Origin of the sequence: Agromyces sp. NPDC057865 (assembly GCF_042796995.1) — a bacterium.
Taxonomy (GTDB): Bacteria; Actinomycetota; Actinomycetes; order Actinomycetales; family Microbacteriaceae; genus Agromyces.
Genome location: NZ_JBHVMJ010000001.1, coordinates 398,210 through 453,889 on the forward strand (window position 1 = coordinate 398,210; position 55,680 = coordinate 453,889).

The following is a 55,680-nucleotide window of genomic DNA, read 5'->3' on the forward strand; positions in this document are numbered from 1 at the left end:
CACAGCTGCCAGCCGAGGAACAACAGCACGAGCACGCCCGCGGTGAGGAGCAGCTCCCCGATCACGCCGACGACGCCGGTGCGACGACGCCTGCGATCGGGCCCTGGAGCGCCCGGCGCAGCACCGGATTCGGGCTGCGCAACGGACATGGGAGCGATTCTATTCCCGCCTGGGAGCCCCTCGGCTGGGAGTACGCATCCGGCTCGGATAGAATCGCCCGCATGGCACGTACGAAATCATCGAAGCCCGCGCGCGCGGAGCAGGCGAGCGGCGACGAGGCGCCGAACCCGGTCTGGTTCAAGCCCGTGATGTTCGGCTTCATGCTGCTCGGACTCGCCTGGATCATCGTCTTCTACGTGAGCCAGGGCCGGCTGCCCATCGCCGACCTCGGCTCCTGGAACATCCTCATCGGCTTCGGCATCGCCTTCGTCGGCTTCCTGATGACGACGCGCTGGCGCTAGCCGGCTTCCACACGACCCGAGCGGGCGGATGCTGCAGCATCCGCCCCTTTCGTGCGCCCACGGATGCCGCGACGCCCGAGTTCTCCACATGTTGTCCACAGGGGGGATACCCATGCGGATACCCCGTGTCCCCTGAACTGGCCACAATTACACGCGTGTAACTCTCCCCACCTGTGGACGGGGATGTGGATAACCCTCAGACGATCGGAAAGTAGAAGTACCGCAGGCTCAGCACGAGCAACAGCACGACGAGGCCGACCAGCAATCCGACCTGCAATCCCAGCTGCGAGCGCTTGCGTGTCTCGGTGAAGATGAGCCCCACGAGCGCTCCGCCGACGAGGCCGCCGAGATGCGCCTGCCAGGCGATGTTGAAGCCGGGCACGAATCCGATCACCAGGTTGACGCCGAGCAGGATGAACAACTGCGTGGCATTTCCGCCCAGTCGCCGCTGGATGACGAGGAACGCGCCCATCAGGCCGAAGATGGCACCGGATGCCCCGACGACGCCGGTGCGCGGATCGCCCAGCCAGAGCACGCCGACCGAACCCGCCAGCCCCGAGATCAGGTAGAGGGTGAGGAATCGCCACCGGCCGAGCAGTCCCTCGAGCAGTTGCCCGAAGATCCACAGCGTGTACATGTTGAGCAGCACGTGGAAGATCAGGCCGGTCGAGTGCACGAACACCGACGTGAGCATGCGCCACGGCTCGAAGTTGCCGGGGATCGAGTAGACGCCGGCGTAGAGCAGGCGGTCGGTGACCGCGAGCCCGGGGATGAGCTGCAGCAGGAAGACCGCCAGCGTGATGCCGATGAGCGCATACGTCACCACCGGTGCGCCCCGCCCGGCAGCCGAGCGGGCGCGTGTGAGCACCGCGGGCTTCGTCCGCGGTGCCGACGCGCGCTGCTCGCGCATGCACTCGGGGCAGATGACGCCGACGGGCGCCTGCGTCTGGCATTCGGGGCAGATCGTTCGCCCGCACCGCTGGCACAGGATGTAGCTCGGCCGATCGGGATGCCGGTAGCAGACGTCGGGCCGATCGGCGGCGCCACCGTCGCCAGCAGGCACTGTGGTCACCTGGGCGTCAGGCCTCTTCGATCGTGATGCTCTCGATGACGACGTCCTCGAGCGGCTTGTCGCGGCCGTCGGTCGGCACCGAGGCCAGCTTCTCGACGACGGACTGGCTCGCGGCATCCGTCACCTTGCCGAAGATGGTGTGCTTGCCCTGCAGCCAGGTGGTCGGGCCGACGGTGATGAAGAACTGCGAGCCGTTCGTGCCGCCGCCGGTCATGCGGTCGCGGCCGGCGTTGGCCATCGCGAGCACGTAGGGCTCGGTGAAGTCGAGCTCGGGGCTGATCTCGTCGTCGAACTGGTAGCCCGGGCCGCCGACGCCCTGGCCGAGCGGGTCGCCGCCCTGGATCATGAAGCCCGGGATGATGCGGTGGAAGATGACGCCGTCGTACAGCGGGTCGTTCGACTTCGCGCCGGTGCCGGGGTGGGTCCACTCGATCTCGCCGGTCGCGAGGCCGACGAAGTTCTTCACGGTCTTCGGGGCCTGGTGGCCGTAGAGGTCGACCTTGATGGGGCCGTGGTTCGTGTTGATCGTCGCGACTGCGGTGGGATTCGCCATGGCCATTATTCTGTCACGCGCGGATTCGTCAACCGGCATGGATGATTGCGACTCCCACCCCGTTTCCAGCGGTTTCGGTGGCAAGATGGAGTGGTTCGCTGCATATCGATGGAGGTCGAGATGAGCCTGTCACGCAAGCGCCGCAAGGAACTCAAGCGACTGCGCAGCAATGCGGAAGAACTCTGGGGGAACCAGCAGCAGGTGCTCGCGCACGCCAACTCGGTCGCACGGGAGGCCAGCCGCCAGCTCGGCCACGTCACCCGTGAAGAGGTCGTTCCGCGCATGCGCTCGGGCTACGAGAGTTACGTCCGGCCCGGCATGGACTCCGCGCGCGACTACGCCCGCTCCGCGGGCGACGCCGCGCAGTTGGGCCTGGGCAACGCACTCGGGTCGCTGCTCGCGATCGGCGACATCGCCAACGACGCGCGCGTGCGCCGCGCCGTCGCGCGCGTCTCGCCGCGCGCGGCCGCGGTGGTCCAGCAGAAGAAGGGCCCGGGCGTCGGCACGTACCTCGCGATCGGGGCCGGCATCGTCGCCGCCGTCGGCGTGGCCTACGCCGTCTGGCAGACGTTCCGTGCCGACGACGAGCTCTGGGTCGCCGACGACGAGCCCGGCACACCGGCCGGCGGCACGCCGGCCGCCTGAACCAGGTCTTCCACGAAGGGCCCGTCCTGATCCGATCAGGACGGGCCCTTCGTCGTCCTGGAGGGCGCCGAGCTCAGGGCCGGCACTGATTTTCGAGCCGATTCCGACGAATCTGGGAAATCGCCTTGCGTTCCACTTGAGAATCCCGCTAGTGTCAACTCTCGGTCCTGGCAACACGAATCCGGAGAGGAGTTGATACCCGATGATGCACATCATTTCGTTCACGGAGCCGCACACGGGAGTCCTCCTCGCGTACCCGGCCTGCTAGCCCGCACCGACACCCGGCGCCTCGGCGCCTGACCGTCACCGCGTTCACTCGAGCGCAGCCCACTCGGGCGTGACCAGCGGCATCCCTGCAGCATCCGTCGACCCGATCGCAACGATCACCTCGACCCTCGGATGCCACGCCGGACAGCAGCCCGGAGCCGCCAGGCTTCCCGCCTCACCGGCGCGCCCTCGCGCGCCCGGAACGTCCTACTGGCGCGCCCTCGCGCCGATCCGTCCGAGGGCACGCCTGCTGCTGTACGCACCACCACGGATCGCATCACCCCCGACCGGCGATCGCCCGGTCGGGAACCCACCACCAGAAGGAATGATCGTGAACACGACATCACTCACCGCCGGTTCGGCTCAGCAGAGCCAAGCCACCGCCATCCGTGCCCAGGCACGCCAGCTGCGCGAGCGACTGGCCCGCCGCGCCGGCCTCGCGCTGCTCGCGTGGAGCCGTCGCCAGGAGGAGGGTCGGACCACCGACGCCGTGACCCTGCGCCGCCAGACCGAGCAGGACGCCACCCGCGCGCGCGACGAGCAGTACCGTCGCCTCGCGCTCGGCGGTGCCGGCCTCATCTGATCATGGGCACCGTACACACCGAGCCCCCGCGGAACCATCCGCACCTCGGGACGCCATCCCGCCCGGCGGGGATGCGATCCGCGGGGGTCTCGGCAACGCACGACGGCGACGTCGAGAGGGCATCGGCCGCCGTGGCCGCTGCGCTGTCGTCGTCGTCGTCGTCGCGTTCGCCGAGGCCGAGCCAAGGCCAGAGCTGGCGCTGGACGTTCAGGTCGCTGCGGGCGGGAATCCGTCCGCCGGCTCCTGGGCGTTCAGCCGCAGCGCGATGTCGAGGAGGCTCACCCGCTTGAGTCCGGCCACCTCGTCGAGCGGGAACCACCGCGCCTCGTCGCTCGACCCGTCGACCTCGTTGCGCAGTTCACCGCCGGTCACCGTCGCGCGGTAGACCACTCGCATGGCGTAGAGGGGCACATCGCCCGAGTGGCGCTTCTCGGTGGGCACGACCATCGTGTCGATGCCGAGCAGACGGTCGACGGATGCCTCGTAGCCCGTCTCCTCGAAGATCTCGCGCCGCGCAGCAGCGACCGGATGCTCCGAGCCCTCGATCCCACCGCCCGGCAGCGTCCATCCGGACCGGCCGTGCTCGTTCCAGTGCGAGAGCAGGATCTGCCCGTCGCGGATGATCACGCCATACGCTGCGATGCGGATGTCCATCCGGCCACTGTACGACAGGGTGATCGGAACACCCGGTCGTCGAGGAGCGCCCGACGGATTCGGCCACCGGTCGTCGAGTAGCGCCCGACGCAGTCGGACGCGTATCGAGACGCGCCTCACCCCGCCCAGACCACCCACCCGCCGTGCGGCAGGATCGGGATCGCCGCGACGAGGTACTGCTCCACCCCGTCGACATCGGTGAGCACGCCGAACGTCGCGTCGCTGAGCCGCAGCACGCCGCGATCGTCGGGTCCGCTCAGCGGAAGCCGCGTCTGCGCCCACAGTTCGAGCATGCCCGCCTTGTCGAGGACGATGCATTCGACCCCGGGGCCCGGCGCGCTGTGGAACCCGTCCAGGCCGGCGAAGTTCCCGTCCTCGTCGAGGAAGTCGTCGGTGAAGCTGCGCACGACGCCGTCGCGCAGCACCTCCGCGGCCGGCCCGTTGACCCGGTCGATGATGTCGGGCATGTCGAGCAGGAGTTGATCGCGGGGCGGATTCGGTGCCGTGTTGACCAGGCAGAGCGCATACGACGACGGTTGGTAGAGCGCCGGTGCGGCCGGCGACCAGAACCCGGACTCGACGTCGTCGGGCTGCCCCAGGACGGCGGCGAAGTTGACGGTTCCCGTGCGCACGAGCTGCAGGCCGAACGGGCTCAGGCGACGCTGGATGACCCCGAAGGAGACGCTGCCCTCGGACGTGAGGAGCCGCCCGTTGTCGTGCCGCAGCACGACGCGCCCATCCCCGTACACGTAGATCCACCCGACGCGCAGCCGGCTCCACGCTGCGACGATGTTCGCGTCGTCGGTGACGCCCGGCTCAGCCGACTGCTCGGCTGCGGCGGCCGGCGTGGCTGGTGGGGCGCCGGATGCCCCGACGATGGCCAGTGAGGCCACGAACGTGTAGGCGACCACGGCGGCCGTGGCCGCAACGAGGTATCCCGTGCGCCGTCGGCGTGCGGGACGCGAGCACGTGCGGTCGATCCGCGTCGGTCCCCCTCTTCCGACGCCATCCTCGCACTGTTGCCCCCGATCGGCGAGGGTCGCTCGGGCGGGCGGCTGAGGGTTCGGCGGCTGGGGTCGATCGCCGTTCCCGGAAACGACAGCGGCCCGCCTGACGAGGCAGGCGAGCCGATGAACACTGGGTGGAGCCTAGGAGATTCGAACTCCTGACATCCTGCTTGCAAAGCAGGCGCTCTACCAACTGAGCTAAGGCCCCCGAGCGGATGTCGCGGCATCCGCGGGTGTGGAGTTGTGGAGTGGGGATACGAGGACTTGAACCTCGGACCTCTTCGTTATCAGCGAAGCGCTCTAACCGCCTGAGCTATATCCCCGAATTTCGGCCGAAGGAAAGACTACCCGACAGGGCGGGAATCTCCGAATCGACCGGCGATCTCGACGTTGAGATCTCGATACGGCGGCTCGGAAGGGGCCGCCACTCGATCTGATCCCGCTGAACGCTGCGCGTCCAGCGCGGATCAGTTGTTCGTGAAGCCGACCAGCAGGCCGCCCGTGATCTTGACGCTGAGGTTGTACAGCACCGCCACGATCGCACCGAGTGCAGTGGTCACGACCAGGTTGAGCAGCGCCGCGACGACGGCGAAGCCCATGACGTTGCCGAGCGAGAGCACGGCGGTGAGGTCACCGCTCGAGCCGGCGACGTCTTGGACGAGCGAGTTGACCTGCTCGAAGATGCCGGTCGAGCTGAGCACCGTGTGGATCAGGAAGGTGACGACGATGCTGATGACCGCGAAGCACACGGCCACGAGGAAGGACAGCTTCACAGCCGACCAGAAGTCGATGTAGACGAGACGCAGGCGCACCTGCTTGGCCGGGGGCCGGCGGTTCGACTTGCGGGCCAGCTTCTCGGCGACGCTACTCATTGACGGTTACTCCTCTCGCGCGGGCTCGGCCGCTTCGGACTCTGCGGCCTCCTCCACGAGATTCCGTTCGGAATTCCTCGCGATGGCGATGATCCGGTCGTCGTCCGCGAACTTCGCGAACACGACGCCCATCGTGTCCCTGCCCTTGGCGGGAACCTCGGCGACGTCAGAGCGTACCACCTTGCCGCTGGCAAGAACCACAAGGACCTCGTCGCCCCCGGAGGCGATGAGCGCACCGGCGAGGTCGCCGCGATCCTCGCTCAGCTTGGCCACCTTGATGCCGAGTCCGGCGCGCTGCTGCTTGCGGTAGTCCTCGACTCGGGTGCGCTTCGCGTACCCGCCCTCGGTCACGACGAACACGTAGGTGTCGGTCGGGCTGAGCTTCTGGCCGTTGTCGTCGGTGGCTGCGTCGACGGCCTCGAGCTCCGCCTCGTTGCCGTTCGATCCAGGCACGACGGATGCCTCGAGCAGGCTGTCGCCCGACCGGAACGACATGCCCTTCACGCCCGACGTCGACCGGCCCATGGGGCGCAGCGCGTCATCCGTCGCCTCGAATCGGAGGGACATGCCCTTGCGCGACACGAGCAGGATCTCGTCGTGCTCGTCGACGAGCATCGCCGAGACGAGCTCGTCGCCCTCGCGGAGGTTGATCGCGATGATGCCGCGCGAGCGGTTGGTGTCGTAGGCGGTGAGATCGGTCTTCTTCACGAGCCCGTCACGGGTGGCGAGCACGAGGTACGTGGCCACCTCGTAGTCGTGGATGTCGAGGATCTCGGCGATCTGCTCGTCGGGCTGCATCTCGAGCAGGTTGGCGACGTGCTGGCCCTTGGCGTCGCGGCCGCCCTCCTGGATCTCGTACGCCTTGGCGCGGTAGACGCGGCCCATGTTCGTGAAGAAGAGGAGCCAGTGGTGCGTGGTCGTGACGAAGAAGTGCTCGACCACGTCGTCGGCGCGCAGCTGCGCGCCCTTCACGCCCTTGCCGCCGCGATGCTGCGAGCGGTAGTTGTCGCTGCGGGTGCGCTTCACGTAGCCGCCGCGCGTGACGGTGACGACCATCTCCTCCTCGGGGATCAGGTCTTCCACCGACATGTCGCCGTCGAAGCCGGGGAGGATGTGCGTGCGCCGCTCGTCGCCGTACTTCGCGGTGATCTCCGCGAGCTCGTCGGAGATGATGCTTCGCTGGCGGGTCGGGCTCGCGAGGATCGCGTTGTAGTCGGCGATCTTCGCCTCGAGCTCGGTGGCCTCGTCGACGATCTTCTGGCGCTCGAGCGCCGCCAGGCGACGGAGCTGCAGGTCGAGGATCGCGCGGGCCTGCACCTCGTCGACGTCGAGCAGCTCGATGAGGCCGTCGCGGGCCTCCTCGACCGTCGGCGAGCGGCGGATGAGCGCGATGACCTCGTCGAGCGCGTCGAGCGCCTTGAGGTAGCCGCGCAGGATGTGCATCCGCTCCTCGGCCTGGCGGAGGCGGAACTGCGTGCGACGCACGATGACGTCGATCTGGTGGTCGACCCAGTGCGCGATGAAGCCGTCGATCGAGAGGGTGCGCGGCACGCCGTCGACGATCGCGAGCATGTTCGCGCCGAAGTTGTCCTGCAGCTGCGTGTGCTTGTACAGGTTGTTCAGCACGACCTTGGCGACCGCGTCGCGCTTCAGCACGATCACGAGGCGCTGGCCCGTGCGGCCCGACGTCTCGTCGCGGATGTCGGCGATGCCCGCGATCTTGCCGTCCTTCACGAGGTCGGCGATCTTGATCGCGAGGTTGTCGGGGTTGACCTGGTAAGGCAGCTCGGTGACGACGAGGCAGGTGCGGCCCTGGATCTCCTCGACGTTCACGACGGCGCGCATGGTGATCGACCCGCGACCGGTGCGGTAGGCGTCGTTGATGCCCTTGACGCCGAGGATCTGGGCACCTGTCGGGAAGTCGGGGCCCTTGATGCGCTGGATCAGCGCCTCCTGGAGCTCCTCGCGCGAAGCCTCGGGGTGCTCGAGGAACCACTGCGCGCCCGACGCGACCTCGCGGAGGTTGTGCGGCGGGATGTTCGTGGCCATGCCGACCGCGATGCCGACGGACCCGTTGACGAGCAGGTTGGGGAACCGGCTCGGCAGGACGGTCGGCTCCTGCGTGCGGCCGTCGTAGTTGTCCTGGAAGTCGACGGTGTCCTCGTCGATGTCCCGCACCATCTCCATGGCGAGCGGGGCCATCTTCGTCTCGGTGTACCGGTGGGCGGCGGCGCCGTCGTTGCCGGGCGAGCCGAAGTTGCCCTGGCCGAGCGCGAGCGGGTAGCGCAGGCTCCACGGCTGCACGAGGCGCACGAGCGAGTCGTACACCGCGCTGTCGCCGTGCGGGTGGAACTGGCCCATCACGTCGCCGATGATGCGGGTGCACTTCGAGAACGCCCGGTCGGGACGGTATCCGCCGTCGTACATCGTGTAGATGACCCGGCGGTGCACGGGCTTCAGGCCGTCGCGCACGTCGGGCAGCGCGCGGCCGATGATCACGCTCATCGCGTAGTCGAGGTACGACCGCTGCATCTCGAGCTGCAGGTCGACCTGGTCGATCCTGCCGTGGATGCCGAAGCCCTCGTCGTCGCCGCCGGGGTTGATCACGTCAGATGTCAAGGAAACGCACGTCCTTCGCGTTCTTCTGGATGAAGCTGCGGCGGCTCTCGACGTCGTCGCCCATCAGCGTGGAGAAGATCTCGTCGGCGGCGGCCGCATCGTCGACCGTGACCTGCAGCAGCGTGCGGGTCTCGGGGTTCATCGTGGTGTCCCACAGCTCCTGGTGGTTCATCTCGCCGAGGCCCTTGTAGCGCTGGACGCCGTTCTCCTTGGCGATGCGCTTGCCCTCCGCCTGGCCGGCCGTGAGCAGCGCGTCGCGCTCGCGGTCGGAGTAGACGTACTCGTGCTCGGCGTTCGTCCACTTCAGTCGGTAGAGCGGGGGCTGCGCGAGGTAGACGTAGCCCATCTCGATGAGCGGCCGCATGTAGCGGAACAGCAGCGTGAGCAACAGGGTCGTGATGTGCTGGCCGTCGACGTCGGCGTCGGCCATGAGCACGATCTTGTGGTACCTCGCCTTCTCGGAGTTGAAGTCCTCGCCGATGCCCGTGCCGAAGGCCGTGATCATCGCCTGGATCTCGGCGTTGCCGAGCGCGCGGTCGAGACGCGCCTTCTCGACGTTGAGGATCTTGCCGCGCAGCGGCAGGATCGCCTGCGTCTCGGGGTTGCGACCGGTCTTGGCCGAGCCGCCGGCCGAGTCGCCCTCGACGAGGAAGATCTCGGAGATCGTCGGGTCCTTGCTCGTGCAGTCGGAGAGCTTGCCCGGCATGCCGCTCGACTCGAGGAAGCCCTTGCGACGGGTCGCCTCACGCGCCTTGCGCGCCGCGATGCGGGCGGTGGCCGCCTGGATCGCCTTGCGGATGATGTCGCGCGCCTGGTTGGGGTTGCGCTCGAACCAGTCGCCGAGCTGGTCGCCCGTGACCTTCTGCACGAACGACTTGGCCTCGGTGTTGCCGAGCTTCGTCTTCGTCTGGCCCTCGAACTGCGGCTCGGAGAGCTTCACCGAGATGACCGCGGTGAGGCCCTCGCGCACGTCGTCGCCCGAGAGGTTGTCGTCCTTCTCCTTGAGGATGCCCTTCTCGCGGGCGTAGCGGTTGATGAGCGTGGTCAGCGCCGCGCGGAACCCCTCCTCGTGCGTACCGCCCTCGTGCGTGTTGATCGTGTTCGCGTAGGTGTGCACTGACTCCGTGTAGGCGGTCGTCCACTGCATCGCGACCTCGAGTGCGATCTTGCGCTCGGTGTCCTCGGACTCGAACGAGATGATCTCGTCGTTCACGAGGTCGGCCTTCTTCGAGCGGTTGAGGTACTCGACGTAGTCGACGAGGCCGCGCTCGTAGAGGAAGGTGTCGGAACGCGGCTCCGGGGCATCCGCCTCGGTCTCCGCCGTGTCTTCGGGGTCGATCTCGATGTGCCCGACGCGGAGGTCGGTGAGCGTGATGCGCAGGCCCTTGTTGAGGAACGCGTACTGCTGGAAGCGGGTGCGCAGCGTCTCGTAGTCGAACTCGACGGTCTCGAAGATGTCGGGGCTCGGCCAGAAGGTGATCGTCGTGCCGGTGGCGTCGGATGCCTCGTCCTGCGAGAGCGGGGCGTCGGGGACGCCGACCGTGTAGGACTGGCGCCACACGTGGCCCTGTCGCATGACCTCGACCTCGAGGCGCGACGAGAGCGCGTTGACGACGGATGACCCGACGCCGTGCAGTCCGCCGGACACGGCGTAGCCGCCGCCGCCGAACTTGCCGCCGGCGTGCAGCACGGTGAGCACGACCTCGACCGTGGAGCGGCCCTCGGTCTTGTGGACGTCGACGGGGATGCCGCGGCCGTTGTCGATCACTCGGATGGCGCCGTCGGTCAGGATCGTCACGTCAATGTCGTCGGCGAAGCCCGCGAGCGCCTCGTCGACCGAGTTGTCGACGATCTCGTAGACGAGGTGGTGGAGACCCCGTGGCCCGGTCGAACCGATGTACATACCGGGGCGCTTGCGAACCGCTTCGAGGCCCTCGAGAACCTGGATCGCGTCTGCACCGTATTCAGGCGTCTGCTGGGCCTTCGTCGGTTCCGCTGTCATGGGTGGATCGGGCTCCTGACCGTCGTTCTGGCGACTCTCAATCCTATCAAACGGAGGGTCGCCACCGGCCCGGAAGCGCCGATCTGAGGCGATGACTCAGGGGAAGTGACCGAATTTGCCGACTCAGCCGTAGGTATCGCGTGGACCACGCCCTGGAACCGATCTGGGACCCCTTTTCCAGGTGGGGGCATCCGGCCCTTGGAAGCGGATGGTCTCGACCCCCGCACCGGGGTACCGGTCGAGGATGCGCGTGACGAGTTCGGTGCGCATGAGCCGGAGTTGCGTCGCCCACGCCGTCGACTCGCAGCGCACCTGCAGCACGCCGTTGTCGATCGTGATCGCCTCGGAGTGATGCGCTATCTCCTCGCCGACCACCTCGGACCAGGACGCGAGCACCTCGTGCTGCGAGAGCGGCGCGGTCCAGCCGAGCTGCGTGGTGAGCCCGTCGATGGCGTCGGCGAGCGGCTTCGGGTCGCGGCCGGGCGTGAACGGCTCACTCCCCGTGACCTCCCGGGTGCGACTGCGCGCACGGCCGGGGCGGGACCGGGTGTCGCCGAAGATCTCGCGGAAGTGCTGGTACACACGTGCAGCCTCGGACCGCTGCGGGACGTCAGGCATCCGTCGTCGCCTCCTCCACGATGTGGCCGGCGTCGATGTGCACGATCCGCGCGGTGAGCGGCTCAGGCACGTCCTCGAGCACGGCCGCGGTCACGAGGACCTGCTCGAATCCGCCGATCGCGGCCGCCAGGCGCTCCCGGCGGAGCCGGTCGAGCTCGGCGAACACGTCGTCGAGCACGAGCACCGGGTCGCCGGTCGTCGAGTCCCGGCGCAGCAGCTCGGCGGATGCCAGTCGCAGCGCGAGCGCGAACGACCACGACTCCCCGTGGCTCGCGTACCCCTTCGCGGGCAGGCCGTTGAGGAGCAGCACCACGTCGTCGCGGTGGGGCCCGACCAGCGTGATCCCCCGCTCGAGCTCCTTCGGGCGCAGGACCCGGACCGCATCGGCGAAGCGGACGGCCGTGGCGGATGCCTCGTCGCCGGCGATGGCGGCGACGAGATCCGCTGCCGCAGCCGATCTCGGCGCGGCATCCGCTGGGATCTCGGCCTCGGGGTCGGCCCCGTCGATCGAGAGGAGCGGACGCAGCTCGGGTGCGTGATCGGCGTCGACGATCGAGTGATAGGCCTCGGCCAGGGGCGCGGCGAGCTCTCGGATGAGGGCGACGCGCTGGTCGATCAGCTCGGAGCCCAGCTGCACGAGCCGCTCGTCCCAGATGTCGAGCGTCGGGAGCTGCGCCGCGGCGAGTCCCCGGGCCCGGGCGCTCTTGAGGAGCGAGTTGCGCTGCTTCAGCACGCGCTCGTAGTCGGCCATCACGCCGGCGAGGCGTGGGGTGCGCTGCACGAGGAGCTCGTCGAGCATGCGGCGCCGCACCGAGGGCTCGCCACGCACGATCGCCAGGTCCTCGGGTGCGAATAGCACGCTGTGCGCGTAGCGCGGGAGCTCGCGGGTCTTCACCGGGGAGCGGTTGAGCTGCGCGCGGTTCGCGCCCTGCCGATTCAGCTGCAGTTCGATGAGCAGCTCGCGGTCGCCGTGCACGAGGAGGGCGCGCACGATCGCGGCATCCGCCCCGGCCCGGATGAGGGCCTGGTCACCCGAGACGCGGTGCGAGCCGAGGGTCGCGAGGTAGCCGATGGACTCGACGAGGTTCGTCTTGCCCTGCCCGTTGCGCCCGACGAACACGGTCGCACCGGGGCCGAGCGTGAGCTCGGCGCGCTCGTAATTGCGGTAGTCGGTGAGGGAGAGGCGGGCGACGTGCACGCTGGCTCCCTTCGACGGCCGGACGCCTCAACGCTACCCGCGGCGACCGACTCCGGTGGTCGAGTAGCGCCCGACGAAGTCGGACGCGTATCGAGACCCGCAGACGATCTCGATACCCGGCGCCGCTCCGCGACGCGCTACTCGATCAACGAAGCAGCAGGTTCGGCTGCAGCAGGTAGCGATACGTGTCGGCGCCGGCCTGCTCGCGCGAGGTCTGGCTCGTGATGAGCACGGGGCCGGGCTTGTTGGGGTTCTCCGTCTTGGTGAACGAGATGCGCACGAACTCGGAGTGCACGGCGCCGAGGCCGTCGAGCAGGAACTGCGGCTTGAGCGACACGACCGTGTCGTCTCCGGAGAGGATCGCGTCGATCGTCTCGGAGGCCTGCGCCTGCTCGCTGCCGATCGCCTCGAGGGTGAGGCCATCGGCGGTGAAGCTGTAGCGCAGGGCGGCTTCGCGCTCGAGCACCAGCGCCACACGACGGGTCGCCTCGATCAACTCGGCGGTGTTCATGACCGCGTAGTTGTCGACCGTGTCGGGGAAGAGCCGGCGCACGGGCGGGAAGTTGCCCTTGATGAGGAGCGAGGTCACGGTCTTGCGGTCGGCGCTGAAGGCGATGAGCTCGCGGTCGTCGCGGCTGGTGATCGCGACCGAGATGGTGCCCGAGTGCCCGAACGTCTTGCCGACCTCTTGGAGCGTGCGGGCCGGCACGAGCGCGGTGAGCGACTCCTCGGATGCGACGCCCCCGCCGTCCCACTCGATCTCGCGGATGGCGACGCGGTAGCGGTCGGTCGCGACGAGGCTGAGGTTGTTCTCGCGCACCTCCAGCTGGACGCCCGTGATCACCGGGGTGACGTCGTCGCGGGAGGCCGCGACCGCAACCTGTGCGACGGCCGTTGCGAACTCCTCGGCCGGGACGACGCCCGACTCGGTGCCCACCTCGGGGATCGATGGGTATTCCTCGACGGGCATCGAGAGCAGTGTGAAGCTGGCGGAGCCGCACGTGACGGAGATGCGGGACTCCTCGGTCGCGACGTGGACGGGGGCGTTCGGCAGGCGGCCGGCGATCTCGGCGAGGAGGCGGCCGGAGACCAGCACGGTGCCCGACTCCTCGACGTCGGCCTGGATCTCGGTCTGCGACGAGACCTCGTAGTCGAAGGAGGAGAGGACGAGGCCGTCGTCGTTCGCCTGGATCAGCACGCCGGAGAGGATCGGGAGCGTCGTGCGCTGCGGGAGGAGCTTGACGGCGAAGGACACGGCCTCACTGAAGACGTCGCGATTGACCTGGAACTTCACGGTTCTCCCGTCGTCGTGTGCTGGCTGGCTCACCCATGCTATCCGGACTGTTCCGCCCGGTGTCGGGACATTCCGTGTGCGCACGGGCGCTGCCGCAGGGGTGGTGAGCGTGAGGTCGACCACGGGCGCATCGAGTGCGCTCCGATTCGACCCGCGTGGAGGTGAGCGCTGCGGCTCGCTCGCCCCTCCGCGCGACCGAACTGCAGCGACGGAGTGCTCCGCACCCCGAGACCATCCACAGGGGATCGGCGTGGCACTGCGAGCACCGCGCCGCCGAGCTCGACCACTCGATGTTGTGGAGCCCCTGCTTAATCCATATTTCTCTTAACGGTGTTAACCGCTGTGGAAACTGTGGATGGTGTGCTGCGATCCGCGGAACGACGCCGAAGCAGCCCCATCGGAGCTGTGCACAGCGTGTGCGATTCGATCGGAAACCGAGCGGCCGGGGCGATGCGCGGTGCGGCGTATTGCACAGGCTCCCCCGCCGTCTCAACAGGGATTGCGGGCCGTCCCCTTAACAATCCACAACTTTTCCACAGTTGTGGGAATCTCCCGTTCTGGGGGCACGGAGGGCCTCTGAAGGGTCGCGGAAGCCCCGCGACCGAGTGGCACCGGGAGGTGCAGCGCGGAGGCGTGGCATCCGTTCGATGCCGACGCGAGCACCTCTGCTCGACGACGGATCGCGGCATCCGTCAGCGGTAGCGGGCGTTCTGCTTGATGCGGGCGGTCAACTCGGTGACCTGGTTGTAGATCGAGCGGCGCTCTTTCATGAGTTCCGAGATCTTCTTGTTGGCGTACATCACGGTGGTGTGGTCGCGGTTGCCGAAGAGCTGCCCGATCTTCGGCAGTGACAGGTTCGTGAGTTCACGGCACAGGTACATCGCGATCTGCCTGGCGATGGCGACGGCCTGCGAACGGCTCGACCCGTAGAGGTCGTCGACCGTCAGCTTGAAGTAGTCGGCCGTAGCCGTGATGATGTCGACCGGCGCAACGACGTTGTCGGTGTCGTCCGTGATGAGGTCCTTCAGCACGGTCTGCACGAGCGGCATGTCGACGGGTGTGCGGTTGAGGCTCGCGAATGCGGTGACGCGGATGAGGGTGCCCTCGAGCTCCCGGATGTTCGACGACACCTTCGACGCCATGTACTCGAGGATCTCGTCGGGCACCTGGAGGCGCTCGGACTGAGCCTTCTTGCGGAGGATCGCGATGCGGGTCTCGAGGTCGGGCGCCTGCACGTCGGTGATGAGGCCCCACTCGAAGCGGCTGCGCATGCGGTCCTCGAAGCCCGTGAGGTGCTTCGGCGGCACGTCGCTCGTGATCACGACCTGCTTGTTGTGGTCGTGCAGGGTGTTGAAGGTGTGGAAGAACGCCTCCTGCGTCTCCGCCTTGCCCTGCAGGAACTGGATGTCGTCGATGAGCAGGATGTCGATGTTTCGGTAGCGCTGCTGGAAGAGCGAGCCGCGGTTGTTCGCGATCGAGTTGATGAAGTCGTTCGTGAACTCCTCCGAGGAGACGTACCGGACGCGGATGCCGGGATACAGGCTCTGCGCGTAGTGCCCGATCGCGTGCAGGAGGTGCGTCTTGCCCAGGCCGGAGTCGCCGTAGATGAAGAGCGGGTTGTACGCCTTCGCCGGCGCCTCGGCCACTGCGACCGCGGCCGCATGGGCGAAGCGGTTGGACTGGCCGATGACGAAGCTGTCGAACGAGTACTTCGGGTTGAGCCGTGCGTCGCGCGGACGGTCGGGGCTCGTGTTCTCGAACACCGACTGCGGGGATGCCGGGAGCTCGACCGGATTCGGGTAGTCGTCGAACGCCGCGGGCTGCGGCTCGGGCGCCCTGGTCTCCTCGAGCTCGGGGTTCACGACCACGTAGAAGGAGGTCACCGACGACGGGGACTCGATGGCGCTCATCGCCGAGAGGAGGGAGACGCGCATCCGCTGGTTCAGCATGCTCGCCGTGAAGTCGTTCGGGACCTCGAGGTAGAACGTACCGGCGGCGATGCCCTTGGGCTCGACCAGGTTGAGGAACCCCTGCAGCATCGGGGTGATCGCGTCGTCGTCGTTCAGTCGGTCGAGGACGGTGGCCCATGTATCGGAGATGGGCTGCTCTGTCATCGTTCCCCGCAATCCCTCGGTGCCGTCGTGTGCCGCTCATCGATCCCCCGATCGATGGAACGAGCGGCGCGAGGCGAAGTGTTCAAGGTTATCCACCGGCTGTGTGCAGATTGGGTGCGACGCCCGGGATTCCGCGTGCGAGGCTGGGGATAACTGGTCTCACACGCTAGCGAAACTCGCCCCTCGGAACAAATGCCGGAGGAGGGATTCGACGGCCCGCGCGTGTCGATCCACAGGGTATCCCGAGGTATGCGGGATACTCTTCCGTTCGCACCATTCCGGCTCCGGACTTCGCCTGGTTTGACCACGGGTCCCGGAGGCCGTAGTTTTAATAGGTTGACCCCAGCCCTTTCGGGCACCCAGTTTCCCTCCGGAGCATCGCACTCGCTGCGCGGCGCGGAGATTCCGACAGCCGGAGAAGAAGAATGAGCAAGCGTACGTTCCAGCCGAACAACCGTCGCCGGGCCAAGAAGCACGGCTTCCGCCTTCGCATGCGCACCCGCGCGGGCCGCGCCATCCTGTCGGCACGCCGCGCCAAGGGTCGCACCGAACTCTCCGCGTAAGTCCCTCGGTGCTCGCCAAAGCCAATCGCATCACGAGCGCCGACGACTACCGAGCCGTCGTGCGCCGGGGTGCGAAGGTCGCCGGTGCCCACACCGTGAGCTATCTGCGCTCACGGGAGTCGGGCACCGATGCACGCTTCGGCTTCATCGTCTCCAAGAAGGTCGGCACGGCGGTGCGACGCAACCTCCTGCGCCGCAGGCTCAAGGCCGTCTGCCACGAAGCCCTGGGCGATGGCGTCCGGGGCGTCGACGTGGTGGTCCGAGCACTGCCCGGCGCGGCCGAGGTGCAGTGGCCCGAGCTCCGCGAAGAGGTGCTCGATGCGCTCACCCGCCGCTCGGGGCGCTCGGCAGGTCGGTCGGTGAGTGCCGTGGCGTCGGCGTCCGTGTCGGCTTCGGCCGCGAAGGGCGGCTGACATGCGCGACCTGGCCCTCTTCATCCTTCTGATCCCGCGGAACCTCGGCGTCCTGCTGCTTCGCGGGTACCGCGCCGTCATCTCCCCCCTCTACGGCGACGTCTGCCGGTACTACCCCTCGTGCTCCGCCTACGGACTCGGTTCCGTACAGCAGCGCGGACTGGTCGTCGGCTCCGCATTGGCCGCCTGGCGCATCGTCCGATGCAACCCGTGGACGGCCGGCGGCATCGACGAGGTGCGCGCCGCGCGCCATGACCGCTATCGCATCACCCGATTCGGGTGGGTCGTGCCGGCCGGCATGTTCCCGAAGGCCGAAGCGGATGCCGCGGCCGCCCGCCTCGCGCATGAGCTCGAGCACCGAGCCACCGAATCCCCCACCGCCGAGCCGGTGCTCGCGAACTCCTCCCCCAACCTGTCCCGGAAGGACTGACCCGCTCCAATGGACTTCATCGGACTGATCCTCTGGCCCATCAAGTGGGCCATCGAGTTGATCCTCGTCGCGTTCCACACCATGTGGGACTTCTTCGGCCTCGACCCCAACGCGGGCGTCACCTGGGTGCTCTCCATCGTGGGCCTCGTCCTCGTGGTGCGTGCCGCGCTCATCCCGATCTTCGTGCGCCAGATCAAGAACCAGCGCCGCATGCTCGAGGTCGCGCCGCAGCTCAAGAAGATCCAGGACAAGTACAAGGGCAAGAAGGACCAGTTCTCTCGCGAGGCGATGTCGCGCGAGACGATGGAGCTCTACAAGAAGACCGGTACCAACCCGCTCTCCTCGTGCCTCCCGCTGCTGCTCCAGATGCCGATCTTCTTCGGCCTCTTCTCGGTGCTCAACGACGCCCAGCACGACAAGCCCGGTGTCGGCCCCATGACGCAGGAGCTCGCGAACTCGTTCGCGAACTCTGAGTTCCTCGGCGCCCCGCTCAAGTCGACCTTCATCGGCGAGTGGAACCTCATGATCGCCGGCCAGCCGTTCAGCGCATCGACGCTCATCATCGCGCTGACGATGATCGTGCTGATGACGGCGTCGCAGTTCATCACGCAGCTGCAGATCGTCTCGAAGAACATGTCGCCCGAGACCAAGGCGAGCCCGATGTTCCGTCAGCAGCGCATCCTGCTGTACCTGCTCCCGCTGGTCTTCGCGGTGTCGGGTGTCGCCTTCCCGCTCGGCGTGATGTTCTACTGGCTCACGTCGAACTTCTGGACCATGGGACAGCAGTTCCTCGTCATCCGGAACATGCCGACGCCTGGGTCCGAGGCGGCCCGCGCCCGCGAGGCTCGCCTGGCGAAGAAGGGCAAGCTCGTCGTGGAGGAGAAGCACGAGAACGACGTCGCGGAGCCGAAGAAGCCGACGACCACGCAGCGTCAGCAGCCCATCAGCAAGGCCCGCGCGAAGAAGCAGGGCGGGAAGTAGACCATGACGAACGTGCAACACGAGGCCGAGAACCGCTCGATCGCCCAGCTCGAGGAGGAAGGCGACATCGCCGCGGACTACATCGAGGAGCTCCTCGACATCTGCGACCTCGACGGTGACATCGACATCGACGCTCGGAACGGCCGCGCCTACGTCTCCGTGAATGCCGGCGAGACCGCGAACCTTCGCCTGCTCTCGAAGCCCGAGACGGTGAGCGCGCTGCAGGAGCTGACGCGCCTCGCGGTGCAGACGAAGACCGGCGCATTCTCACGCCTCATCCTCGACATCGGTGGCTCCCGTGACGCGCGTCGCGATGAGCTCGCCGGTCTCGTGTCCCGCGCAGTCGAGCGCATCGAGGGCGGTGCCGCCGAGGCAGCCCTCCCCCCGATGTCGTCGTACGAGCGCAAGCTCGTGCACGACCTCGTGAGTGAGCGCGGCTTCTACTCGGAATCTCGCGGCGAGGGCGCCGACCGGCACACGGTCATCACACGTAGTGCCTGATTCCGACGACGACGTTTCACGTGAAACGATGATCGACGGTCTCGAGTCGGAGCCTGCGGCCGCGGCCGAACTGTTCGGTGAGCACCTCGCCAAGGGGCGCCAGTTCACCGAGGCACTTGCCCGCCATGGCGAGGAACTCGGGCTCATCGGGCCACTGGAACTTCCCCGCCTCTGGACGCGCCACGTGCTGAATAGCGCCCTCGTTGCGCCCCTGCTGCGTCCGGGTCGAGTCGGCGATGTCGGATCGGGCGCCGGCCTCCCGGGGCTGGTGCTCGGGATCATGCGCCCCGACGTCTCCTTCGTCCTCATCGAGCCGATGGAGCGACGCGTCGCGTGGCTCGAGAGCCAGGCGGCTGAGTTGGAGCTCTCCAACGTCGAGGTCGTTCGAGCCCGCGCCGAAGAGGCGAAGCTCAAGGGCGTACTCGATCAGGTGACCGCTCGAGCCGTGAGCGCGCTGCGGACGCTCATTCCGATCACCGCTCCCCTGCTCCGCCCGGGTGGAGAACTCGTCCTGATGAAGGGCGCCGGCGTCGATGGCGAGGTCGGCGCCGCGGAGAAGGCGATCCGCAAGTACAAGGTGCACGATCCCGAGGTGCTCATTCTCGGCGAGGGCGTCGTGAGCGAGGTCACGCGGGTGTTCCGGGCGACGGTGGGCTGAGTCCATTCGGGTCGGTCCTTGTGGTGTGCCGCTCGTTGGACGCGCTTGTGTGCCGCTCGTTGGATGCGCTTGCTCGCTAGGAGCTTCCTCGGCGTCTGCGTCTGCGTCTGGAAGGACTTATCGCGGACCGTGCGTTGCGGGCGGACTGCTGAGGATCGGCGACCCCGGGTTCAACGGCGGGATTCCGCCAGCCGACTCGTGCGCAGTGCGTCGATTTCCGGGCCACGTTTCACGTGAAACATGCCGTCCGGACTGGGGCAGTCATTCCACCAACGAGCTGAGCGCACCGTGTTGAAGGCGCCCATGATGAGACCGCTCCACGGATGCAGTGGGTTCGGGTCGTCGGGATGTGTGTGCTTTTCCGAGGCGTTGTGGTTTGCCGCACTCCCCTGGCTCTTCGGTTGAACCGAGCTGCGATTCCTCTCCATCGCTCCAGGCAGCGGCCGGCGAGCGGACAGGGATCTCGCATCCCCGACCCTTCCATTCCGCGCCCCCGCCCACCCCTTCGACCGATCGGCGCGAACGCGCCGGGCCGTACACAGACAAGGGTGAGGCTGCACTTGGAACTCGTGACCAACGATGTTCCCGCTCGTTGGTCGCCTGGGGCGAGGGCGTCCGCCGAATTCCGCGATGAGCCGACTCTTCCCCTTTGTTAGCGACGACGGCGCTAAAGTCAGCCTCGAGATCAACCCACATTCAGTGCCGACTAAGAGCACCGGTCGGATCGCCGTCGTCGATTCGAGCCTCCGGAGAACGCGCACGGTTGCTCGGTAGAGAGCGTCGCTGTTGCTCGGTCAGACACCGGAAATGTTGCCTCGACGCGGACCGACTCCTTCCTCCGGCAGCGACCGACGATGCTCCGGCGCGCGGACCGCCATGGAGCCCTGACGTGGACCAACGCTGGTCTTCCGACGTGGACCAACGCTGGTGTTCCGACGTGGACCAACGCTGGTGTTCCGACGTGGGCCGACGCTGGTGTTCCGACGTGGACCGCCACCTGCACTGCGTCGGCATGGACGAACACGGTGATCCGACGGCCGACACGGTGCACCGGCATGCACCAACACATGGTGGGTCGGCGTGGACAGGCGCGGTGCTTCGCAATGGAAGGCAGAGGCCGAAGTTCGCTGCGCCGGTGGTTTTCGCGTGCGATCAGGATCCCGTCGCGGCCGGAGCGACCGCGGGTGTACTCACCCCCTGGTCCTGGTCCTGGTCCTGGTCCTGGTCTTGGTCCTGGTCCTGGCCCTGGTGCGGCGGCTCGACGCGTGGCTCGGACACTTCCTCTCGATCGAGTCCATCGAAGCCGTCATCGTCGATTCGCTGCGAGTGACGATCGACCCCGTCCGTGATGTGGGTCGCAACTTCGGATTGAGACGAGGAGCACCCCAGGGCGTGCAGTCACATGTGCGGCATGGTCCGCTGAGGAAGGAGTATCGCCATCGGACGCCGTTCGTCAGATCACACCGACCATCGTTTCATTATCCAAAGCTCTTGCTTCCCCTGACCACCACGACCGCAAAAGATCAAGTCGGAAGCCGGACCGTTGCCGACTGGCAAGCCAGCCAGCGGCCCGGACAACCACGCCCCGCCTCTCCCAACTGGACGTTTCACGTGAAACATCGACCGTCGTCAGGCGACGGGGCGGCTTCGGAGCGAACGCTTCACTCGCCGCAAACGGTCGTGAAGGTTTCACGTGAAACGGCAAACCTTAAGACTCAACGTTCGCCCCGATTCCGCATTGTCGGCGAGGGATACGGCAACGGCGACGTGGCCGGACTGTGTTGACTACTTGACGCGATGCACTTCGAAGGCATAGATCGAGCGCCATCGAGACCCCGTCGGCCATCGCTGGCTTGTCGCCCGACCTCCGCGCCAACCCGAGTGATACAGACAGTCGGTCCGTCAACGCGACCACGCCGACCCCAAGTCACACGCTTGAGTCTCCCGAGCGCCGAACCCGCCCGGTGCGCCCCAGGCCAGGCTCTTCGCGTCATGTGGAAGTCGCGGAACTCCGCCACGACGTGTCCTCAACAGGGGATAGATTCCACGCATCCGTCGGACACTCGAATCCGACCATGGCGTCGGCGCGCGAGGCGGTTAGGCTGGATTCTTGAGCCGATCGCACGACGACCGGCCACCGCGGAACGACGGGGAGCAGCGCGTATGGCACAGGGTGGAGGTCGCGGATGGTTCCACCGAAAGCGACCGCAGCCCGAGCCTGAGGCCGACAACGGCACAACGCACGCCAGTACGCTCCGGCCCGCGACCCCCGACTCCAGCCGCGTCCCTGGCGGAGCGTCGGGCGAGGCGTCGAACCTCGGTTCGTCGTGGAATCCAGGCACGCTTCCGACCCAGGCATCCGTTGCGGTGTCCAACGACAACGCGCAGTGGAGCCCCGAAGCGCGCAATGCCACACAGGTCCGACCCGAGGCCTCGCCGGTTCCGACAACAACCCCATCGCCCGGGGTTGCTCCCGCCGCGACCGTGGGATCAAACCCCACGCCCGACCAGCGGCCAGCAACTCAGGAGTGGGCTCCTTCGCAACCCGCGGCGTCGACGCCTGCAGGATCCGCAGCTGTGATTTCTGACGCGTCGGCACGGGAGACACCACGGACTGCGTCGGCGACCGGGAGTGGGAGTCTTCCCAACCCCGACGGCCACTCCTCCCCTACTTCTTCCACGCCTCCGATGACGTCGGCAGCGAGTTCGTTCTCCGCGCCCGCCGCAGAGCCAGCACCCACCCCGCCATCTCCATCCCCGACGACGAGCATCGACTGGGACGTCGCGACGGCCGCGGCGCTCACGGACGAAGAGGGCGCGACCGAGACCGCGCTGCCGCACTCGCTGCCGAAGACCTCACCCGATCGACTCCTCGAGGACCTCATCCGGGAGATCGTCGGCGACGCCGCGGCTGACACGGTCTCGTCGCTCCAGACGCCGCGCACGGACGCGAGCGCGTCGCCCACTCCGTCGAGCGCCGAGCCGCCGTCGCGGGAGACGAGCGAGCCCGCGATCCGTGTGGAAGAACCTGTCAAGACCGCGTCCCCGCCCGTCTCACCGGAGCGTGACGGGGACAGCACCGCCATCGCGGGCGCTTCGATCGAGCACGACCTGGAACCGGGATACTCCGTTCCCGAGTTCGCCACCGAAACGAATTCGATGACTCAGGGTGATGCCCAGCAGTGGAGCTCTGCGGTCCCCGAATCGGCAGCACACACCTCGTTCATCCCAGACATCCCGCCCACGCCGCCCACCGACGAGACACCTGGCGAGGCTCTGACGATCGAACTAGCGCCGGCCTCGCCACCGACGACATCGTCGACGGTCGTGCCCGGTACGCTTGATCCTCGGGAATCGCCCGACGAACCGCCGCTGGATCGGATCCAGACGGACCCGCCGAGCCTTCCCACGATCGACATTCCGGCGTCCGTTTCACGTGAAACCACCGCGCAGGAGCTCGCGACCGCCGTTTCACGTGAAACGTCCACTCAGTACGGAGGAACTCCCCTGGCCGATCAACTCGCCGACGAGACGCGACGGCGCCAGGCGCTCGAGGGAGAGATCCTCCCGCTCCCGGCGCGCACGCGCATCATGACGATCTCGAACCAGAAGGGTGGCGTCGGCAAGACGACGACGGCCGTCAACCTCGCCGCCGCGCTGGCGCGCACGGGCGCGCACGTCCTCGTCATCGACCTCGACCCTCAGGGCAACGCGTCCACCGCTCTCGGCGTCGATCACCGTTCGGAGCAGCAGAGCGTCTACGAGGTACTCGTCGCCGACCTGTCTCTCTCCGAGGTGGTGCAACCGTCGACCGAGCACGAGCGCCTCGACTGCGTTCCCGCGACCATTCACCTTGCCGGCGCGGAGATCGAACTGGTGTCGCTGGTCGCGCGCGAACAACGCCTCCGTCGTGCGCTCGACGCTCACCTCGCGGCGATGGATCGTCCGTACGACTACGTGTTCATCGACTGCCCGCCGTCGCTCGGCCTGCTCACGATCAACGCCTTCGTCGCGGCGCGCGAAGTGCTCATCCCCATCCAGTGCGAGTACTACGCGCTCGAGGGCCTCTCCCAACTACTCAGCAACATCGAGCTGATCGAGAAGCACCTCAACCCCGACCTCCGACTGTCGACGATCCTCCTCACGATGTACGATTCGCGCACGAACCTCGCGCAGCAGGTCGCGCAAGAAGTGCGGGATCATTTCCCGACGCAGACGCTCGGGACGATCATCCCCCGCTCCGTCCGGGTCTCGGAGGCTCCCAGCTATGGGCAGAGCGTGATCAGCTACGACTTCGCCTCGACCGGATCGCTCTCCTATCGCGAAGCTGCGGCGGAGATCGCACGACGGGGTCTCGCGACCCAGAACACCCAGTAAGGACACCCCAGATGGCCACGAAGCGCACCGGCCTCGGCCGTGGAATCGGCGCCCTGATCCCCACCGCCGACGACGCCAACCGGGCGACTCGTCCGGTCGATGTCTTCTTCCCCGACGTCGACTCGACGCCCGCCACGGCGATCGCCGCCGTCGAGCAGGCCGCCGCGACCGAGGGCCTGTTGACGGTACCCGGTGCGCGGCTGGCGCGGTTGAGCCCCGACGACATCGTCCCCAACGCTCAGCAGCCGCGCACGGTCTTCGACGCCGAGGACCTCGAGGAGCTCGTCCACAGCGTTCGCGAGTTCGGAGTGCTGCAGCCGATCGTCGTCCGCCCCCACCCCGGTGAGCCCGGCAAGTACGAGTTGGTCATGGGCGAGCGTCGACTGCGCGCGACGAAGGCCGCTGGCCTCGACACCATACCGGCGGTCGTGAAGGACACCGCCAACGAGGACATGCTTCGCGATGCGCTCCTCGAGAACCTGCACCGCTCGCAGCTCAACCCGCTCGAGGAGGCGTCCGCCTACCAGCAACTCCTCGCCGACTTCGGGATCACCCAGGAGGAGCTCGCGTCCCGCATCGGCCGATCGCGTCCGCAGATCTCGAACACGCTCCGCCTGCTCAAGCTGCCCGAGGCGGTCCAGCTCCGGGTCGCGGCCGGTGTGCTGAGCGCGGGCCACGCCCGGGCGATCCTCGCCGTGAGCGACGACCCCGAGGAGATGCAGCGGTTCGCCGACAAGATCGTGAACGAGGAACTGTCGGTCCGCGCCGCCGAAGCACTCGCGGCAAGCAGCCCGAAGCCGTCACGCGCGAAGCCGGCGGCCGGCAAGCGACAGGACTTCCTCGACGATCTGGCCACGCGCCTCGGCGACCGGCTGAACACCCGCGTGAAGATCGCAATCGGCGCGCGGAAAGGCCAGATCAGCATTGATTTCGCGACGGTTCAGGATCTCCGCCGCATTCTCAGCGACCTCGGCGAGGAACTCGAAGGCGTGTGAACCTGCGGCGCCCGGAGAATCGCTCCTGGTGAACTGAACCACCCTGTTTCGAGGAGCTCCCGACCGACCCGGCAGAGGCGTCGACGACGAGGGTCACTCGCTCGACGCCGACGCCGCGGTCAGACGGCGGCGCGAGCCGCAGCGGCCTGGACCAGGCCGCTGTAGATCGTCGCGGCATCCGTGCCCGAGGCCTCGATCGCGAGCGGCACGAGCGACGTCTCGGTGAGGCCCGGGATCACGTTCGCCTCGAGGAACCACGGCGTGCCCTCCGCGTCGACGATGAAGTCGACGCGCGAGAGGTCGCGCAGCCCGAGCGTGCGATGCGCGTGCACCGCGGCATCCGCCACCGAACTGCTGACCGCATCGCTGAGCCGCGACGGCGCGTAGAACGTGGTCTCCCCCGCGTTGTACCGGGCCTGGAATCCGTAGACGCCGGTCCTCGGCTCGATCTCGACCGGGGTGAGGGCACGTGGTCCGTCGCCGGTGTCGACCACGGCGACCGCGATCTCGGTGCCGTGCACTCGGTGCTCGACCACGGCGACGTCGTCGTACGTGAACGCCTCGACCATCGCGCGCGGCAGCTCATTGGGCTCATCGACGATGGTCACGCCCTGGGCGGATCCACCCGATCCGGGCTTCACGACCAGATCGCCCTCGAGCGACTCGCGCACCACGCGCAGCACGCTCGAGGCGCCGAGTTCACGGAAGGCCTCGTTCGACAGCACGATCGAGCGCGGCACGGCCAGGCCCGCGTGCGAAGCGAGTGAGCTGGCGACCGGCTTCGACCACGCACGCCGAGCGGCGGCGCCGGTCGAGCCGACCGTCGGCACGCCGAGCGCGTTGAGGAGGTCGAGCAGTGACCCGTCTTCGCCGCTCGACCCGTGCAGCGCCGGGAACACCACGTCGGGTCGTTCCTTCGCGAGGAAGGGGAGGAGTCCCGCGTCGGGATCGAGCAGCACGACCCGATGGCCCGCCTCGGCGAGGGCATCGGCGACTCGACGACCCGAACGCAGCGACACATCGCGCTCATGCGAGATGCCGCCGGCCAGGACGACCACGTACAGACCACTGGAATCGCTCATGATCAGGGCTTTCTCCAAACTGTGATGCGTGGTCACTTGAGGTCGGACGGTGGGGCGGAGTCGTAGTCGGCGCTCGGCGGCAGCTGCAGCGGGCCGGTGCCGGCGAACGTGTCGAGCAGGTCGAGCTCGCCGTTCACGACCGTGGCGAGACGACGGATGCCGACCCGGATGGCGTCTGGCGTGGGATAGCAGAACGACAGGCGCATCGCGTGGCGTCCGCGTCCGTCGGCGAAGAACGCCGTGCCGGGCGTGTACGCGACGAGTTCCTTGACCGCGCGCGGCAGCATCTGCTTGGAGTCGAGCACGTCGGGCATGGTGACCCAGACGTAGAACCCGCCGTTGGGGTTCGTCCACCGCAGTTGCGGAAGGTACTCCCCCAGCGCCTCGATCATCGCGTCCTTGCGTTCGCGGTAGACGCCGCGGAACGTGTCGATCTGGGCGCGCCAGTCGGTGCTCGAGAGGTACTCCGAGACGACGAGCTGGCTGAACGAGCTCGGCGAGAGGATCGCGGACTCCGCGGCGAGGATGAGCTTCTCGCGGATGGCGTGCGGTGCGAGCGCCCAGCCGACCCGGAATCCGGGGGCGAGCGTCTTCGAGAAGGAGCCGAGGTAGATGACGTGCTCCTCGTCGAGCGAGCGCAGGGCGTTCGGCGCCGGCTCGTCGAAGTGGAGCAGGCCGTAGGGGTTGTCCTCGAGCACGAGGATCTCGTTCTCCCGACAGATCTCGAGGATCTCGGGCCGCCTCGAGGCGGCGAGGGTCACGCCGGCCGGGTTGTGGAAGTTCGGGATCGTGTACAGGAACTTGATGCGTCGTCCCTGGCCGCGAAGGTGCGCGATCGTCTGCCGCAGCGCCTCGGGTATGAGTCCGTCGTCGTCCATGGCGACGTGCACGACGCTCGCCTGGTACGACCGGAACACCCCGAGCGCGCCGACGTAGCTCGGCGATTCAGCGAGGATCACGTCGCCCGGATCGATGAAGAGCTTCGCCACGAGGTCGAGGGCCTGCTGCGATCCGGTGGCTGTCACGACGTTGTCGACCGAGCCGCGGATGCCCTCGAGGGCCATCACGTCGAGGATGTGCTCGCGCAACTGCGGGATGCCCTGCCCCGAGCCGTACTGCAGCGCGGTGGGACCCTGCGTGCGCATGACGCGCTCCATCGAGGAGACGATGAGTTCCTGCGGAAGCGCCGAGACGTACGGCATGCCACCCGCGAGCGACACCACCTCGGGGCGCGACGCGACGGCGAACAGGGCTCGGACCTCGGAGGCGGCGAGGCCGGAGGCTCGCTCGGCGTAGTTCGCGTACCAAGGGTCGAGGTTGTTGCCGGTCCGCTGGGGGACGTCAGAGGTCACGTCGCTTCCGTTTCTGCTCAGGATTTCCATGCTAGTCATCTGGTTCAGGCGGTCCGTTCGCGTGACGTCACGCCCGGGGCATCCGCTCGGCCGACCGCGACCGCGACCGTGACGCACCGGAGAGCGGCGAGCGGGCGGGTAGGCGAGTCGACCCCGCGGATACGCGAAAGACCCGCCCGGCGTCTGCCGGACGGGTCTCTGCGTGTGCGAGGCGGCCGACTACGAGATGTAGGCGGCGAGGTCGGCCTCGAGTGCGGGCTTCGGCTTGGCGCCGACGACGGTCTTGACGACCTCGCCCTTCTCGAAGACCTTGAACGCGGGGATCGCGGTGATCTGGTACTTCATCGCGAGGTTCGGGTTCTCGTCGACGTTGAGCTTGACGATGTCGAGCTTCTCGGCGTGCTCAGTCGCGATCTGGTCGAGGATCGGGCTGACCATGCGACACGGGCCGCACCACTCGGCCCAGAAGTCGACCAGGACGGCCTTCTCGTTGTTCAGGACCTCCTGCTCCCAGGTGGCCTCGTTCACGGTACGTGCAGTCATGTGTTTCTCCTTTGGTGAAGCGGATGTCTCGCTCGGCGTGATCGGCGGATCAGCGCGTGCGGGCGAAGTTCTCGACGGCCTCGGCCTCTTCGATGGCCTCGGCCTCGATCTCGGCGATCTCGGGCGACGGTGCTTCGGCCAGGGCGGCCAGGTAGTGCTCGGCGTCGAGTGCGGCGACCGTGCCCGTCCCGGCGGCCGTGACGGCCTGGCGGTAGAACGGGTCGATCACGTCGCCGGCGGCGAACACGCCGGGAACCGACGTGCGCGACGAGCGGCCCTCGACGTGGATGGTGCCCTCGCGCGTGAGCTCGAGTTTGCCGTGCACGAGGTGCGTGCGCGGGTCGTTGCCGATCGCGACGAACAGGCCGTCGAGGTCGAGCGCGCGGAGCTCACCGGTCACCGTGTCGCGCAGCGTCACGCCCGAGACCTGCTCGGTGCCGTGGATCTGCGTGACCTCGGCGTTCCAGATGAACTCGATCTTCTCGTTGTCGAAGGCACGCTGCTGCATGATCTTGGACGCCTTGAGCGAGTCGCGGCGGTGGATGACGTAGACCTTGTCGGCGAATCGCGTGAGGAAGGTGGCCTCCTCCATCGCCGAGTCGCCGCCGCCGACGACCGCGATGGTCTTTTGGCGGAAGAAGAAGCCGTCGCAGGTGGCGCACCATGAGAGGCCATGACCCGAGAGGATCTCCTCCTCGGGCAGGCCGAGCTTGCGGTAGGCCGAGCCGGTGGCGTAGATCAGCGCGGATGCCTCGTGCACCTCCCCGCTGCCGAGCTTCACGCGCTTGACGGGGCCGTCGAGCTCGAGCTCCACGACGTCGTCGTACACGACCTCGGTGCCGAACCGCTCGGCCTGCGCCTGGAACTTCGCCATCAGGTCGGGGCCCATGATGCCCTCGGGGAAGCCCGGGTAGTTCTCGACCTCGGTGGTGTTCATCAACTCGCCGCCGATCTCGACCGAGCTGGCGATGAGCAGGGGCTTGAGCTCCGCGCGTGCGGCGTAGATCGCGGCGGTGAATCCGGCCGGGCCCGAGCCGATGATGATGATGTCGCGCAACTTCACTCCTGTGGTGGCTGGTGTTTCGGCGCCCTCGACGTTCGCGATGGGCACGTCATGGTGAACACAGTCTAGGCGGCGCGTATTCCGCCGCCGACCGGGCGCTCGCGCGTCGGATGCCTCAGCGTCGGCGCACCCGCGCCACGAGCGGCTCCGCGAATCCACGCAGCTCGGGCGATCGCAGCGCCCAGAGCACCCCGAAGTAGAGCACGGCCATCACGGCGCCGATGATCGCCATCGAGAGGATCGCGCCGACCCTGTTGGTGACGGCGAATCCGCCCTCGGTGGTGCCGCCGAGGACCACGAGAAGCACGACGCCGGCGATCACGGGAAGCACCGCGGCCGCGAGGTCGCGCCCGAGGCTCACGGCGATGCGTCGTCCGTCGAGTCGGCCGAGCTGACGGCGAAGCAGGACGAGCGCGAGCACGAGCTGCGCGGTGCTCGCGAGCGTCGTCGACAGGGCGATGCCCACCGCGGTCCACTCGAGCGGCAGTGGGATGCAGGAGAGGGCGGCGACCGTGAAGACGATCACCTGGAAGAGCGTGAAGAAGAACGGCGTGCGGGTGTCGCCCAGGGCGTAGAACGTGCGTTGCACGACGAAGAGGATGCTGAATCCGACGAGGCCGATCGCGAACGCGATGATGACGTTGCCGAGTGCGGACGCCAGCGCGAGGCCGGGCTGGAACACCGCGCCGAACGGGTAGGCGACGACCATGAGCACGACGGCAGCGAGCACGAGGATGACGCTGACACCCCGGACGGCGCTGGAGAGGTCGTCGCGGACGCGGTCGAGGTTCCCGGCGTGCGCGTGCTCGCTCATGCGCGTGAAGTACGCGGTCGCGATCGAGACCGTGATGACCGAGTGCGGCAGCATGAACACGAGCCAGGCGTTGTCGATCGCCGCGACGGATGCCCCCGCACCCGATGCCTGCAGCACGACCTGGGTCTGCACGATGCCAGCGAACGTCGTGAGCAGCAGCATTCCGAACGTCCATCCGGCCATGCGCCCGGCGGCTCCGAGGCCGACGCCGCGCCAGCGGAAGTCGGGACGATATCGCAGGCCGATGCGACGCCAGAACCAGAACAGCACGACGGCCTGGACGACGATGCCGAGCGTTGCGGATCCGGCCAGGACCGCGACCATGCCGGGTGTCCAGTCGTCGATCGCGCGCGTGCCGTCGGGGTCGAACCCGAAGAGGATCCCGAAGATCACCAGGCCGATGAGCGCGACGACGTTGTTGAGCACCGGCACCCACGTGAACGGGCCGAAGCTCCGGCGGGCGTTCAGCACCTCGCCGAGCAGCGTGTAGAGCCCGTAGAAGAAGATCTGCGGCAGGCACCACCAGGCGAACGCGGCGGCGAGCGGGAGGATCTCGGAGTTCGAGCCCGCGTAGATCCAGGTGAGCACTGGGGCCAGCGCCGTCGCGAGGATCGTGGCGGCGCCGATGACCGTGAGCGCCAGCGTCAGGAGCTTGTTGATGTAGGCGCTGCCGCCGTCGGTGTGGGTGCTGGCACGCACGATCTGCGGCACGAGCACCGCCGAGAGTACGCCGCCCGCGACGATCACGTAGACGGTGTTGGGCAGGCCGTTGGCGACGGCGAACGCGTCGGCGGAGCTCGATCCGACGACGCCGATGGCCGCGGCCAGCACGATGGCCTTCACGAAGCCGAGGACGCGGGAGACGATCGTGCCGGAGGCGAGGAAGGCGCTCGCGCGGCCGATCCGGTCGGTGTCAGCCACGCTCGGGTCCTGTCGGATCTGCGGTTTCGGTCGCGGTGGTATCGGGAGCGTCCGCGGCCGCATCGCGATCATCAGCGGCATCCGCGTCGGTCGCGGCATCCGCGTCGGTCGCGGCATCCGCATCACCCGCGGCAGCACCCTCTGCGGCCGCAAGGCGCGCCCGACGGCGACGGCGGATGTTGCGCCAGAGGCCGATGCCGAAGACGAGCACGACGATCACGGCGAGGATGGCGGCGCCGAGGCCCTCCCAGTCGGCCTGCACGTTGGCCGGGATCGTCACGGTGGTGCCGATCGGCACCCCGGCGGTCGAGGTGAGCGACACGGCGAGCGACACCTCGCCGTTGCCGACGCCCGCGGCGACCGGCACGCGCACGGTGGAGCGGGACTGCGGCTCGACGGTGGCCTCGACCTGGTCCTCGACGATGAGCCGCCCGTTGGACGGCGCCACGTCGACGACGACCGTGACGGGATAGGGCAGCGTGTTCTCGATCGTGGTCGGGACGCCCGTCTCGGTGGACACGACGTTGATGGTGCTGCTCGGCACCACCGACACGGATCCGAGCGTGGCGCGCTGCTCGGCGAGCCAGTCGCCGACCTCGGACTCCCAGGCGTCGGTGTCGTCGAGCCAGGCGACGTCGAGGAGCGAGAGGAGCTGGCGACGAGTCGGGCCGGTGATGAGGCTCTCATCCGTCAGCACGGTCGCGAACTCGGCGAGGCGCGCCTCGGTCTCGACCATCCGGCCGATCGCGGAGAGGCGGCCCTCCGACTCGGGTTCGTCGACGAGCATGCGCGACTCGGGCGGTGCACCGATCGCGTCGGAGAGGCCCGCGAGCGACGACCATCCGGAGCCGGCGATCTCGTCGATGACCGCCGAGACGCGTGCGGACTGCGACGCGTCGCCACGATCGAACGTCGCGAGCACGGTCGTGCGCGCGGTGCCGGCGTCGAGCGCGAGCTCGGCGAGCAGGCGCCCGGTCGCCTCGCGCCACTCGGTGTCGGTCGAGGCGTCGGATGCCGCGCGCAGGGGCTCCGTGAGCTCGGCATCGGCGACGAGTGCGGTCGAGCCGTCGACGTTGGCCGACGACGACGCCGGCCCGTCGACCGGCTCGACGTTGCCGGGCGCGAGGATCGTGGTGGTGAGGCCCGCCGCATCGAGGTAGCCGAGGTTGCCCGCGGCCACGGTGTCGTCGGCGGGCCACGCGAGGTCCACGCGCGTGTACGGCCAGGCGAGCAGCTCGTCGGTGGTCGGCACCCCGCCGGGCGTCGGCTCGGGCTCGACGGGCTCGTCGGTCGCCGGAGTGCCGACCGCCGAGCTGTCGTTCTCATCGGCCGCCTCGGGCGTCGTGGCGAAGTTCGCGGGATCGAGCACGTCACCGAAGGAGGTCGGCGCGAGGAGGCCGGGCAAGTCGAGCTGGGCCTGAGCCGCGACGTCGGCGTCTGCATACGCGAGCGGGAATACTTCGTTCGGCACATTCGCGAGGCGCTGCAGCCAGGCGGTCGCGGAGGGCGGCGCACCCGTGCCGAGCACGCGGATCGACGCCACGATGCGCGGGTCGAGGCCGATCGCGACGCGGCGGCCCGCGAGGGCGTCGAGCTGTCGGGTGAGCAGCCCCGTCGGGGAGGTCCAGTTCGCCAGCTGGTCGGCGGGGATGAGCCCGAGCGGGACCGTGCCGGTGGGCGTCGTCAGCGGCGCTGCGAGTGCCACCGCCACCGAGCCCGAGGCCGGGACATCCGCGTTGGCATAGGCGGCGGTGCCCGCCGCCACGACCGTGTCGCCCACTCGGAGCTCGGCGCCCAGGCCGAGCACGGGCGAGCCGGCGAGCTCGCCGAACGCCTCGCCGGGGACCGTGAACGACACGAGCGTCGCACCGCCGGCGGCCAGGCCGCGCGATTCGGCCTCGCCCAGCGTCACCGCGTCGCCGGCGATGCCGGTGCTGTCCTGGGCGTCGGCGGCGAGCCACTCGTCGAGCTCGGTCTCGTCGTCGATGGCGCCGTCGGCGCGCACGAGACGCACGGTGCCGGGGGCGAGTGCCTCCCCGGTCGCGTTCTCGATCTCGACCGAGAGGGCGACGGGCTCGCCGGGCGAGATGGTCGTCGAGATCGTGGGCGAGACGCGCAGCCGCAGGCCCGCCGTCTCGTCGCCGACGGCCTGCGCCGGGGCGGACGTGGTCAGGCTCGTCTCGGTCGCCGGAGCCGGGTCGCCGAGGCCGAGCATCGCCTGGAGGCTCGACGCCGGGTCGACCCCCGCGTTGGCTGCGAGCGGGGCGGCGACGGCGCCGGTGAGGGCGGCGAGGGCGAGGCCCGCGAAGACGAGCCGGGAGCGTCGGGGGGTGCGGCGGGGGGTGGAGTCGGTGGAGTCGGCACGCTGAAGCGCGGGGTTCGACTCGGGCACCATGCAGGCGATTCTACGGGTTGGGGTCCGAGCGCCCGCTCGACGTCCACAGCGCCTCCAGACCCCCCGAAGGAGGCCCGCCGTAAGCGGGTCGCCGGCCGCGTCCCGCTTAACATAGGGGGCATGCAGAGTGTCGCGGCGGCCCTCGACCGACTGGGCGAGCTGGCCGCTTCGCCGACCGTCGCGAAGCTCGCCGAGGCGTTCTCGGCCGCGGGCCACGAGCTCGCGCTCGTCGGCGGCCCGGTGCGCGACGCGTTCCTCGGCCGCCCCACGAACGACCTCGACTTCACGACGGATGCCACGCCCGACCGCATCCTCGCGATCGTGAAGCCGATCGCCGAGGCGCACTGGGACATCGGCCGCGCGTTCGGCACCATCGGCGCGAAGATCGCCGGCGAGACCGTGGAGATCACCACCTATCGGGCCGACGCCTACGACGGGGCATCCCGCAAGCCCGAGGTGGTCTTCGGCTCGAGCCTCGAGGACGACCTCACGCGCCGCGACTTCACCGTGAACGCGCTCGCACTGCGACTCCCCCAGCTCGCGCTCGTCGATCCGTCGGGCGGCGTCGAGGACCTCCTCTCCCGTACGCTGCGCACCCCGGCCGCGCCCGAGCAGTCGTTCGGCGACGACCCGCTCCGGATGCTGCGGGCCGCCCGGTTCTCGGCCCAGCTCGGATTCGCGGTCGAGGCCGGCACGCGCGCAGCCATGGCCGAGCTCGCCCCCGAGATCGACCGGATCTCGGCCGAGCGGGTGCGCGATGAGCTGTCGAAGCTCCTCCTGACCTCGGCGCCTCGCGGCGGCATCCGCCTGCTCGTCGACTCCGGACTCGCCGAGCGTGTGCTGCCCGAGATCCCGGCCCTGCGCCTCGAGGTCGACGAGCACCACCACCACAAGGACGTGTACGAGCACTCGCTCACCGTGCTCGACCAGGCGATCGACTACGAGGTCTCGCGGGGCGTCCTCGACTCCCCCGACCTCGTGGTCCGGCTCGCGGCGCTGCTGCACGACATCGGCAAGCCGGCCACGCGGCGACTCGAGCCGGGCGGCGCGGTGTCCTTCCACCACCACGACCTCGTCGGCGCGAAGCTCGCCCGCAAGCGCCTGCGCGCACTGCGCTACGACAACGACACGATCGCGGCCGTCTCCCGGCTCATCGAGCTGCACCTGCGCTTCTTCGGCTACGCGGATGCCGCGTGGACCGACTCCGCCGTACGTCGCTACGTGCGCGACGCGGGCGACCAGCTCGAGCGCCTGCACATCCTGACGCGGGCCGACGTCACCACCCGCAACCGCCGCAAGGCCGATCGGCTGGGCTTCGCGTACGACGACCTCGAGGAGCGCATCGCCGTGCTCGCCGAGGAGGAGGAGCTCGCCGCCGTGCGCCCGGAGCTCGACGGGCAGCAGATCATGCAACTGCTCGACGTGAAGCCCGGTCCGGTGGTCGGCGAGGCGTACCGGTACCTCCTCGAGGTGCGGCTCGACGAGGGGCCCATCGGCGCGGATGCCGCGAAGGAGCGCCTGCTCGAGTGGTGGGCGGCGCGCGAGCGGGCGTGACCGCGTGCTGGGCGCCGAGGGCCGACGATCGACCACGAGGCATCCTCAGCGTCGAATGGCGCGGCGACGCGGCATCCGTTACCATTGACAGGTTGCCCGAGCGCCGCATTCGCGGCCTCCTCGGCGTGACGCATGTACACCCTCCTGTCACAGACCGTCTGTGACCGCCTGAGTCCGAAGGAGGTGGGTCTGTCATGCACCAGTACGAGCTGATGGTCATCCTCGATCCCGAGATCGACGAGCGCACCGTTGCTCCCAGCCTCGACAAGTTCCTCAACGTCATCCGCAACGATGGCGGCACGGTCGACAAGGTCGACATCTGGGGACGTCGTCGCCTGGCCTACGAGATCAAGAAGAAGAGCGAGGGCATCTACGCCGTCGTCGACTTCACCGCCGAGCCTGCGACCACCAAGGAGCTCGACCGCCAGCTGAACCTCAGCGAGGCCGTCATGCGCACCAAGGTGCTCCGTGCCGAGGAGGCCATCGCCCAGGTGGCCGCCGCTGCCAAGGCCCAGGAGGAGCGCGCCGCGAAGAAGGCCGCCGCCGCCGCGAAGGCCCCCGTCAAGAAGGACGCCTAGTCCCCATGGCCGGCGAGACCATCATCACCGTGGTGGGCAACCTCACTGCAGACCCCGAGCTGCGCTACACGCAGAACGGGCTGGCGGTTGCCAACTTCACCATCGCGTCCACGCCCCGCACGTTCGACCGTCAGGCGAACGAGTGGAAGGACGGTGAAGCGCTGTTCCTGCGCGCGAGCTGCTGGCGCGAGTTCGCCGAGCACGTCGCGGGTTCACTCACCAAGGGTTCCCGGGTCATCGCTTCCGGGCGTCTCAAGCAGCGTTCCTACGAGACCAAGGAAGGCGAGAAGCGCACCACCATCGAGCTGGAGGTCGACGAGATCGGCCCCTCGCTCCGGTACGCGACCGCCCAGGTCACCCGTGCGCAGTCCAACCGCGGCGTGGGCGGTGGCTCCTTCGGGGGCGGCCAGTCCGACGACGCATGGGCTCCGAGCGCGCCTGCCGCCCAGTCGGGCGCGGCCGCCGGCGGCGACGTCTGGAACACGCCGGGCACCAACTACGGCGACGAGACCCCCTTCTAACATTCACGCCGGTCCCACGACCGGCGAGCACTCATCAAAGGATCAACAATGGCTGGAAAGAGCAGCGGCGACCGCCGCAAGCCGAGCCGCGGGAAGGGCGCGAAGAACGCCGCCCCGGCGAAGTCCATCAAGGTCGGCGTCATCGACTACAAGGATGTCGCCACCCTGCGCAAGTTCATCTCGGAGCGCGGCAAGATCCGCGCCCGCCGTATCACCGGTGTCTCCGTGCAGGAGCAGCGCCTCATCGCCCGTGCCGTGAAGAACGCGCGCGAGATGGCGCTCCTGCCCTACTCGGGCTCCGGCCGCTAAGGAGCACGACAATGGCAAAGGTTATTCTCACGCACGAGGTCACCGGCCTCGGCGCCGCCGGCGACGTGGTCGAGGTCAAGAACGGCTACGCGCGCAACTACCTGGTCCCGCAGGGCTTCGCGACGCCGTGGACCCGCGGTGGCGAGAAGCAGGTCGAGCAGATCAAGGCCGCCCGCGCGGCTCGCGAGCTCCACTCGCTCGAGGACGCACAGGCCCTCAAGGCCAAGCTCGAGTCGACCAAGGTGAAGCTGGCCGTCAAGGCCGGCCTCGGTGGTCGCCTCTTCGGCTCGGTCAAGACGGCGGATGTCGCATCGGCCGTCGAGGCCGCCGGCCTCGGCGAGCTCGACAAGCGCAAGATCGAGATCCCGACCCCCATCAAGGCGGTCGGCGAGCACGAGGCGACCGTTCGCCTCCGCGACGAGGTCTCGGCCACGATCACCCTCCAGGTGGTCGCCGCGAAGTAGTTCGCGCGCACACGAGAACGGCGGTTCGGGCTCCGGCCCGGGCCGCCGTTCCGTCGTCTCGGCGGCGCGCTGCAGCGGGCGTGTTCCATCGGCCCAGCCGTCCCCCTCGCCGGCCGGGATCCCCCCGTTTCGATTGCACAGGTCTACACCGTGATCGACGCGCCCGCAAGTGGAGGTTGTGGACTTCCTGTGATGGTTGTGCACAGGTAAGCACGCGGCATCCGTGGAACCTCGAAGAAGTTTTCCCCCACAGGTGTGGAAACGCGAAGTGCCTGATCGTTCTGAAATTCAACCCGTGTAATTCCCCAGATTTCCACAGTTTTCCACAGGAGATGTGCACACCTTCCACGGCGTTTCGCGCAGTTTGTCCCCAGAGTTATCCACAGGCTGGCTTGTGCTGTGGACGAGGCTTCCATATCGTGAAGCAGCGTCCTTCGATCAGCGGGTGTCCCCCGGTCGGGCTGTCATGTCAGAGGCTCCGGCCACACTGAAGTGCGGGCGCCAGCACGCTGCCGGCGAAGGCCGAATCGGAGGTCATTGAGTTGTCGATCGCGCACATCGGACTCGCCGAACCGGTCGACGACGACGCCCGGCGCGGAGAGCGCACTCCGCCGCACGACCTGCTCGCCGAGCAGAGCGCGCTCGGCGGCATGATGCTCTCCAAAGACGCGGTCGCCGACGTGATCGAGACCGTGCGCGGCATCGACTTCTACGTGCCGAAGCACGAGGTCGTCTTCAACGCGATCCTGTCCCTTTATTCGCACGGCGAGCCCACCGACGTGATCGCCGTCACCGACGAACTGACGAAGACCGGCGAGCTGCAGCGCGCCGGCGGTGTCGAGTACCTTCACACGCTCACGAGCCTCGTGCCCACCGCGGCGAACGCCGGGTTCTACGCGTCGATCGTCGCCGAGCGCGCGCTGCTCCGCCGACTCGTCGAGGCCGGCACGCGCATCGTGCAGATGGGCTACGCGGGCGAGGGCGAGGTCACCGAGCTCGTGAACCATGCGCAGGCCGAGATCTACTCGGTCACGGGCTCGACCGAGAGCGAGGACTACGTCCCGCTCACCGAGGCGGTCACCGCGGCGATCGACGAGATCGAGGCGGCCAAGCACACCGACGGCAAGTTCACGGGCGTGCCGACCGGATTCGCCGACCTCGACGAGCTGACGAACGGCTTCCACCCCGGGCAGATGATCATCGTCGCCGCGCGGCCCGCGATGGGCAAGTCGACGCTCGCGCTCGACTTCGCACGCGCGGCGGCCATCGGCAACGACCTCCCGTCCATCTTCTTCTCGCTCGAGATGGGCAAGAGCGAGATCGCCATGCGCCTGCTCTCGGCCGAAGCATCCGTGCCGCTGCAGATGATGCGCAAGGGCACGGTCGACTCGCGCGACTGGACCACGATCGCCGCGACGCGCGGCCGCATCAACGACGCACCGCTCTACATCGACGACTCGCCCAACATGACGCTCGTCGAGATCCGCGCCAAGTGCCGGCGCCTCAAGCAGCGCGTCGGGCTGAAGATGGTCGTCATCGACTACCTGCAGCTCATGACGAGCGGCAAGCGCGTCGAGAGCCGCCAGCAGGAGGTCTCGGAGTTCTCGCGTGCACTGAAGCTGCTCGCGAAGGAGCTCCAGGTGCCGGTCATCGCGCTGTCGCAGCTCAACCGTGGCCCCGAGCAGCGTGCCGACAAGATGCCCGCCCTCTCCGACCTGCGCGAGTCGGGCTCGATCGAGCAGGACGCCGACATGGTGATCCTGCTGCACCGCGAGTCCGCCTACGAGCGCGACAGCCCCCGCGCGGGCGAGGCCGACCTCATCGTGGCCAAGCACCGCAACGGCCCCACGCGCACCATCACGGTCGCGTTCCACGGGCACTTCTCGCGGTTCACCGACATGGTGCAGGTGTAGGCGGAGGTCTCGCCGTGCTGATCTTCTCGATGAGCGTCTCGGTCGACGGCTACATCACCGACCGCCGGGGCGGGTTCGAATGGACGGCGCCCGACGACGAGCAGTTCCTCTTCCGCACCGAACAGGTGGGCGAGCTGGGCGTCTACCTGTGCGGCCGGCGGCTCTACGAGGACATGCTGCCCTGGGAGACCGACCCGTCGATGCGCAGCACCGACGCGCTGGCCGCCTTCGCCGACATCTGGTCCGCACTGCCCAAGGTCGTCTTCAGCCGCACCCTCGACCGGGTCGAGGGCAACGCCCGGCTCGCCGGGGGGTCGGTGGCCGAGGAGATCGCGGCGGCGCTCGTCGCCAGCGACAAGGACGTCTCGATCGGTGGCGCCGGCCTCGCCGCGGCGGCGTTCGAGCTCGACCTCGTCGACGAGCTTCGCCTCTTCCGCAATCCGATCATCGTCGGGGGCGGCACGCCGCTCCTGCCGCCGGTGGCCACCGAGCTCCCGCTCGACCTGGTCGAGACCCGCGCGTTCGGCTCGCGCACGATCTACGAGCGCTACCGGCGCGTTCGCGAGACCGAGTGAGGAACGTGATGATCGAAGCGGTCGTCTTCGACATGGACGGCGTGATCGTCGACAGCGAGGAGCGCTGGGAGGCCGTCCGCCGACAGCTCGTCCTCGACGCCGGCCGGCCCTACCCCGAGGAGGCGACGCGCCGGATGCAGGGCATGAGCGCTCCCGAGTGGGAGGCGTACCTGCACGATGAGCTCGGCGTCCCCGGCACGCCGACCGAGATCGGCCGCCGGGTCGTCGCGCAGATCGAGGCGTCGTACCGCGCCGACCTGCCCCTGATCGACGGTGTCGACGCCACCGTCCGGGCGCTCGCGGAGCGCTATCGGCTCGCGGTCGCCTCATCATCGAACCGTGAGCTGATCGAGCTCGCGCTCGACCTCGCCGGACTGGCCGACCTGTTCGGGGCGATCGTCTCGAGCGAGGAGGTCGATCGCGGCAAGCCCGCTCCCGACGTCTATCTCGAGGCGGCGTCGCGACTCGGCGTCGCGCCCGAGGCCTGCACCGCCGTGGAGGACTCCTCGAACGGGCTCCGCTCGGCGCACGCCGCGGGCATGCGGGTGGTCGCCGTGCCCAACCGGGCGTACCCGCCCGCCGCCGACGCGCTCGCCCTCGCCGACGTCGTGCTCGACTCCATCCGCGACCTCAAGCCCGAGGTCGTGGCGGCCGCGTGAGTCGCTACGCCGTCCACTCGAGCACGAGGTCGATGAACTCCTGAGGCCGCTCCACCGACGGCAGGTGCGCGACGTCGGGCCAGTCGATGCGCCGTGCCCCCGGGATACCCGTGACCACTCGAGCGGCGGCGTCGTGGGTCGTATCGAGATCGTGACCGCCGACCAGCACCAGCGTGCGCACTGCGACCTCCGACAGCCGCTCGAGCGCGGGTGGTTCGAAAGGAGGCGCCGACGAGGTGGCACTTCGGGATGCCAAGGTGGTCGAGCGCCTCGAGCACGTCGTCGACGTGCGACAGCTCGCCGTCGGGCTGGGCCGTCGAGTCCCCGAACCCGCGCAGGTCGAGCCGCACGGCCGGTTGCGACGCGGTGAGCGCCGGCCACTGGGCGTCCCACATCCGGCGGTCGGCGATGCCGGCGTGGATCAGCACGACGGGGAGGCCGGGTCCCGAGGCCACGTCATAGGCGATCCCAGTCGGGGTGAAGCCGGTCGAGTGCACGCTCCTCCTCCTCGGAGACGGGGCGCGGCTCCGCGGTCCGACGCCCGGCGAACTCGTGAGTCTACGCGACGCGACGCCCGACGCTCTCGAGGCCGCTCTGCGCGCCGCCGCGAGCCCCGGCCGGTACGAGCGCACCCGCCCGTACCATCGGCGACATGGGCATGGACGCCATCCTCACGATCGTCGCGCTCGTGCTGAGCGCGGCGAGCGTCGTCATCACCGGGCTGTTCTCGATCCGCACCGCACGGCTCGCCTCAGAGCTCGACGCCGAGCGCGAGGAGCGGATGGAGACCCAGTCGGCCATCAAGGCCGCCGAGCGCGTCTACGAACCGCTCGCCCAGGCCGCGGCCGAGCTCCAGTCCCGCATCGTGAACATCGTCGAGTCGGGCTGGGTGCCGCTCGTGCAGCGCTACAAGAGCCACGGCGACTACGCGGTCACGAGCACGGCCTACCTGTTCGCGAACTACTTCGGCTGGATCGAGGCCCGCCGGCAGGCCGTGCTCTCCTCCAGCGGCGAGGGCGGTCGAGACATCGCGGTGCAGCGGCTGATCGACACCGTGTTGCAGACGCTGCGGCGCAGCGTGCACAGCGAGGGGTTCCTCTTCTTCACGACCGAGCAGCGGGCGATCGGCGAGCTCATGCTCACGTGGGAGACGGTGACCGACACGGGCACGCGCATCCCGCACGTCATGGGCTACGCCTCGTTCACGAAGCGCTTCCGCGACGACCCGGACTTCCGTGGCTGGTTCACGCCCGTCGACAGCGGCATGGAACTCGTCGCCCGCGGCGACCACCGCCGGCTCATCGAGATCCAGCACGCGCTGGTCGCCCTCATCGACGCCCTCGACCCGAAGCGGAAGTACACGGTCGGCTACGACCTCGCGCCGATGGACCTCCAGCCCTCCGAGTGATCAGGACCGCCGTTCGGTGAGCCGCACGTGCACGCCAAAGCCCGCGGCATCCGTGCGCGGCACACCACCGGGGCAGGCCGTGACCGCGATGGGGGCTGGCACCCATGCTGGCGAGCCGCCGAAGCCGTACGCTCGCCGCAACGGCACGACGGACGGAGGTGCCGACATGGTCGTCGAGCAGGTCGACCCGACGCGTGGCACGACATCGAAGAGGAGAAAGCCGGCGGCAACCGTGTTCGTGCTGATCGGCGCCGTGTGCGGCGTCGCCTGGGGGGCCGCGTTCCGGGCCTACATGTCGGAGATCGTCGGCGGCGCCTCACGGGTCGACTGGTACGGCACGTTCGTGGCGATCATCGGCGCGGGCGCGATCACCGGCGCGCTGCTGGGCCTCGCCGAGTACGTCCGGCGTACGGGCGGACGTCGCCACTGGCGCTGGCTCGCCGTCGCGCCGCTCACGTTCGCCGTGTTGCCGATGACGATGCCCGGTGCACTCGTCGCACTCTTCACACAGGGCCTCGGCGGCGGCGCGGTCGCTGTCGCCCTGACGGCCATTGCCGGCGGGTTCGCGGTGGCGGGCAGGGGCCCGCTCTGGGGCCGCATCACGTGCGGCGTCCTCGCGCTGGCGGTGATCGGCGGGATCGTCGCGACCGTCCCGGCCATCGGCGGACTCCGCCTGGCGCTCGACCAGCCCCGCGGTGCGTGGGTCGCGATCCTCGCGGCATCGTGCCCGGTGGTGCTGTGCCTCGCGAGCTCGATCCCGTTCCGTCGGGTGGAGGGCGTCGCCGCGGCATCCGTGGACGCCGGCAGTTCCGCAGCGTGAAAGATCCTGCGAACTTTCGCCCCTGAAACAGGCGAACCATGGCTCGGATGCCGCGTCGACACGTACTGTGGACGACACGTGCAGCAGTGCCGCCGCATGGGTCTCCCCACGCCCGGTTCCGCTGCACTCCCGTGTGAGAGGAGGGCCCGTGAGGGTCGGCATCGCGAGAGAGCGACGAGCGGGCGAACGCCGGGTCGCCGCCACGCCCGAGACCGTGCGCCAGCTGGTCGGACTGGGACTGGAGGTGCTCGTCGAGCACGGCGCCGGCGAGGCATCCGGTCACGCCGACTCGGCCTACGAGGAGGCCGGCGCGACCGTCGAGGAGGTGCTCGAGCTCGGCGACCTCGACGTGCTGCTGCACGTGCGCCCGCTCGACCCTGCGACGCCCGCACGGCTGCGCCGCGGCGCCATCACGATCGGCCTCGCCTCGCCGTCGAGCGAGCTGCCGACGGTGCGTGCGCTCACCGACGCGGGCGTCACGTCCTTCGCGCTCGAGCTCGTGCCGCGCATCTCCCGGGCGCAGTCGATGGACGCCCTCACGAGCCAGGCGCTCGTCGCCGGCTACCGCTGCGTGCTCGAGGCCGCGATGCGCCTGCCGCGGTTCTTCCCCCTCTACATGACGGCCGCGGGCACGATCCCGCCGGCCCGGGTGCTCGTGCTCGGCGCGGGTGTCGCCGGCCTGCAGGCGATCGGCACGGCGAAGCGCCTCGGCGCCCGCGTCTCGGCGAACGACGTGCGCGCGGCATCCGCCGACGAGGTGCAGTCGCTCGGCGGCACGTTCATCAACCTCGACCTCGACGCCGCGGACGCGAGCGGCGGCTACGCGAAGGAGCTCGGCGCCGACCGGGCCGCCCGCCAGCGCCAGTTGCTCGCGCCGTACATCGCCGAGGCCGACGTGCTCATCACGACCGCTGCGATCCCGGGACGCCCGGCGCCGCTGCTCGTCACGGCCGACATGGTGCGGGCGATGCGCCCCGGCTCGGTGGTCGTCGACCTCGCGGCCGAGTCGGGCGGCAACGTCGAGGGGTCGGTCGCCGGGTCGGATGTCGCGGTGCCGACGGCCGACGGCACCGGCACGGTCACGGTCGTCGGCATGAAGGATGCCGCGTCGACGATGCCCGCCGACGCCTCCCGCCTCTACGCGAAGAACGTCGCCAACCTGCTCGCGCTCATGACGCACGACGGCTCGGTCGAGCCCGACTTCGGCGACGTGGTGGTGATGGACGCGTGCCTCACCCGCGACGGCGAGGTGCGACATCCGGCGACCGCGGAGGCGCTGGCCGCCGACGCACCGGACGCACAGGAAGGAGCACGCTGATGGACGGCGTCGCACTGCTCACCATCACCGTGCTCGCGGTGTTCGTGGGCTTCGAGGTGGTCTCGAAGGTCTCGAGCACCCTGCACACCCCGCTGATGTCGGGCGCGAACGCGATTCACGGCATCATCCTCGTGGGCGCGATCATCGTCGCCGGCCAGGCGGCCGACGGCTGGACGCTCGTGCTCGCCCTCGTCGCCGTCGTGCTCGCGACCGCCAACCTCGTCGGCGGCTTCGTCGTCACCGACCGCATGCTCGAGATGTTCCGCGGCCGCCCTTCGACGGGCTCAGGGACCGGACGCTTGCCGAGCTCGACGAAGCGAGCACGCCGCACGACTTCACCCGCCGCCTCCACCGACCCGAAGGAGTCCGGTCGATGACGATCCTCTCCCCCACTTGGACCGCCATCCTCTACCTCGTCGCCGCCGTCTGCTTCATCCTCGCCCTGAAGGGGCTGAGCTCGCCGAAGACCGCGCGCCGCGGCAACCTCATCGGCGCGGCCGGTGCGCTCGTGGCCGTGATCACGGTGTTCCTCTCGACGAAGCTCGACAACATCCCGTGGATCCTCGCGGCCATCGCCGTGGGCGCGGCGATCGCGGCGCCGGTCGCGCGGCGCGTGCAGATGACGCAGATGCCCCAGCTCGTCGCGCTCTTCAACGGCGTCGGCGGCGGTGCGGCGGCGCTCGTGGCGCTGCTCGAGCTCGGACACACGGTCGTACCCGAGGGCGAGACCACGGGTCTCTACGAACTGACGACCGTGAACGCGTGGGTGCGGGTCGCGATCGTGTTCACCCTCTTCGTGGGTGCCGTCTCCTTCTCGGGATCGCTCGTGACCTTCGCGAAGCTGCAGGAGCTGATGACGACCCGGCCGGTCGTGTTCCCGGGCCTGCCGGTGGTCATGGGGCTGTCGATCCTGGCGGCCGTCGCGGCATCCGTCTTCGTGGTGATCACCGGCGAGGGCTGGCTCGCGGTCGTGCTGCTCGTGCTCGGCCTCGTCACAGGTGTGCTGCTCGTGCTGCCGGTGGGCGGCGCCGACGTGCCGATCGTGATCTCGCTGCTCAACGCCTTCACCGGACTCGCGGTCGCGGCGTCGGGCCTCGTACTCGGCAACGTGCTGCTCGTCGTGGCGGGCACGCTGGTCGGCGCCTCCGGAACGATCCTGACCCGCGCGATGGCGTCGGCCATGGGCCGCAGCGTCTCGGGCATCCTGTTCGGTGCGTTCCGCGGTGGCTCGACGGCGGGGTCGACCGACGTCTCCGACCGCCCGGTGCGCTCGTCGAGCGCCGAGGACGTCGCGGTGCTGCTCGGCTACGCCCAGCGCGTGATCATCGTGCCGGGCTACGGCCTCGCGGTGGCGCAGGGCCAGCACACGGTGGCCGAGCTGCAGGCCGCGCTCGAGGCGCGCGGCACCGAGGTGGTGTTCGCGATCCACCCGGTGGCCGGCCGCATGCCCGGCCACATGAACGTGCTGCTCGCCGAGGCGAACGTGCCGTACGAGTCGCTGAAGGAGATGAGCGAGGTCAACGGCGAGTTCAAGCAGGCGGATGTCGCGCTCGTCGTCGGCGCGAACGACGTCGTGAACCCCGCGGCGAAGTCCACGCCGGGCTCGCCCATCTACGGCATGCCGATCCTCGAGGTCGAGGACGCGCGCCAGGTGGTGTTCCTCAAGCGGTCGATGCGGCCGGGCTTCGCAGGCATCGAGAACGAGCTGCTCTACGAACCGCAGACCACGCTGCTGTTCGGCGACGCGAAGGACTCCCTCGCGAAGGTGCTCACGGCGGTGAAGGCGCTGTAACCGGTCAGTCCGGTCGTCGAGTAGCGACCGGCGGAAGAGGGTGCCGGTCGTCGAGTAGCGCCCGGCGGAGGGTGCCGGTCGTCGAGTAGCGCCCGGCGGAGGGTGCCGGTCGTCGAGTAGCGCCCGGCGGAGCCGGACGCGTATCGAGACGCTTCATCGACCACGTCTCGATACGCGTCGCCTGCGGCGGCGCTACTCGACGACCGGGGTGTTGCCCGACCGCGTCTCGATACGCGTCGCCTCCGGCGGCGCTACTCGACGACCGGAGCCCGCTACTCGACGCCGGGGACCCGCTGCTCGACGACCGGAGCAGCCGCGAGCACGTCGAGGTAGTGCTGGTTGTACATGACGCCGAGGAGGTTGCCGAACGGATCCACGACGACCGCGGTCACGAAGCCGGGGCCGCGCTCGATCGGCGGCTGGTACGGCGTCGCCCCGAGCGCGAGCAGGCGCTCGTACGAGCCGGCAAGGTCGTCGACGTGCCAGAACACGACCTCGCCGCCGGGCTCGGCCGGACCCGCCGGCCGATACTGCGCGTCGATGAGCCCGAGCTCGTCGCTGGTGTCGCCGACGCGGAACTCGGTGTAGCCCGGGCGCCGGTAGTACGGCTCGACGCCGAGCACCTCGGCGTACCAGGCGGCGGCGGCCTCGAGGTCGGCGGCGTAGTAGCTGACGGTGGCGAATCCCCTGAGCATGTGCGGTTCCTCTCGTGCCGGATCATCCGGTTTCGCGGTCTTCCTGCTGGTGATCCCAGTCTCGAACGCAGAAGTGCTCACCCTCTGACTACTTTTGCGAGGAGAATCGGAACATGCGCGCCGACCGTCTCGTGGCCACCCTGCTCACCCTGCAGGCGCGCGGCCGCGTGACCGCCGCCCAGCTCGCCGAGGAGCTCGAGGTCTCGGTCGCCACGGCCCGCCGCGACCTCGAGGCGCTGTCGTCGGCCGGCATCCCGGTCTATCCGCAAGCGGGACGCGGTGGCGGTTGGCAGTTGCTCGGCGGCGCGCGCACCGACCTGTCAGGGCTCACGGCGCCCGAGGCGCGTGCCCTGTTCCTGCTCGTGGGGCCCGCGGCATCCGTCGACCCCGATGCCAAGGCCGCGCTGCGCAAGCTCGTGCGGGCGCTGCCCGAGAACTTCCGAACGGATGCCGCGGCCGCCGCCGACGCGGTCGTCATCGACCCCGGCGAGTGGGGGCGCGACGCCGGCGAGCGTCCCGAGCTCCTGCCGGTGCTCGAGGCGGCGGTGGTGCAGCGGCGACGCGTGCGGGCGCGCTACGCCGCGTGGAATCGCGATCCCGTCGATCGACTCATCGACCCGTGGGGGACCGTGCGCAAGCGCGACCGCTGGTATCTCCTCGGTGCGGTCGACGGCGCCGAGCGCACCTATCGCGTCGATCGGATGCTCGAGGCATCCGTGACCGACGAGCCGGCCGAGCGACCCGACGACCTCGACCTGGCCGAGGTCTGGGAGCGCGTGACGGCGGAGGTCGAGGAGCATCGGGCGGCCGCGTCGGCGACGGTCACCGTCGACAGCGGGATCGTGCCGCTGCTGCAGACGCAGTTCGGCCAACGCGCGGTGCACGAGGCATCCGTCGACGCGATGCGTTCGCGGGTGCGGATCACGGCGCCCACCGAGCAGCTGCTCGCGCGCGGGCTCGCGGGCTGGGCGGAGTACGTCGAGGTCGAGGAGCCCGCATCGCTGCGCGCGGAGCTCCTGCGGCTCGGGCGCGCGCTCGTCGAACGCAACGACGGCTGAGCGGCGTCGGCGAAGGGGCCGTTCGCGACGGGAAACCGTCCGATTCGGGACGGCCGTGGAGCCCACGTAGGATGGATCGGTACCCCCCTCCGATGTGAAAGAGGTCGCCGTGGCCACCGCCCGCGATGCCGCCCCGGAGCGCACCCAGTACTGGGTCGTCCCGGTCGTACGCGGACTCCTCGCACTCGTGCCGGCGGCCGTGATCACGTTCTCGCAGAACCACGCGCCCGAGCTCGGCCTCCTCGTATACGGCGCCTGGGCGATCGTGTCCGGACTCGTCGTCGGCGCACTGTCGCTGCGCCTCGTCGAGGACCGCGGCATCCGCTCGCTGTTCCTCGTGAACGCCGTCGCGACGACCGCAGCCGGCCTGCTCGCCGTCACGATCCCCGGCGGCCTCCCCTACCTGCTCTACCTCGTGAGTGTGTGGGCGGCCGTCACCGGCTTCGTCGAGCTCTACGCGGGCCTGCGCGCGCGCGGCCGAACGCCCGCCGCGCGCGACTGGATCGCCGCCGGCGCGTTCACGGCCGTGGCCGCGATCGTGTTCCTGCTGCTGCCGCCCGACTCCGTCACGGCGGTCGGCCTGCTCGGCGCGTACTTCGTGATCCTGGGCGTCTACCTCGTCATCGGGGGGTTCTCGTTGAAGTGGGCTGCGGCGCCGGGCGCCGCGGCATCCGGATCGGAGCAGCACTCGTGACCCAGGGTCCCGGCGACTACAAGCCCAGCCGGCGAGACGTGCTGCGGCCCGTCGAGTACGTGGGCGGCTCCGCCATCGCGGCGATCTTCACGGGCGTCATCACGCTCGTGGTCACCCGCGACCTCACGCTGGCGCTCATCGCGACCGGCGGCGTCTTCATCGTCGTGCTCGTCGCGCTCGCGTTGTTCGCGCTGGCCGTCAAGCCCGACGCGTCGGAGTCGGCCGAGCTGCGCGACGACGAGGCGCACCGGCATGAGGCGCACGACGGGCCTCGCGAGCCGGGCGGCGCCGACGGCGGCCCGGGCCTCGACGGGCCGCAGGCGCCGCCGCCCGGTCACTGATCCGCCGGTTGCGCCGGGTCAGCGGGCACGGATGCCGCTGCTGACCGCTCGCGCCGACCTCGTCGTCTGTGCGCAATTCAGGTCGGGAGGTGTGTCGCGCGATCGGTCTCCGGCGTGTCCCGGTGACGCGCCGAGCGCGCACCTGAATTGCACACCGGGGGGATGGGCATTCTCGACCCGGCTGAGGTCGGATGCCGCGAGCAAACCCGTTCCATGACAGGGAGCTCAGCCCTCGCGTGCCGCCCACGCTTCATCGACCCGTTCGCCGCCCGTCGCGTCGACCACCGCGAGGATCGCCGACGCGACCGCGTCCGCATGGTCGCGATGGGAGATGAGTGCCTCATGCGTCGAGTCAGCGACGACGCGGCGAGCGGAGTTCGTGGAGAGACCGGGAAGCTCCTCCTGCAGGGCGGTGAGCGTCTCGGCACCCATGGGCTGGACGCCGACTCCGAGGACGGCGAGGGGCAGGTCGCCGAGCGGAGCGGCGCGGTGGAGGAACGGTCGAGTGGTCGCCTCCCACTCCCGCATCTCCGCCGCCTCGGTCGCCGAGGTCGAGGGCCGCACGAAGCCCGCGTTCAGTTCCGCGACCTGCCGCTCGGGCAGCCCGTCGGAGACAGCGCCGAACGCATCGACGATGCGGAACAGGCCGAACCGCGCCAGCGCGGCCGACACGGTCAGCGAGACGACCTGAAGCCGATGCGCCTGCGGCACCGGCCAACGCGCCCACTGGTCGGGATGCGACGCGTCGACGAGCACGAGGCCGGCCGTCTCGTGCGGGTAGACCTCGGCGAATGAGCGCACGACCAGGCCCCCGAAGGAGTGCCCGGCCAGCACGAACGGGCCGTCGATCCCGGCGGTGCGGAGCGCTTCGTGCAGCTCCATGGCCATCGTGGCCCCGTCGCGGGGCGCCGGGCTCGGGTCGCTCCAGCCGAGTCCGGCGCGATCGTACGCGACGACCCGCACGTGGTCGGCCAACGCCAGCTGGACCCAGTGCCAGTTCGGCGAGAACGACCCGAGCCCGGCTTCGAGCACCACCGTCGGCGCTCCCGCGCTCACGCCGCGGATGTCGAGATGCAGGCGGACGCCACCGAGGTCGACGAGGCGGCCGGGCAGCGGGAATCGACGCACATCCCGTCTCGACGCGGCGCGCTGGGCCGTGTACCCGGCCGCGCAGAGGGCCGAGAGGCCGATGGCCGACCACGCCAGCACACGCCGTCGGGTGTGCCGGGAGTGCGACCGTTCGACGGTCACCATGCCGACATCCTCCCTCGGATCATCGCCCTCCGGAAGGGCGGACGCCGGCCGCGGCATCCGAGGGCACCGGACGTCGGCGTGTGCTCGATTCAGGTCGGGAGGCGTGTCGCGTTGTGGCGATCCGGCGTGTCGCGGCGAAATGCCGCGCGCGCACCTGAATTGCATACACGCACCGGGTCTCGATACGCGTCGCTACGCGGCGCTACTCGACCACCGGAGGTCGCTACGCGGCGCTACTCGACCACCGGAGGTCGCTGCGCGGCGCTACTCGACCACATCGGGCCGCTGCGCGGCGCGCCTCCAGCTGCGAGGCCTAGAGCCGGTCGACGAGCCCCGACGCGATGCCCGTGTACGTCGCGGGCGTGAGCTCGAGCAGGCGTCGCTTCGCGTCCTCGCCGATCTCGAGGCCCTCGATGAACGCGGCGAGGTCGGCCGCGCCGACGCGCTTGCCGCGGGTGAGGTCCTTGAGCAGCGCGTACGGATCGGCGATCGTCGACCGGCCGGCGACGACCTCGGCGCGGATGACCGTCTGGATCGCCTCGCCGAGCACCTCCCAGTTCACGTCGAGGTCGGCGAGCAGCAGGTTGCGGTCGAGGTCGATCTCGCCGAGGCCGCGCTCGATGTTGTCGAGGGCGAGCATCGAGTGGCCGAAGCCGACGCCGATGTTGCGCTGCGCGCTCGAGTCCGTGAGGTCGCGCTGGAGGCGGCTCGTGACGAGCGTCGCCGCGAGCGAGTCGAGCACGGCGCTCGAGAGTTCGAGGTTGGCCTCGGCATTCTCGAACCGGATCGGGTTCACCTTGTGCGGCATGGTCGACGAGCCCGTCGCTCCGGCCGCCGGGATCTGCCGGAAGTAACCGAGTGAGATGTAGGTCCAGATGTCGGTCGCGAGGTTGTGCAGCACCCGGTTCGCGTGCGAGACCTTGCCGTAGAGCTCCGCCTGCCAGTCGTGCGACTCGATCTGGGTCGTGAGCGGGTTCCACGTGAGGCCGAGCGACTCGACGAACTCGCGCGACACGTCGGGCCACGCGACATCCGGCGCCGCGACCACGTGCGCCGAGAACGTGCCGGTCGCGCCCGAGAACTTGCCGAGGTACTCGGTCGCCTCGACCTGGCGGGCGATGCGCTCGAGGCGGTAGGCGAAGACCGCGAGCTCCTTGCCCATCGTGGTGGGCGTCGCGGGCTGCCCGTGCGTGCGCGAGAGCATCGCGGCATCCCGCAGCTCGACCGACAGGGCGCTCAGTGCGTCGATGACGCCCCGGTACTTCGGCAGCCAGACGCGCTCGACCGCGTCGCGCACGGTGATCGCGTACGAGAGGTTGTTGATGTCCTCGCTCGTGCAGGCGAAGTGCGTGAGCTCGGCGATGTCGTCGAGGCCGAGCAGCTCGAGCCGGCGGCGCACGTAGTACTCGACGGCCTTGACGTCGTGTCGCGTGGTCGCCTCGAGCGTGGCGAGCTCGTCGATGTCGGCCTGCCCGAACTCCGTCACGATCGAGCGCAGCTGGGCCTGCTGCTCGGCCGACAGCGGCGATGAGCCGAAGAACCTGCGGTCGGTCTGCGCGATGAGCCACTCGACCTCCACCTGCACGCGGGCGCGGTTGAGGCCCGCCTCCGACAGGTACTCGCCGAGCGCTTCGACGGCGGCGCGGTACCGTCCGTCGAGCGGGCTGAGCGGCTGGGGAGGCAGCGAAGTCATCGGTTTCCTTGTCTGAGAGCGGGGGCGAGTTGCCGGAAGAGCGCCGACGTCGACCGCTCTATCATCCCAAGAACCCGATCGAAGGTCGCATCGTCGGAGTAATAGGGGTCGGGCACGTCCTGCAGCGGCGCGAGCTCGGGGTCGAATTCGAGGAGCAGCCGCACCTTGTCGAGGTCGACCGACGAGGGTGCCTGGTTGCGCAGGATCCGGGCCTGCCCGCGGTCGAACGCGACCACGAGGTCGAGCGCCGGGAAGTCCGCCGCGTCGAACTGCCGCGCCCGGTGGTGGGTTCCGTCGTAGCCGCGGCGCTCGAGGGCGTCGATGGTGCGCTGGTCGGCCTGTTCGCCGACATGCCAGTCGCCCGTCGCGGCCGACTCGATGGTGATGCGGTCGCCGAGCCCCGCGCGTTCGGCGAGGGAGCGCAGCACGACCTCGGCCATCGGCGAGCGGCAGATGTTGCCGGTGCACACGAAGGACACTCGGAAGGGCTGCGCGGCGTCCCCCGTGGGCTCCGCTCGCGTCATGCCTCCCATTGTGGACGAGATCAGCAGTGCAGCACAGTGGCAGTTGGGGCCCGCGTCACGCCGGGTCGTCGGTGCGAGAAGGGGGTCGGCATGACGGATGCCCCAGCGCCCGACTTCCACGTCGACGAGGCGCTCGCCGCAGGGCTCGTGGCCGCCCAGCACCCCGACCTGTCGGGCGAGGTGCGCCTCGTCGCGAACGGCTGGGACAACGCGATGTTCCGCCTCGGCGAACGGCTGGCGGTGCGGATGCCGCGGCGCCGCGAGGCGGTCGGGCTCATGTGGAACGAGCAACGCTGGATGCCCGCCCCGGCCCCGCGCCTGCCGGTCGCCGTGCCCGCGCCCGTGCGGAACGGACGACCCGCTCCCGAGCTCGGCTACGACGTGCCGTGGAGCATCGTCCCGTGGTTCGACGGCGCGAGCGGACTCGCGTTCGACGCCGAGACGCGGGGCGTCGCGGTGAACGGGCTGGCCGCATTCGTCGCGGAGTTCGGGGCGATCCCGGCGCCGGCGGATGCCCCGGCGAACGCGTACCGCGGCGTCCCGCTCGCGCACCGCGACGAGGACGTGCGGGCCCGGCTGGCCCGGGGACGGATCCCCGATGGCGCAGGACTCGCCCGCGTGTGGGATCGGGCGCTCGCGGCATCCGCCTGGTCGGGCCCGCCCGTGTGGCTGCACGGCGACCTGCACCCGCACAACCTGCTGCTCGCGCCCTCGGGGGCGCTCGTCGCGGTGGTGGACTTCGGCGACATCACGGCGGGCGATCCGGCGACCGACCTCGCCACCGCGTGGCTCACGTTCGACGCCCGCGATCGACGGGTGTTCCGCGCCGAGCTGGAGGCGCGCCGCGGCGTCGACGAGGCGACGTGGGACCGCGCCCGCGGGTGGGCGTTGGTGATCGCGAGCGCGGTCGTCGACCGCACCGGCCCGTCGGGCGACTTCGGACGGGTGGCGTCGTACGTGCTCGAGCAGGTGCAGCTCGACTGAGCCGCGGCCGGGTGCGCGCTCGCCCGCATTCGCTCGTCCTCCACAGGCCGCCGAGCTCTCGAGGTGCGCACGGATGCCGCGCCGACGGCGTGCGACGGCGTGCGCCATTGGGACGCTGACGCCATGGACGATGACCCGCTCCTCGCGGCGCTCACCGGTCGCGCCGTCACCGCCGACCAGGTCGAGGGCGCGCGCCGGCACCTCCTCATGCTCCGCTCGCTGCTCGACGAGGTGCGGAGCGCTTGGCCGGGCCTGCTCCCCGAGCCGGCGCGCACGTGGAGATCTGGCGCGGCCGACGCATATGCGGCACGGCTCGACGAGTTGCGGGTGCTCCTCGCGGGAGCGGCGGGCGCGCTCGCCGAGGCCGAAGCCGCGCTCGAGGTGCGCATCCGGCGGCTGGAGCAGCAGCTCGACGCCCAGGCGGAGGCCGCGGCGGGGTTCCGGTGAGCGCGTTCTCGAGTCCGGGCGACGAGGGCGCGGGCGGGCTGGTCGTGTCCGGCGGCGGAACGTACGCCGTCGCGGTCGACGAGCTCTTCGTCGTGGCCGCGAGGCTCGGCGCGGTGGCGCCGGTCGTCGACGGCTGGCTGGCTCGCGCGGGCGTGCTGCGGCGTGGACTCGACCTGCTCGACATCGACGATCCGATCGCCGCCGTCGATGCCGCCTCGCCGGCCTGGCACGCCGGCGTCGGGTGCGTTCGCCTCGAGCAGTCCCGCGACCTGGCGTTGACGATGCACTCGTCGCTGCTCGAGTCGGCGGAACGGTACGGCGTCACCGAGCGGCTCGTCGACGGACTCTGGCACCTCGGCGCGGCGGTGGCGGCGCCCTGGCTCGGGCTTCATGCGCCGGTGCTCCTGATCGGCGGCCTGCTCGCCGCCGGTGGCCAGTGGGCCGGATCGGCGATCCGGAGCGCGCTCGGCTGGGGGCCGACGCCCCTCGCGGCGTGGCTCGACGAGCACCGCGACCTCCTCTCCGATCCCGGGTTCGTGCGACTGGTGCGCCTGGCCGCCGACCACGCCGACGAGGCGTTCTCGGCCGCATTCCACCTGCCCGTGCCCGGCGGACTCGGGGCGGTGATCGGTGCGCCCGAGAGCGCGTCGATCGTGCTGGCTGCCACCGGCTTGCTCGGCGTCGTGGGCAGCCGCGTGCTGGTCGACGGCCCCGTGCGCGTGACGCGCGTCGACGCCGGGGCTCGCGGATCCGCGGCCGATCGAGCCGGCATGGATGCGGCACCCGCCGGGCATCCGGCCCAGGGCGTGTCCCGCCTCGGCGAGGTCGTGGCCCCGCCCGCCGGCGTCCGCGGCCTCGCCGACCGGGTGCCCTCGGGCGACGAGGCGCCGCAGATCCGGATCGAGCGATACGGCACCGCGGCCGATCCGCGCTGGATCGTCTACGTCGGCGGCACCGCGGACTTCGGGCTCATCGCCGGCGCAGAGACCGCCGACATGACGAGCAACACGCACGGCGTCGCCGACGACACGCGGCTCGATCGGCTGCGGTTCACGGGCGCCGACTCGGCGGCGGGCGAGCGCGCGGTGCGCGAAGCGCTCACCGAGGCGGGTGCGCAGTCGGGCGACCCGCTGCTCGCGGTGGGCTACTCCGGCGGCGGCATCATCGCCGCGAAGCTCGCCGCCGATCCCGAGCTCGGAGCGGTCGGCGCCTTGAACCTCGGCGGGCCGGTCGCCTCCGCGCCGACCCGCGAGGGCGTGGGCCTGCTCTCCCTCGAACACGAGGAGGACCTCGTCCCCGCGACGGGCGGCGCGGGGCATCCGTCACCCGATCGCGTCACGGTGACCCGCAGCGTGCTCGAGCCCGACCGCGAGTACGCGGCGGCGGTCCCGGCGCACGAGCTCGCCCGCTACCGGCAGACCGCCGCCCTCGTCGACGACTCCGACGAGCAGCGGCTGGTCGAGTGGCGTGCGCTCGTCGACGAGGTCACCGGCGGCGGCGCCGGCCTGCGCAGCGACTGGGTCGCGACCCGCGAGGTCAGTCCCGCGACGGGCGCACGATGAGCCCGATCAGCCAGCTGATGAGGCCCAGTACGAGGGCGCCGAGCACGCCCCACCAGAACCCGTCGATGACGAGCCCGAATCCCATCAGGCTGCTGATCCACGCCACGAGGAGCAGCAGCAGGCCGTTCACGATGAAGGAGATGAGGCCCAGCGTGAGCACGTACAGGGGGAACGCGACGATCCTCACGAACGTGCCGACGAAGGCGTTCACGAGGCCGAAGATGAGCGCGATGAGCAGGTACGTGAGCACCGTGGCGAGGGTCGTGTCCTCGTACGGCACCACCCGGATTCCCGTGACGATGAAGGTGGTCAGCCAGAGCGCGAAGGCGACGACGATGACCTTGACGATGAACCGCATGGGTCCCACTCTGGCAGACGGCGCCCTGCGATCGAAGGGGTACGGTGGAACGCGTGACCGCAACGGAGCCAACCCCCGCCGGCGTGCGCCTCCGCCCCGAGATCGCCGCCCTCCCCGCGTACCGACAGGGCCGCCCGGCGCCGGCCGACGGCTACAAGCTGTCGAGCAACGAGAACCCGTTCTCGCCGCTGCCCGGCGTCGCCGAGGCCGTGGCCGCCACCGCGAACGAGATCAACCGCTACCCCGACGCGACCGCGCTCGCCCTGCGCGAGAAGCTCGCCGAGCGGTTCGGCGTCTCGACGGACGAGGTGATCGTGGGCGCCGGGTCGGTGTCGCTGCTCGCGCAGTTCATCGCCGCCGCCGCCGGCCCCGGCGACGAGGTCGTCTACGCCTGGCGGTCGTTCGAGGCCTACCCCGGGCTCGTCACGGTCTCGGGCGCGACGAGCATCCAGGTGTCGAACCGAGGCGACCACGGGCACGACCTCGACGCGATGGCCGACGCCGTCACCGAGCGCACCCGGGTCGCGATCGTCTGCTCCCCCAACAACCCGACGGGCGTCATCGTCACCGCCGACGAGTTCGAGGCGTTCATGGCCCGCGTGCCCGCCGACATGCTCGTGCTGCTCGACGAGGCGTACATCGAGTTCGTGCGCACCGAGCCGACCGGGCCCGGGGCATCCGTCGACGGGAGCACCCTGCTCGGCCGGTACCCCAACCTCGTGATCCTGCGCACCTTCTCGAAGGCCTACGGGCTGGCCGGCCTGCGCGTGGGCTACGCGATCGGCCCCGCGTACATCCTGGACGCCGCGCGCTCGACGGCGATCCCGCTGAGCGTGACGGCGGCGTCGGCCGCCGCGGCGCTGGCCTCGCTCGAGCCCGAGGCCGAGCGCGAACTGCTCGCCCGCGTCGAAACGATCGCGGGCCGGCGTGAGGCACTGCGTGCGGCCCTGCTCGAGCAGGGCTGGCCGGTCCCCGAGGCGCACGGCAACTTCGTGTGGCTGCCCACGGGTGATCGCACGGTCGAGGTCGCCGAGCGGCTCTTCGACGCAGGACTCGTCACCAGGGCGTTCCCGCCCGAGGGCATCCGCATCTCCGTCGGCGAGCCCGAGTCT

At 69.7% G+C, this 55,680-nt stretch carries 55 protein-coding genes, 2 tRNA genes and 1 pseudogene (2 of these 58 only partly in view); 31 read left to right on the forward strand and 27 right to left on the reverse strand.

Going from position 1 to position 55,680, the window contains the following annotated elements; all coding sequences use genetic code 11:
- A protein-coding gene (locus tag ACFVN5_RS01765; protein WP_376952920.1) for a class E sortase crosses the window boundary here: on the reverse strand, window positions 1-149 show its 5' end (the start). The gene continues 649 nt to the left of window position 1, outside the view; 149 of the gene's 798 nt are visible here — the first part of the coding sequence; it begins with the start codon at window positions 147-149; the stop codon falls past the left edge of the window.
- Between the two features lie 72 nt (window positions 150-221).
- On the opposite strand from ACFVN5_RS01765, the gene ACFVN5_RS01770 reads away from it, so the two are divergent.
- Window positions 222-461, forward strand: a complete 240-nt coding sequence (locus tag ACFVN5_RS01770; protein ID WP_376952921.1) for a cell division protein CrgA — start codon at window positions 222-224, stop codon at window positions 459-461.
- 196 nt (window positions 462-657) lie between these two features.
- Here ACFVN5_RS01770 and ACFVN5_RS01775 read toward each other — a convergent pair whose 3' ends face one another.
- Window positions 658-1,524, reverse strand: coding sequence for a rhomboid family intramembrane serine protease (locus tag ACFVN5_RS01775; RefSeq protein ID WP_376952922.1), 867 nt, complete (start codon window positions 1,522-1,524; stop codon window positions 658-660).
- Window positions 1,525-1,540: 16 nt separating this feature from the next.
- Window positions 1,541-2,086, reverse strand: coding sequence for a peptidylprolyl isomerase (locus ACFVN5_RS01780; RefSeq protein WP_376952923.1), 546 nt, complete (start codon window positions 2,084-2,086; stop codon window positions 1,541-1,543).
- 120 nt (window positions 2,087-2,206) lie between these two features.
- Between ACFVN5_RS01780 and ACFVN5_RS01785 the strand changes: the two genes are divergently transcribed.
- Window positions 2,207-2,731, forward strand: a complete 525-nt coding sequence (locus ACFVN5_RS01785) for a hypothetical protein (RefSeq protein ID WP_376952924.1) — start codon at window positions 2,207-2,209, stop codon at window positions 2,729-2,731.
- A 598-nt stretch (window positions 2,732-3,329) separates the two neighbouring features.
- Window positions 3,330-3,581: a hypothetical protein gene (locus ACFVN5_RS01790; RefSeq protein ID WP_376952925.1), complete on the forward strand. Its 252-nt coding sequence runs from the start codon at window positions 3,330-3,332 to the stop codon at window positions 3,579-3,581.
- A gap of 207 nt (window positions 3,582-3,788) precedes the next feature.
- Here ACFVN5_RS01790 and ACFVN5_RS01795 read toward each other — a convergent pair whose 3' ends face one another.
- The 11 genes from ACFVN5_RS01795 to dnaA form a co-directional block, all read right to left on the reverse strand.
- The gene (locus tag ACFVN5_RS01795) at window positions 3,789-4,235 is read right to left on the reverse strand and encodes an NUDIX hydrolase (RefSeq protein WP_376952926.1); all 447 of its coding nucleotides are present in this window, start codon (window positions 4,233-4,235) and stop codon (window positions 3,789-3,791) included.
- Between the two features lie 116 nt (window positions 4,236-4,351).
- Complete coding sequence (locus ACFVN5_RS01800; protein WP_376952927.1) at window positions 4,352-5,146, reverse strand: hypothetical protein; 795 nt, start codon at window positions 5,144-5,146, stop codon at window positions 4,352-4,354.
- Window positions 5,147-5,377: 231 nt separating this feature from the next.
- Window positions 5,378-5,450, reverse strand: a tRNA-Ala gene (locus tag ACFVN5_RS01805).
- A 41-nt stretch (window positions 5,451-5,491) separates the two neighbouring features.
- Window positions 5,492-5,565, reverse strand: a tRNA-Ile gene (locus tag ACFVN5_RS01810).
- Between the two features lie 144 nt (window positions 5,566-5,709).
- Window positions 5,710-6,114 carry a DUF3566 domain-containing protein gene (locus ACFVN5_RS01815; RefSeq protein ID WP_148733021.1) on the reverse strand — a complete coding sequence of 135 codons (405 nt, stop codon included), beginning with the start codon at window positions 6,112-6,114 and terminating at the stop codon, window positions 5,710-5,712.
- 6 nt (window positions 6,115-6,120) lie between these two features.
- Entirely contained in the window at window positions 6,121-8,646 is a 2,526-nt protein-coding gene (gyrA, locus tag ACFVN5_RS01820; RefSeq protein ID WP_376954285.1) for a DNA gyrase subunit A, read from the reverse strand.
- A gap of 76 nt (window positions 8,647-8,722) precedes the next feature.
- Window positions 8,723-10,735 (reverse strand): DNA topoisomerase (ATP-hydrolyzing) subunit B, encoded by a 2,013-nt coding sequence (gyrB, locus tag ACFVN5_RS01825; RefSeq protein ID WP_376952928.1) that lies wholly within the window; start codon window positions 10,733-10,735, stop codon window positions 8,723-8,725.
- A gap of 123 nt (window positions 10,736-10,858) precedes the next feature.
- Window positions 10,859-11,353: a DUF721 domain-containing protein gene (locus ACFVN5_RS01830; RefSeq protein ID WP_376952929.1), complete on the reverse strand. Its 495-nt coding sequence runs from the start codon at window positions 11,351-11,353 to the stop codon at window positions 10,859-10,861.
- Complete coding sequence (gene recF, locus ACFVN5_RS01835) at window positions 11,346-12,551, reverse strand: DNA replication/repair protein RecF (RefSeq protein WP_376952930.1); 1,206 nt, start codon at window positions 12,549-12,551, stop codon at window positions 11,346-11,348. The genes ACFVN5_RS01830 and recF overlap by 8 nt, the downstream gene beginning before the upstream one ends.
- A gap of 145 nt (window positions 12,552-12,696) precedes the next feature.
- Window positions 12,697-13,845 carry a DNA polymerase III subunit beta gene (gene dnaN, locus ACFVN5_RS01840; RefSeq protein ID WP_376954286.1) on the reverse strand — a complete coding sequence of 383 codons (1,149 nt, stop codon included), beginning with the start codon at window positions 13,843-13,845 and terminating at the stop codon, window positions 12,697-12,699.
- Between the two features lie 692 nt (window positions 13,846-14,537).
- Entirely contained in the window at window positions 14,538-15,959 is a 1,422-nt protein-coding gene (dnaA, locus tag ACFVN5_RS01845; RefSeq protein WP_376952931.1) for a chromosomal replication initiator protein DnaA, read from the reverse strand.
- Between the two features lie 425 nt (window positions 15,960-16,384).
- On the opposite strand from dnaA, the gene rpmH reads away from it, so the two are divergent.
- From rpmH to ACFVN5_RS01885, 8 genes are all read left to right on the forward strand, one after another.
- A complete protein-coding gene (rpmH, locus tag ACFVN5_RS01850; RefSeq protein ID WP_022889115.1) occupies window positions 16,385-16,522 on the forward strand; it encodes a 50S ribosomal protein L34 in 138 nt (45 codons plus the stop codon).
- Window positions 16,523-16,530: 8 nt separating this feature from the next.
- Window positions 16,531-16,935, forward strand: a complete 405-nt coding sequence (gene rnpA / locus ACFVN5_RS01855; RefSeq protein WP_376952932.1) for a ribonuclease P protein component — start codon at window positions 16,531-16,533, stop codon at window positions 16,933-16,935.
- Between the two features lies 1 nt (window position 16,936).
- Window positions 16,937-17,365, forward strand: coding sequence for a membrane protein insertion efficiency factor YidD (yidD, locus tag ACFVN5_RS01860; protein WP_376952933.1), 429 nt, complete (start codon window positions 16,937-16,939; stop codon window positions 17,363-17,365).
- A 9-nt stretch (window positions 17,366-17,374) separates the two neighbouring features.
- On the forward strand, window positions 17,375-18,346 hold the full coding sequence (gene yidC / locus ACFVN5_RS01865) for a membrane protein insertase YidC (RefSeq protein WP_376952934.1): 972 nt from the start codon (window positions 17,375-17,377) through the stop codon (window positions 18,344-18,346).
- A 3-nt stretch (window positions 18,347-18,349) separates the two neighbouring features.
- Window positions 18,350-18,847 (forward strand): protein jag, encoded by a 498-nt coding sequence (locus tag ACFVN5_RS01870; protein ID WP_376952935.1) that lies wholly within the window; start codon window positions 18,350-18,352, stop codon window positions 18,845-18,847.
- A 28-nt stretch (window positions 18,848-18,875) separates the two neighbouring features.
- Window positions 18,876-19,505 carry a 16S rRNA (guanine(527)-N(7))-methyltransferase RsmG gene (gene rsmG / locus ACFVN5_RS01875; RefSeq protein ID WP_376952936.1) on the forward strand — a complete coding sequence of 210 codons (630 nt, stop codon included), beginning with the start codon at window positions 18,876-18,878 and terminating at the stop codon, window positions 19,503-19,505.
- Between the two features lie 3,507 nt (window positions 19,506-23,012).
- Window positions 23,013-23,882 (forward strand): ParA family protein, encoded by an 870-nt coding sequence (locus tag ACFVN5_RS01880; protein ID WP_376954288.1) that lies wholly within the window; start codon window positions 23,013-23,015, stop codon window positions 23,880-23,882.
- 11 nt (window positions 23,883-23,893) lie between these two features.
- Window positions 23,894-24,877, forward strand: a complete 984-nt coding sequence (locus ACFVN5_RS01885; RefSeq protein WP_376952937.1) for a ParB/RepB/Spo0J family partition protein — start codon at window positions 23,894-23,896, stop codon at window positions 24,875-24,877.
- 119 nt (window positions 24,878-24,996) lie between these two features.
- Here the strand turns inward: ACFVN5_RS01885 and ACFVN5_RS01890 are convergent, their stop codons facing one another.
- The 6 genes from ACFVN5_RS01890 to ACFVN5_RS01915 all read right to left on the reverse strand — a co-directional run bounded on the left by ACFVN5_RS01890 (window position 24,997) and on the right by ACFVN5_RS01915 (window position 33,047).
- Window positions 24,997-25,959, reverse strand: a complete 963-nt coding sequence (locus tag ACFVN5_RS01890; protein ID WP_376952938.1) for a D-alanine--D-alanine ligase — start codon at window positions 25,957-25,959, stop codon at window positions 24,997-24,999.
- Window positions 25,960-25,991: 32 nt separating this feature from the next.
- Window positions 25,992-27,341, reverse strand: a complete 1,350-nt coding sequence (locus ACFVN5_RS01895) for a PLP-dependent aminotransferase family protein (protein ID WP_376954290.1) — start codon at window positions 27,339-27,341, stop codon at window positions 25,992-25,994.
- Between the two features lie 189 nt (window positions 27,342-27,530).
- Complete coding sequence (trxA, locus tag ACFVN5_RS01900; RefSeq protein WP_376952939.1) at window positions 27,531-27,854, reverse strand: thioredoxin; 324 nt, start codon at window positions 27,852-27,854, stop codon at window positions 27,531-27,533.
- Between the two features lie 49 nt (window positions 27,855-27,903).
- The gene (gene trxB / locus ACFVN5_RS01905; protein ID WP_376954292.1) at window positions 27,904-28,911 is read right to left on the reverse strand and encodes a thioredoxin-disulfide reductase; all 1,008 of its coding nucleotides are present in this window, start codon (window positions 28,909-28,911) and stop codon (window positions 27,904-27,906) included.
- A gap of 121 nt (window positions 28,912-29,032) precedes the next feature.
- On the reverse strand, window positions 29,033-30,652 hold the full coding sequence (murJ, locus tag ACFVN5_RS01910) for a murein biosynthesis integral membrane protein MurJ (protein WP_376952940.1): 1,620 nt from the start codon (window positions 30,650-30,652) through the stop codon (window positions 29,033-29,035).
- Entirely contained in the window at window positions 30,645-33,047 is a 2,403-nt protein-coding gene (locus ACFVN5_RS01915) for a DUF6049 family protein (protein ID WP_376952941.1), read from the reverse strand. The genes murJ and ACFVN5_RS01915 overlap by 8 nt, the downstream gene beginning before the upstream one ends.
- Window positions 33,048-33,167: 120 nt before the next feature.
- Between ACFVN5_RS01915 and ACFVN5_RS01920 the strand changes: the two genes are divergently transcribed.
- The 8 genes from ACFVN5_RS01920 to ACFVN5_RS01955 all read left to right on the forward strand — a co-directional run bounded on the left by ACFVN5_RS01920 (window position 33,168) and on the right by ACFVN5_RS01955 (window position 39,620).
- The gene (locus ACFVN5_RS01920) at window positions 33,168-34,601 is read left to right on the forward strand and encodes a CCA tRNA nucleotidyltransferase (protein WP_376952942.1); all 1,434 of its coding nucleotides are present in this window, start codon (window positions 33,168-33,170) and stop codon (window positions 34,599-34,601) included.
- Between the two features lie 194 nt (window positions 34,602-34,795).
- Complete coding sequence (rpsF, locus tag ACFVN5_RS01925) at window positions 34,796-35,179, forward strand: 30S ribosomal protein S6 (RefSeq protein WP_376952943.1); 384 nt, start codon at window positions 34,796-34,798, stop codon at window positions 35,177-35,179.
- A 5-nt stretch (window positions 35,180-35,184) separates the two neighbouring features.
- Window positions 35,185-35,700, forward strand: coding sequence for a single-stranded DNA-binding protein (locus ACFVN5_RS01930; protein WP_148733042.1), 516 nt, complete (start codon window positions 35,185-35,187; stop codon window positions 35,698-35,700).
- 48 nt (window positions 35,701-35,748) lie between these two features.
- The gene (rpsR, locus tag ACFVN5_RS01935) at window positions 35,749-36,009 is read left to right on the forward strand and encodes a 30S ribosomal protein S18 (protein WP_056727560.1); all 261 of its coding nucleotides are present in this window, start codon (window positions 35,749-35,751) and stop codon (window positions 36,007-36,009) included.
- A gap of 11 nt (window positions 36,010-36,020) precedes the next feature.
- Window positions 36,021-36,473, forward strand: coding sequence for a 50S ribosomal protein L9 (rplI, locus tag ACFVN5_RS01940; RefSeq protein WP_148733043.1), 453 nt, complete (start codon window positions 36,021-36,023; stop codon window positions 36,471-36,473).
- Window positions 36,474-37,015: 542 nt separating this feature from the next.
- On the forward strand, window positions 37,016-38,386 hold the full coding sequence (dnaB, locus tag ACFVN5_RS01945) for a replicative DNA helicase (RefSeq protein ID WP_376952944.1): 1,371 nt from the start codon (window positions 37,016-37,018) through the stop codon (window positions 38,384-38,386).
- 14 nt (window positions 38,387-38,400) lie between these two features.
- The gene (locus ACFVN5_RS01950; protein WP_376952945.1) at window positions 38,401-38,961 is read left to right on the forward strand and encodes a dihydrofolate reductase family protein; all 561 of its coding nucleotides are present in this window, start codon (window positions 38,401-38,403) and stop codon (window positions 38,959-38,961) included.
- A gap of 8 nt (window positions 38,962-38,969) precedes the next feature.
- Window positions 38,970-39,620: an HAD family hydrolase gene (locus ACFVN5_RS01955; RefSeq protein WP_376952946.1), complete on the forward strand. Its 651-nt coding sequence runs from the start codon at window positions 38,970-38,972 to the stop codon at window positions 39,618-39,620.
- A 4-nt stretch (window positions 39,621-39,624) separates the two neighbouring features.
- On the opposite strand, the gene ACFVN5_RS01960 is transcribed toward ACFVN5_RS01955, so the two are convergent.
- Window positions 39,625-39,801 carry an alpha/beta fold hydrolase gene (locus ACFVN5_RS01960; protein WP_376952947.1) on the reverse strand — a complete coding sequence of 59 codons (177 nt, stop codon included), beginning with the start codon at window positions 39,799-39,801 and terminating at the stop codon, window positions 39,625-39,627.
- A 49-nt stretch (window positions 39,802-39,850) separates the two neighbouring features.
- Window positions 39,851-40,252: pseudogene (locus tag ACFVN5_RS01965) on the reverse strand (alpha/beta fold hydrolase); the annotation flags it as partial.
- Window positions 40,253-40,272: 20 nt separating this feature from the next.
- Between ACFVN5_RS01965 and ACFVN5_RS01970 the strand changes: the two are divergent.
- The 5 genes from ACFVN5_RS01970 (at window position 40,273) to ACFVN5_RS01990 (ending at window position 44,958) form a co-directional block, all read left to right on the forward strand.
- Entirely contained in the window at window positions 40,273-41,028 is a 756-nt protein-coding gene (locus ACFVN5_RS01970; RefSeq protein ID WP_376952948.1) for a hypothetical protein, read from the forward strand.
- A gap of 166 nt (window positions 41,029-41,194) precedes the next feature.
- Window positions 41,195-41,848 carry a hypothetical protein gene (locus ACFVN5_RS01975; RefSeq protein WP_376952949.1) on the forward strand — a complete coding sequence of 218 codons (654 nt, stop codon included), beginning with the start codon at window positions 41,195-41,197 and terminating at the stop codon, window positions 41,846-41,848.
- A gap of 148 nt (window positions 41,849-41,996) precedes the next feature.
- On the forward strand, window positions 41,997-43,166 hold the full coding sequence (locus tag ACFVN5_RS01980) for a Re/Si-specific NAD(P)(+) transhydrogenase subunit alpha (RefSeq protein ID WP_376952950.1): 1,170 nt from the start codon (window positions 41,997-41,999) through the stop codon (window positions 43,164-43,166).
- Complete coding sequence (locus tag ACFVN5_RS01985; protein ID WP_376952951.1) at window positions 43,166-43,543, forward strand: NAD(P) transhydrogenase subunit alpha; 378 nt, start codon at window positions 43,166-43,168, stop codon at window positions 43,541-43,543. The genes ACFVN5_RS01980 and ACFVN5_RS01985 overlap by 1 nt, the downstream gene beginning before the upstream one ends.
- Window positions 43,540-44,958, forward strand: coding sequence for an NAD(P)(+) transhydrogenase (Re/Si-specific) subunit beta (locus ACFVN5_RS01990; protein ID WP_376952952.1), 1,419 nt, complete (start codon window positions 43,540-43,542; stop codon window positions 44,956-44,958). The genes ACFVN5_RS01985 and ACFVN5_RS01990 overlap by 4 nt, the downstream gene beginning before the upstream one ends.
- Before the next feature lie 272 nt (window positions 44,959-45,230).
- On the opposite strand, the gene ACFVN5_RS01995 is transcribed toward ACFVN5_RS01990, so the two are convergent.
- A complete protein-coding gene (locus ACFVN5_RS01995) occupies window positions 45,231-45,653 on the reverse strand; it encodes a VOC family protein (protein WP_376952953.1) in 423 nt (140 codons plus the stop codon).
- A 113-nt stretch (window positions 45,654-45,766) separates the two neighbouring features.
- On the opposite strand from ACFVN5_RS01995, the gene ACFVN5_RS02000 reads away from it, so the two are divergent.
- The 3 genes from ACFVN5_RS02000 (at window position 45,767) to ACFVN5_RS02010 (ending at window position 47,746) form a co-directional block, all read left to right on the forward strand.
- Entirely contained in the window at window positions 45,767-46,711 is a 945-nt protein-coding gene (locus ACFVN5_RS02000) for a helix-turn-helix transcriptional regulator (RefSeq protein ID WP_376952954.1), read from the forward strand.
- Window positions 46,712-46,820: 109 nt separating this feature from the next.
- Entirely contained in the window at window positions 46,821-47,405 is a 585-nt protein-coding gene (locus ACFVN5_RS02005; protein ID WP_376952955.1) for a hypothetical protein, read from the forward strand.
- Window positions 47,402-47,746 (forward strand): hypothetical protein, encoded by a 345-nt coding sequence (locus tag ACFVN5_RS02010; protein WP_376952956.1) that lies wholly within the window; start codon window positions 47,402-47,404, stop codon window positions 47,744-47,746. Before ACFVN5_RS02005 ends, ACFVN5_RS02010 begins: the two co-directional genes overlap by 4 nt.
- A 225-nt stretch (window positions 47,747-47,971) precedes the next feature.
- On the opposite strand, the gene ACFVN5_RS02015 is transcribed toward ACFVN5_RS02010, so the two are convergent.
- From ACFVN5_RS02015 to ACFVN5_RS02025, 3 genes are all read right to left on the reverse strand, one after another.
- Window positions 47,972-49,000, reverse strand: a complete 1,029-nt coding sequence (locus ACFVN5_RS02015; RefSeq protein ID WP_376952957.1) for an alpha/beta hydrolase — start codon at window positions 48,998-49,000, stop codon at window positions 47,972-47,974.
- A gap of 313 nt (window positions 49,001-49,313) precedes the next feature.
- On the reverse strand, window positions 49,314-50,693 hold the full coding sequence (purB, locus tag ACFVN5_RS02020; RefSeq protein ID WP_376952958.1) for an adenylosuccinate lyase: 1,380 nt from the start codon (window positions 50,691-50,693) through the stop codon (window positions 49,314-49,316).
- Complete coding sequence (locus ACFVN5_RS02025; RefSeq protein WP_376954293.1) at window positions 50,690-51,226, reverse strand: low molecular weight protein-tyrosine-phosphatase; 537 nt, start codon at window positions 51,224-51,226, stop codon at window positions 50,690-50,692. Before ACFVN5_RS02025 ends, purB begins: the two co-directional genes overlap by 4 nt.
- A gap of 81 nt (window positions 51,227-51,307) precedes the next feature.
- Between ACFVN5_RS02025 and ACFVN5_RS02030 the strand changes: the two genes are divergently transcribed.
- The 3 genes from ACFVN5_RS02030 (at window position 51,308) to ACFVN5_RS02040 (ending at window position 54,210) form a co-directional block, all read left to right on the forward strand.
- Window positions 51,308-52,201: an aminoglycoside phosphotransferase family protein gene (locus tag ACFVN5_RS02030; RefSeq protein WP_376952959.1), complete on the forward strand. Its 894-nt coding sequence runs from the start codon at window positions 51,308-51,310 to the stop codon at window positions 52,199-52,201.
- Between the two features lie 123 nt (window positions 52,202-52,324).
- On the forward strand, window positions 52,325-52,648 hold the full coding sequence (locus tag ACFVN5_RS02035) for a hypothetical protein (RefSeq protein WP_376952960.1): 324 nt from the start codon (window positions 52,325-52,327) through the stop codon (window positions 52,646-52,648).
- Window positions 52,645-54,210: a hypothetical protein gene (locus ACFVN5_RS02040; RefSeq protein WP_376952961.1), complete on the forward strand. Its 1,566-nt coding sequence runs from the start codon at window positions 52,645-52,647 to the stop codon at window positions 54,208-54,210. The genes ACFVN5_RS02035 and ACFVN5_RS02040 overlap by 4 nt, the downstream gene beginning before the upstream one ends.
- On the opposite strand, the gene ACFVN5_RS02045 is transcribed toward ACFVN5_RS02040, so the two are convergent.
- Window positions 54,185-54,568, reverse strand: coding sequence for a phage holin family protein (locus ACFVN5_RS02045; protein ID WP_376952962.1), 384 nt, complete (start codon window positions 54,566-54,568; stop codon window positions 54,185-54,187). The genes ACFVN5_RS02040 and ACFVN5_RS02045 overlap by 26 nt on opposite strands.
- A gap of 53 nt (window positions 54,569-54,621) precedes the next feature.
- On the opposite strand from ACFVN5_RS02045, the gene ACFVN5_RS02050 reads away from it, so the two are divergent.
- Window positions 54,622-55,680, forward strand: partial view of a histidinol-phosphate transaminase gene (locus tag ACFVN5_RS02050; RefSeq protein ID WP_376952963.1) — the 5' portion only. 66 nt of this gene lie beyond the right edge of the window; only the first 1,059 of its 1,125 coding nucleotides appear in the window; it begins with the start codon at window positions 54,622-54,624; its stop codon lies off the right edge, out of view.

Excerpts from the sequence above, each read along its gene's own strand:
- ACFVN5_RS01770 (WP_376952921.1), top strand. The coding sequence starts at position 222 with ATGGCACGTACGAAATCATCGAAGCCCGCGCGCGCGGAGCAGGCGAGC.
- ACFVN5_RS01780 (WP_376952923.1), bottom strand. The coding sequence starts at position 2,086 with ATGGCGAATCCCACCGCAGTCGCGACGATCAACACGAACCACGGCCCC.
- ACFVN5_RS01785 (WP_376952924.1), top strand. The coding sequence starts at position 2,207 with ATGAGCCTGTCACGCAAGCGCCGCAAGGAACTCAAGCGACTGCGCAGC.
- ACFVN5_RS01795 (WP_376952926.1), bottom strand. The coding sequence starts at position 4,235 with ATGGACATCCGCATCGCAGCGTATGGCGTGATCATCCGCGACGGGCAG.
- ACFVN5_RS01815 (WP_148733021.1), bottom strand. The coding sequence starts at position 6,114 with ATGAGTAGCGTCGCCGAGAAGCTGGCCCGCAAGTCGAACCGCCGGCCC.
- gyrA (WP_376954285.1), bottom strand. The coding sequence starts at position 8,646 with ATGCAGCGGTCGTACCTCGACTACGCGATGAGCGTGATCATCGGCCGC.
- gyrB (WP_376952928.1), bottom strand. The coding sequence starts at position 10,735 with ATGACAGCGGAACCGACGAAGGCCCAGCAGACGCCTGAATACGGTGCA.
- ACFVN5_RS01830 (WP_376952929.1), bottom strand. The coding sequence starts at position 11,353 with ATGCCTGACGTCCCGCAGCGGTCCGAGGCTGCACGTGTGTACCAGCAC.
- dnaA (WP_376952931.1), bottom strand. The coding sequence starts at position 15,959 with ATGACAGAGCAGCCCATCTCCGATACATGGGCCACCGTCCTCGACCGA.
- rpmH (WP_022889115.1), top strand. The coding sequence starts at position 16,385 with ATGAGCAAGCGTACGTTCCAGCCGAACAACCGTCGCCGGGCCAAGAAG.
- yidD (WP_376952933.1), top strand. The coding sequence starts at position 16,937 with ATGCGCGACCTGGCCCTCTTCATCCTTCTGATCCCGCGGAACCTCGGC.
- yidC (WP_376952934.1), top strand. The coding sequence starts at position 17,375 with ATGGACTTCATCGGACTGATCCTCTGGCCCATCAAGTGGGCCATCGAG.
- ACFVN5_RS01870 (WP_376952935.1), top strand. The coding sequence starts at position 18,350 with ATGACGAACGTGCAACACGAGGCCGAGAACCGCTCGATCGCCCAGCTC.
- rsmG (WP_376952936.1), top strand. The coding sequence starts at position 18,876 with ATGATCGACGGTCTCGAGTCGGAGCCTGCGGCCGCGGCCGAACTGTTC.
- ACFVN5_RS01885 (WP_376952937.1), top strand. The coding sequence starts at position 23,894 with ATGGCCACGAAGCGCACCGGCCTCGGCCGTGGAATCGGCGCCCTGATC.
- ACFVN5_RS01890 (WP_376952938.1), bottom strand. The coding sequence starts at position 25,959 with ATGAGCGATTCCAGTGGTCTGTACGTGGTCGTCCTGGCCGGCGGCATC.
- ACFVN5_RS01895 (WP_376954290.1), bottom strand. The coding sequence starts at position 27,341 with ATGGAAATCCTGAGCAGAAACGGAAGCGACGTGACCTCTGACGTCCCC.
- trxA (WP_376952939.1), bottom strand. The coding sequence starts at position 27,854 with ATGACTGCACGTACCGTGAACGAGGCCACCTGGGAGCAGGAGGTCCTG.
- ACFVN5_RS01915 (WP_376952941.1), bottom strand. The coding sequence starts at position 33,047 with ATGGTGCCCGAGTCGAACCCCGCGCTTCAGCGTGCCGACTCCACCGAC.
- ACFVN5_RS01920 (WP_376952942.1), top strand. The coding sequence starts at position 33,168 with ATGCAGAGTGTCGCGGCGGCCCTCGACCGACTGGGCGAGCTGGCCGCT.
- rpsF (WP_376952943.1), top strand. The coding sequence starts at position 34,796 with ATGCACCAGTACGAGCTGATGGTCATCCTCGATCCCGAGATCGACGAG.
- ACFVN5_RS01930 (WP_148733042.1), top strand. The coding sequence starts at position 35,185 with ATGGCCGGCGAGACCATCATCACCGTGGTGGGCAACCTCACTGCAGAC.
- rpsR (WP_056727560.1), top strand. The coding sequence starts at position 35,749 with ATGGCTGGAAAGAGCAGCGGCGACCGCCGCAAGCCGAGCCGCGGGAAG.
- rplI (WP_148733043.1), top strand. The coding sequence starts at position 36,021 with ATGGCAAAGGTTATTCTCACGCACGAGGTCACCGGCCTCGGCGCCGCC.
- ACFVN5_RS01955 (WP_376952946.1), top strand. The coding sequence starts at position 38,970 with ATGATCGAAGCGGTCGTCTTCGACATGGACGGCGTGATCGTCGACAGC.
- ACFVN5_RS01970 (WP_376952948.1), top strand. The coding sequence starts at position 40,273 with ATGGGCATGGACGCCATCCTCACGATCGTCGCGCTCGTGCTGAGCGCG.
- ACFVN5_RS01975 (WP_376952949.1), top strand. The coding sequence starts at position 41,195 with ATGGTCGTCGAGCAGGTCGACCCGACGCGTGGCACGACATCGAAGAGG.
- ACFVN5_RS01985 (WP_376952951.1), top strand. The coding sequence starts at position 43,166 with ATGGACGGCGTCGCACTGCTCACCATCACCGTGCTCGCGGTGTTCGTG.
- ACFVN5_RS01990 (WP_376952952.1), top strand. The coding sequence starts at position 43,540 with ATGACGATCCTCTCCCCCACTTGGACCGCCATCCTCTACCTCGTCGCC.
- ACFVN5_RS01995 (WP_376952953.1), bottom strand. The coding sequence starts at position 45,653 with ATGCTCAGGGGATTCGCCACCGTCAGCTACTACGCCGCCGACCTCGAG.
- ACFVN5_RS02000 (WP_376952954.1), top strand. The coding sequence starts at position 45,767 with ATGCGCGCCGACCGTCTCGTGGCCACCCTGCTCACCCTGCAGGCGCGC.
- ACFVN5_RS02015 (WP_376952957.1), bottom strand. The coding sequence starts at position 49,000 with ATGGTGACCGTCGAACGGTCGCACTCCCGGCACACCCGACGGCGTGTG.
- purB (WP_376952958.1), bottom strand. The coding sequence starts at position 50,693 with ATGACTTCGCTGCCTCCCCAGCCGCTCAGCCCGCTCGACGGACGGTAC.
- ACFVN5_RS02025 (WP_376954293.1), bottom strand. The coding sequence starts at position 51,226 with ATGGGAGGCATGACGCGAGCGGAGCCCACGGGGGACGCCGCGCAGCCC.
- ACFVN5_RS02030 (WP_376952959.1), top strand. The coding sequence starts at position 51,308 with ATGACGGATGCCCCAGCGCCCGACTTCCACGTCGACGAGGCGCTCGCC.
- ACFVN5_RS02035 (WP_376952960.1), top strand. The coding sequence starts at position 52,325 with ATGGACGATGACCCGCTCCTCGCGGCGCTCACCGGTCGCGCCGTCACC.
- ACFVN5_RS02045 (WP_376952962.1), bottom strand. The coding sequence starts at position 54,568 with ATGCGGTTCATCGTCAAGGTCATCGTCGTCGCCTTCGCGCTCTGGCTG.